Consider the following 45733-nt stretch of genomic DNA (forward strand, 5'->3'; position numbering starts at 1 on the left):
GCACACCTGGTAGAGATCAATGAAAGCCCAAGCCCGTCATATCCTGGTGAAAACCAGCGAAGAAGCCGAACAGCTCAAACAGCGCATCGCCAAGGGCGAGGCGTTTGATGTGCTGGCCAAGAAGTACTCCACTTGCCCCTCGGGCAAACGTGGCGGCGACCTGGGCGAAGTGCGGCCCGGGCAGATGGTGGGGGCGATTGATGCGGTGATCTTCAAGAAACCGGTGAAGGTGGTTCACGGGCCGATCAAGAGCAAGTTCGGGTATCACCTGGTGCAGGTGTTTTACCGGGATTAACCGGCTCTATTTGTATCGCTCGTCGTCGACCTGGACGAGATATAAATACTGCCGGGTGACTTTCCACACAGCCTACCTTGATCGCTATACCAGGACCAGGGAGGCCGGATGTGGACACCGCCAAAATACAACAACTCAGCATTCCAAGTTTGCTCTACGCGTTACATATTCCAAATGTGGCGGACCTGCCCAGCGATCAGGCACGCCAGTTTTTTCAGCGCCTGCTCACACGTTCCCATGTTATCGCCCTGCGTGCCCACGTCTTCTTCAAAACCCTTGATTTCGGCGACGAACACGCGCTGCCTGGCCTGTGCAGATTTCCGCCTTTTCAAACCCTGATTTCCACCGCAGTGACAATTCCCATCGAGAAGTTAACGTTTTCGCTGACCCTGGAATGTCTCTACAAACTCTCAGAAGCCCTCTGGCGCGGAGAGCTTCCAGCGCTGCTCTATCCCACCGCGATTCTTGACCGCACAGCACGGCAGTGTTTCAAGGATGAATTCATCAGCGCATTAACTAACAGCGAGACTTCAAGGAATTCAGCTTACCCTCTGGACCAGGATTCCCTTGCGTTGATCGCGAATATTATCGATATCTATCAACTGCGCGCCTTTCAGAAACTGGAGCTCAATGCGCTCACACTCCATCGTCACGATCCGCTCGACATTCTGAAACGCCAACCGCGCTTATCGCACAACTTGCAGCGGGAAATCACCACGTTCATCAGCAAATCCTTCAGTGCCACGACACACTCGACTTTTTACGCTGCGATCGTCCATGGCTATGTCGATGTCCCATCCAAAGACCGTAAGCCACCTGCCACCGATCGACTGATCATCTATACAAAACCCATCGCGTCGTTGGTAGCAGACTACCTTCGCACAGGTGTCAGGCCTCATCAGCAAACGGACACCCGGTGGACCTCATTGCAGATATCGGTTTATGAGGACACGAGCATCACCAGAGAAGATCATCCCGCCCTGGTAACTGCCCAAGATTTATTGAAGCACTCGCCGATCAACCACAGTCAATTCAATCTACATCCTTTCATCTCCGTTGATATCGGCACATTGGATGACTTTCTGGATCGCCTCGACAGGCTCCCCAAGTTGTACCAGCAGGATGTCATAAACTATTGGGCGCCCGTGACCTCTGAAAAGGGGGCCAAGACGATCTGGCGCAACCATCTCAAGCACGCTATCGAAACCACAGCCCGTATCGGGCTGGCGGACAGTACCCTGACGCACGACAGCCATACGCAGATCAATCAGATACTCAGCCAATCTTCCGCTCAAGCACTGCCCCCTGCAATCAGCACCTACACCTGTGCGTTCGTAGATCTTTTCAGCGGTAAGGCATTTCCCATCAGCGGCACATTCCTGATCGAACAGCAGGCATCAGCCTCAAAGCAAAACCGCCTTGTGGCGTTCGCCCTGAACACAGGCGCGGTGGAGTACGAAAGCTGGGAAGCATTCGAGAAGCGCCTGCTTTCCCAGATGGCTGATAGCAACAGTCGACCGCTATTACTGGACCATTTGAGCAAAAAAAGCGCTCTGAACATCGTTGATTTTTGCTCAACACAACCCGCTCGACTGGGTTTGAAAAAAATGCTCACAGCAGCTTACGTCGTTGACGAACTTGTGGAGGGTTTACTCGTCCAGCAGGCGGAAAATTTCCTGCACGACTTCACCGCGATAAAAAATGATACGTTGCCTGCCGGGCTCGAAGCATTTTGCAACGCACTAAATCCATCACTGGCCCAACACTTGACCAAACAGCACGCGCGCTGGATAAACCACCGCCAGACAAGCATGCTTGAACAGTTGCCCGGCAAAACGCTTTCTGATGCGTTAGTACTGACTTCCACTGCGCGCGCGCAGGATATCTACAGCAAAGATCTGGACTCACCCATACTGGACCTCTCGGCACTCAATAAGCTTGCGTTCAATGACACTAAATGCAGAGCGCTGATGATAGGCACTTTGAACACCGACAAAGTGGGTAACACTCTCAAAGGTGTCATGAGCCATGTCGTCAGTTATTTCTCTGCCGAGACACCTGTTCCCCTCTCTCTTCGCTTTCTTGCCCTGCAACGCATCTGCGCCTACCGCGATGAACGCCAGATTTTCAGTTGGCAGCACCCCGGCAGTCTTCGGCACAACTTCTATTACTTCATGCAGCTCTATGCGAGCAACGCCCCCAGCGATCGCCTAGGCTTACGACTCGAAAGCGTGGGCCTCAGGTTACTGGGCATGAAGCAATTACCCAGCGAGGGCGTTCACCCCTACTACTCCGCACGAGAGCTGACCCTCGCACAGGACCAATCTCCCGCGCTCGTTTCCATTTTGTGCAGTGAAATCAAAGCAACACCTGACCAGATTGATCTAACGGCATTAGCGTCTTACCTCAATCTGTCGTTATTGGCGGACTACGACCCTGAGCACATGATCTCACCAGCACAGCCACGTAACTATTCGCTATATCATGAGTTGCTGCTGGATCTTCCAGGCTTGCACAGACTGGGCAAAGCCCTTGGAAAAATCATTGCACCAGGCCGCAATGACGCGCAGACATCATTTAGGGCGCTCGCCATCTCGGTTATAACCGATTATCTCTACCCACCCACCGAACAAAAGCCCGGCTACATTTGTGGTTTGAACTTGCACAGCGTCGAGCTAGGGGAATCTCCGGTAAGCCAGGTTCGCGAGACGCTTCGAGCGCATCTCAAACAACGCCTCCCGAAAAACGTAGACCGCCAAACCCAGCGGTTCGTCTTCACACTGCTCTGCGCTCGTTATGCACCGGAATTATTAGTGACCCAAGTGCCAGCCACCCTGCTGTACGGGCAAACCCTGGACAGTCTTCACTGGCGTCATGCGGTTGCATGCCTGGAAGCTGAACAGCCATGCTCTAGCCAAGGCCTGAGCTACGTGGAAATAGTCACCGCCTACTCGAATGCTCATTACGCGGGGTTGAGCGATGATAAGAAAACCGCTGTTGCTCTTTTAAAGCAGCTGCCCAGTCTGCACTTTGCCATGTGCCAGGGAGTCATTCCCGAAACCGAAATTGCCTGGGTCACCCATGCCGATAGCCTCAAGGCTGTCGCCTATGTCAGCGAACAAGAGGCCCTCGAGGCACAAACCTTTACTCATCTGGCGCAAGTACCACCTCAACGTAAAAGCATGGCAAGCAGCGCATTCAAAAAAGCCAATCCTGGTGTGGATGCGGAACAGATCATCGCGTTCACAGAAGCCGAGCTCAAGAAGTACTTCCATGTTCACCCCTCCGTCGCGGCAGACCGGCATATTGGACGCCGAATGCGTATGACCCTTCTGGAAAAGTACATGTCCTGTGTGTCCGGTGTGGGGTTTACAGAACAAGAGATTGGGGTAAAACCCTACCCACACGGCGCTTGCGAGTTACAAGCGCGGTTTGACCAACAATTTTCCATCTACAAGGACAACTTTCTAAGCGCCATGGTTGACCGCCTGGCACTCGCGCTGCACGGCACACCGCAATTGGACCGGGAGCGGATACTTAACGCTTACAAATACATAAAGGTATCGTTTGAAAACAGTCAGGGTAACTGGGAGGAAAGCCGCTTTGGGCTCATCGCCCTTTATAAAGAGAACGAGGACATCCAGTACGCCTATGAAATATTTTGCCCTTCAGGAACTGTCCGAGCGCTACCTCTCTCTGCTAAACGCGCTACCCGCATCCACGTGACGTCTTCTCCCCCCACACAGGATGCTCTGTGGCATGAGTTGCCGTATCTGTATATCTCTCCCTTGAATGAAGGGGCTTACCTCAGAGGTGCCCCAGATCAGAAAGAAAGTACGCCGTACTTAATGGTCAGCTTCTACACCGTCCGACGGCAGACACAGGGAATGTCCAGAGCACAAAAGATCCAATACTTGTGCAAAAAAATGGTGAACGCTGTATTCGGCAACATCATGGACCTTGCCTACCCCTATTTGAAGAGTCCTACGCCGTACGAGACCCATAAAGAGCGACTGTTTGCACGCGCGCAACTCATGGCGCGCTTTGTACTGCCTGGATATGCGCTTTATCAGGACATCAAGGCCGGAAAAGTAACACTGGGTACTATCATTACCACGGCCCTTGAAATGTTCAGCCTGTTACTGCCGTTTGTCGGACTTGGCATCAAGGCCCTTAGTATTTCCACGCGCCTTGGTCGGGTCATCATTCTTTCTAAGTCAACGAATTTTTCAAAGGTAGCCTTAACAGCAGCCAAGGCGATCCAACCGTTACAAAGTTCTTTACCCAATGTACTCCTGCGGTCTCTAGGTGCGGCTAATCCCTTCGGCGCCATTGCACTGTTATTTCAATACAGTCACAAAGGCATGCTGGCCATCAAGTTTTTACTTAGATTTACACGCGCCGAAATGTCGCAGGGGCCAACACTGTTCAAAACGCTTGCACACAGGCATCTTCCAGCACTTGAGTACCGCCCCCTCTCCGCTGTACCCACTGCGCAAGGCCGCGCGCAGTTCTTCAAACCTGACACCCGCACCGGCGACAACAAACTCAATATCCAACAACAATTCAAATTACACGCTCGTGCTGTCGACGTATCAGAGATAACAGCCGTCAACTCAATGTACGTAAAAGAAGGGAAAACCTATATTTATCTTCAGGGTAACATCTTCGCTGTGAGAAAACTGCACGGCACTGACGACTATCAACTTTACAACGACACTCACATCGGCCCTCGCGTCAAGTTCGATCACACTCGAAACAGGTGGGAGATACAATGTTGAACCCTGAACATCACTGCACCCCTCCTGTCAGCGCCCTACAACCCTTGGCGCCCCTTCATACCTCAAGAGTTCCGGTGGTTAAGTTTGAGCATCATCTATCTGTTCTTGATGCGGAGGGCGCGCCGATGAGTATCTGGTACGACGTGCAGCATGGCGTCTGGATGACACACCCTGATACCATTGACGGCGAACTCCTCACCCAAGCTGTATGGCTCACCCATGAGGGTTACTGGGACCGCGGAACGTTGGAAGACTGGCAAGCCATCAGGCACAAGTTGCCCCAGCCCACTGAATTCAGAAACGTGGAGCTTCCTGGCTATCCCGTGTTGCCCACGGATACACAACCGATTCCGCGAGAAATTCATAAAATATGGATAGGTACTTTACTTCCCAGTCAGAACCTCATTGACGCGCTTACCCGTAACGCCGCGCACACAGCGGGTTATAAGGTCATCGTCCATACCGATGTGAGTGATGACTTATTGATTCCCCTTACACAGATACTGAAAAACGCCGTACCCACGTTGACGATTGCTCCGTTGAACGGCACCGTGTTTTTTGAAGATTTCAAAAAACACGCCATCTATAAGCACTACCTGAATATCTCCACAGGCACCACAACCAACTACTCGGCAGCGTCTGACATATTACGCTACCCGCTCGCCAATCATTACGGAGGCATCTACATGGACATGGATGACTGCTTCACAACGAAGATAAGCGAGCAAGTGTTCATGGCGGCGAGCAATGATGTATTACTAGGCACTTTCATCAATGCGCCCCATGCAGACTTTTATGGTTACAACTCCAGTATTTTCGCCACTCACGCCAATAACCCGGTATTGGTCAAGGTAACGGAAGAGATGCTCAGCCGGTGCGACAAGCATAAGGATTTCTTTATCAAACCCAGACCGCACTTTACTGGCAAATACGATTCAACCTACGAAGCCTTAAAAACCTACTCAGCCGAGCTTTTTCAATTGACCGGTCCGCAAGTATTCAACGATGTACTAGCACGTGAACGACCGGATTATTACGGCGTACTGGTCCAGCGCTCCCGCAGCCATGGCACCAAGATTAACCCTGGTGTAGTTGACACCGCTTACTTTCATAAATTATCCAAGGTGACGGACCATTACTTCCCCTTTTTCGAAAGAGCCCGTGTGGTAATAGGCGTAGAGCACTCCTGGATCACAACGTGAAACGAGTTCACGGGCCGATCAAGAGCAAGTTCGGGTAGCACCTGGTGCAGGTGTTTTACCGGGATTGATGGGTTGGCTGCAGACCGCTACCGGGGGCAAGCCCCCTCCCACATTTGAATAGGTTCACAAATCAAACTGTGGGAGGGGGCTTGCCCCCGATCCGCCGCAGGCGACCATTCACCCCCGGGGAATCAGCGCCCCCGGCACCTGGATAACCCGACTGGCCAACCGATGCCCAGCCAATGCAGCCTGCTCCGGCGAGCTTCCCTTGAGCCGCCCGGCCAGGTACGCCGCACTGAACGAATCCCCCGCCGCTGTCGTGTCCACCACCTTTTCCACCTTGATCGCCGGCACGCAAAAGCGCTCGCCGTTGCAGCGTATCAGGCACGCATCCGCGCCACGCTTGAGCACCACCTCTTTAATATCCGGATACGCCGTCAACACCTGCTCGCTGTCGGGATAGCCAAACAGGGCACGCTCGTCATCCTCGGTGAGCAAGGCAATATCCACTTCGGCCAGGACACGCCCATACGCAGCACGCGCCGCCTCGACACTCGTCCACAGTCGCGGCCGGTAGTTGTTGTCGAACACCACCTTGCCCCCGCGCCGACGGGTTTCGATCAGGGTTTGCAGCAAGCGTTCGCGGCCGATTTCACCCAGCACGGCCAGGGTGATACCGCTGAAATACACCACGTCATAGCCCGGCAGCGCGGCCAGGATCGGCTCGGCTGCCGGCGTGGTGAAGCAGTCGCGCACGGCGGCTTCGTTGCGCCAATACAAGAATTTGCGCTCGCCGTTGGCATCGGTCTGGATGCAGTACAAACCCGGCAGACGTCCGGGCAGGCGCTGGACCATGCCCACCCCCAACCCTTCGTCAGTCCATTGCCGGCACATGGCATCGCTGAAGCTGTCATCGCCCAGGGCAGTGACGTAGTCGACACCGCCGGTATCGCCCAACTCGCGGCGCAGGTACACCGCCGCGTTCAGGGTGTCGCCGCCGAAGCTCTGGTGCAGGCTACCGTCGGCACGGTGTTGCAGTTCGATCATGCATTCGCCGATCAGGGCGATGCGGGGTTGGGTGCTCATAGCGATTGTCTCGGGAGTGACTGATGGCCTCATCGGGGGCAAGCCCCCTCCCACATTGGAATGGGTTCACACATCAAACTGTGGGAGGGGGCTTGCCCCCGATGGGATCGACGCGGTCTAGAAGCAGGTAGGCAGAGACTCAATCACCTGCAACTGCTCATCCACCAGGCAACCGACCTGCCACTTGTCGAAGGTCAGGCACGGGTGCGAAGTGCCAAAGGAAATGATGTCACCAATACGCAGTTCAACCCCCGGCGCCACCGTCATGAACGCATGCTGGTCCATCACCGCCGTCACCTTGCACGCGCTCACATCATCGCCTTCCGCTGGCAGGATACCGGCCTTGTAACGCTTGAGCGGCACCGGCAGGCCGGCATCATAGGCCACGTCGCGCTTGCCCAGGGCGATCACCGCAAAGCCCGGCTCGGGCAACGACTGCACATGCGCCCAGACTTCCAGGGCCGGGTGCAGGCCTTCATCGAGGTCGCTGCGGCGGTCGAGCACGCAGCATTGCGCTTCTTTGTAGATGCCATGGTCATGGGCCACGTAGCTGCCGGGGCGCAGCACACTGAGGAAGCGGCCGGCGGCGTTCTGTTCTTCGAACGACTCGGCGATCAGGTCGTACCAGGCCGAGCCCGACGCGGTGATGATGGGCTTGGGCAGGTCGAAAGAGCCGTTGTTCTGCAAATCCACCGCCAGGCGCACCAGGCTCGCGGCGAAATCGCGGATACCACTGATGGCGTGCTCGCCGTGGATCACGCCCTCATAGCCTTCAATACCGGTAAGGGCCAGGGCCGGCTGGGCCTTGATTGCCTTGGCCAGTTCGCGCACTTCCTGCTCGCTGCGGCAACCGCAACGGCCGCCGACCACGCCGTACTCGATCATCACGTTCAGGCGCAGGCCACGGGCGGCGAAGAACAGCCCCAGGTCGGCGACGTTGTCCGGGTGATCGACCATGCAGTGGAAGTCGAAGTCCTTGTCGGCCAGCAGGTCAGCGATCAATGCCATGTTCGGCGCGCCCACCAGTTGGTTGGCCATCAGCACGCGGCGCACGCCACCGGCATACGCGGCGCGGGTCTGCACGGCGTTGGCCAGGGTAATGCCCCAGGCGCCTGCCTCGATCTGACGCTGGAACAGCGCCGGCATCATGCTGGTCTTGCCGTGGGGCGCGAGCTGCGCGCCGCTCTTGCTGACAAAGTCCTGCATCCAGCGGATGTTGTGTTCCAGCGCCTCGCGGTGCAGCACCAGGGCCGGCAGGCTGACGTCGCGGACCAGATGGGCACCGACGGCGGCGGCGCCTTTTTCAACGGCATTGATGGCAGACATAAAATGCTCCTATTCGTTGATGCGACGGGCCAGGTTGTTGGCACTTTCGATCAACACCCGGCGATAGTCGTTGTAATTTTTGATCGCATCGGCGCGCGGGGCGACGATGCAGAGGGTCGCAATGCTGATGCCTTGCGCGTCCCGCACCGGGGCGGCAAAGCAATGGGTAAAGGTGTCGGCCACACTGTCGAAGGAAAAGAAACCATCGAGGGTGGCCTGACGGATTTGTGCCAGGAAGGTATCCAGCGGCAAGCGCTGGCCATCCGGCAGGATAAAGTCATCGTGATCGATCAGGTCGACGATCTGCTGGTCGCTCAAGTGCCCCAGCAACAGGCGCCCGGAAGCGGTCCAGGGGATCGGCGCGTTTTCGCCGATGTCCGAAGAAATACGAAAATGCCGCTCGCCCTCGCGCATCAGCGCCACCGTGTACTTGCGCCCGTTCAGCAGGCACATCTGCGCGGTTTCGTGGGTCTGGCTGACGATCTCCTGCAAGGCGTGGTCGGCCTCGCGGGTCAGGTCGAAATGCCGCAGGTGTGCCTGGCCCAGGAAATACAGCTGGCGGCCGAGGTAGACGTGACCGTCCTTGCCCACTGTTTCCAGGATGCGTCGCTCCAGCAGTGACGCGACCAATTCGTAGACGGTGGATTTGGGGCTGCCGATGCCGCTGGCAATATCATTCGGACGCAGGGGCTGGCCGATTTCCTTGAGAAAATCGAGGATATCGAATGCCCGGTCCAGGCCTTTGGCGCGGCGTTTGATGGTGTCTTCGGTCATGGCAGCCTTCGATTCCTGTAAAAATGCTGTGATCTGCGCAGATCCTTGTGGGAGGGGGCTTGCCCTCTCCCACATTGGATTTTCCGTGGTTTCAAGAATGGGGCATTTAGCCCTTTTTCTTGTAGGCCACGCAATCGATCTCCACCTTGCAGTCGACCATCATGTTCGCCTGCACACAGGCCCGCGCCGGGGCGTGTTCCGGGGTGAAGTATTCGCCGAAGACTTTGTTGAAACTCCAGAAGTCCCGCGGGTCCTCCAGCCATACCCCCACGCGCACCACATCTTTCAATTCGTAGCCAGCCTCTTCGAGGATCGCCACCACGTTGCGCATGGTCTGCCGGGTTTGCTCAATGATGCCGCCAGTGATGATTTCGCCATCCACCGCAGGCACCTGGCCCGAGACGTACAACCAACCGTCCGCTTCCACGGCGCGGGCGAAAGGACGGGGTTGGCCGCCGCCGGCAGTACTGCCGGCACCATAACGAGTAATGCTCATAACAACAGGCTCCTGATTAAAAACGAATGTTCTTGAGAAATTCCGCCAGGCGCGGCGATTGCGGGTGCTCGAAGATGTCCTTCGAGGTGCCCTGCTCTTCAATGCGGCCCTGGTTCATAAACACGATCTTGTCCGAGACTTCATAGGCAAAGCGCATTTCGTGGGTGACCAGCAACATGGTCATGCCCTCTTCCGCCAGGCCCTTGATCACGCTGAGGACTTCGCCCACCAGCTCCGGGTCGAGGGCCGAGGTGACTTCGTCGAACAGCATCAGGCTGGGGTTCATGGCAATCGCGCGGGCAATCGCCACACGTTGTTGCTGGCCGCCCGACAACTGGCCGGGAAAGTGGTTACGACGCTCCAGAAGTCCTACACGATCCAACCATTTTTCCGCGAGCGCCACCGCCTCGTCCTTAGGCATTTTCTTAACTTTCAATAAGCCCAGGGTGACGTTTTGCAACGCCGTCAAATGCGGGAACAGGTTGAACTGCTGGAATGCCATGCCGGTCATGGCACGATGCTGGGCAATCACGCGCTCGGGGTGACGCACCCGCTTGCCGGCAACTTCGCTGTAGCCGATGGACTCGCCATCCAGGGTGATCTGCCCGCCCTGGAACTCTTCCAGCAGGTTGACGCAGCGCAACAGAGTGGTCTTGCCCGAGCCGCTGGAGCCGATCAGGGTCACCACGTTACCGCGCTGCATCGACAGGTCGACGCCCTTGAGCACTTCCACCTGGCCGTACTGCTTGCGCAGGCCGCTAATGTTCAGCAGTGGTGGGTTGGTTTGAGGTTGGTTCATGGCAAGGCCACCCGCTTTTCAATGTAGCGCCCGAATAACTCGATGGCGTAGTTGATGACAAAGAACATAAAGCCTGCGAACAGGTAAAACTCCAGGGTCATGAAGGTGCGTGCGATCACTTGCTGAGTGCTCAACAGCAACTCGGCCACGCCGATCACCGAGAGCAGCGTCGAGGCCTTGACGATTTCCGTGGAGGAGTTGACCCAGGTCGGCAGGATCTGGCGCAGCGCCTGGGGCAGCAACACATAACCCAGGGACTGATAGAACGTCAGGCCAATCGCCTTGCCCGCTTCCAGTTGCCCACGGGGAATGGCTTGCAGCGCACCGCGCACGATTTCCGAGACGTGGGAACCGCAGAACAGCGTCAACCCGACCGCACCGGCCTGGAACGCGGTGATCTGCCAACCGAGCGCCGGCAGCATGTAGAAGCACGCCAATACCAGCACAAACACCGGCGTGCCCCGGATCAGGTCGACGTACAGCCGGAACGGCGCACGCATCCAGAATTTGCCGTAGGTCAGGATCAACCCGGCGACTATGCCGATCAGGGTGCCAAAGATAATCGCCAATGCGGACACATAAACACTGGCCTGAAAACCCGCCCAGAGGGTATCCCGGGCGATCCACAACTCATGCAGCCAGCTGGGGGATTCGTACATGGAAACCTTCCTTAACGACGGATCGCCAGACGCTGTTCCAGGTAACGGAGCAGCATGGCAATGAGGTAACAGGCGGCCACGTAGAGCGCGGTCGTGACCAGCCAGGTTTCAATCACCCGGTAGCTCTCGACGTTGATCTTGCGGGCGTAATAGGTCAGCTCCGGCACCGCGATGGCGGCGGCGAGCGAGGTGTCCTTGAACAGCGAAATGAAGTTGTTCGACAGCGCGGGCAACACATTGCGCAGCATCACCGGCACGGTGATGTAGGCACGGATACGCCACTCGCCCAGACCGATGGCCAGCCCGGCTTCACGCAAGCCCTTGGGAATATTCAGCAGCCCGGCGCGGAATACTTCGGTCAGATAAGCCCCGGCGTACAACGACAAGGTGATGATGAACGACGGGATCTTGTCCAGGCGGATGCCCAGACTGGGCAAGGCGAAGTAGATCAGCAGGATCAGCACGAGGATCGGCGTATTGCGGATCACCGTCACATACACCGAGGCCAGCACGCGCAGTGCCTTGTGTTTCGACAGCATGGCAAATGCCATCATCAGGCCGATCACGCAGCCGATCGCGATCGACAGCAGCGCCAGCTCGAGGCCCAAGCCGAGCCCCGCCAGCAAGCTGGGGAAGTCGCGCCACACGGCGGCAAAGTTCAACTGATAGTTCATGGTCAGCAGTACCTGATTGGGGCGCCGTCAGCGACGCCCCAGGTTTTCGATTTACTTGAACTCAACCGGGAAGCCGATCGCAGGTTCCGGCAGGTCCACGCCGAACCATTGCTTGAACGAGGCCTTGTAGGTGGGGAACTCCACGCCGGTCATGGCTTCATGCAGCGCGGTGTTGACGAAGTTCAGCCAGTCCTGATCGCCACGCTTGACGGCGCACGCATAGGTTTGCGGGCTCCAGGCGTAAGCCGGGCTGCGGTAACGACCTGGGTTCTGCACCATCAGGTACTTGACCGAGGACTGGTCGGTGGCGGCGGCATCGGCGCGACCGGAGTTCACCGCCTGGTACATCAGGTCGACGCTGTCGTACTGGTCGACCTTGGCTTTGGGCAGGGCCTGGTGCACCAGCTCTTCGGCGTAGACGTTTTGCAGCACCGCTACGGTGACGCTGTCGCCGGCGGCCTGCAGGTCTTCGATCTCTTTGTACTTGCTGTTGTTGGGCAGCAGCAGGCCCACGCCTTCGCGGTAGTACGGCAGGGTGAAGGCCACCTGCTGCGCGCGGCTGGCGGTGACGGTGATGAACTGGCAACTCATGTCGACCTTGTCGGTCAGCAGGTTGGGAATCCGCGCATCAGAGGACTGCACCACGAACTCGACCTTGCTCGGGTCGTTGAACAAGCCTTTGGCCACGATGCGGCCGATGTCGATATCAAAACCCTGCAACTTGCCATCCGCTCCCTGGAAGTGCCACGGCGCATTGGTACTGCCTGTACCCACGATCAGATGCCCACGCTTGAGCACATCATCGAGCTTGCTGTCCGCCGCTTGCGCTTGGCTTGCGAGGGAAGCCGATGCGGCGAAGAGAAAAACACACGCTTTGAATACGGAAGGTCGGTGATGCATGACAAGCACTCCAGGAGTTGTGTATTCCGCTATACCGGAACTTAGTATGTAACAACGGAATAGACAGCAGAAAGTGTGCCACACGCGGTAACAGAAAAACACGGCATGAATAAATCTGTTTTAGATCAGATAGATAAATGAAGATCCGTAACCAGGCGTTAAGCCAGCACTTGAAATCTCTTTGCTACCCAAGGCCCCACACGGCGGTGACAGGCCACACTTGCGTGCGCTACAGCAGTATTACCACGCACCGTTGCGGTGCGGCTGTTGCGTGGAAAAATCCCCGCGCTGGGCTAGCCTTGGCACATTCATTCCGACAAGGACTCCACCCCGATGACCTTCCGCCTCACCCTGGTTTTGCTGTCCTTTCTGGTGGCCGGCAGCGCTTCGGCCAGCAACGACCGACGCGAATGCAAGGCCGAACTGCGCAAGCTCAACGAAGCCCTGAGCACCAATTACACAAGCCAGAACCACCACGGCTACCGTCAGGCGAAGGCCTCAAGGGACAATCTGGAATACAAGAAATGCGCAAGCCAGGCGCGCAAAGCCCGCGAACGCTTGGAGCGTGACCGGGACCTGTGAAGGTTGACAGTAGACGACTGACGCCCCCCCGGCTTAGCGTGAGCCAGGCCTGGAGGGAAATATCGATGAGCTATGTGAATGCCGTGATTGCAGACAAAGCTGCGTTTGAGCGCGAACTGAATACCCCACAACCCGTATTTGTGGTTTTCATGTCACATGAATGCACGGCTTGCACTGATGCGATGCCGCGTTTCATGCGCATCAGCGAGCACTACAAGGAGCAGGTCAAAATCTTGATTCTTGATTGTATGGACACGCCTCCACACCCAAGGGTCGACCGTATCCCGATGCTGTTGATCTACCGCAATCAGGTACTGCTCGAAGCCCTTCCCGGCCTTGGCGAGCAAGCGCTGCGAAGCGCCTTCGAGCAATACAGCCAACTACCCGCCGTTACGCCTGGTGCATAGGCACCAGGCAAACCTGCGTCACCCGCCGCTCTTCCACCGCCGCCACCGTCATGCGCCAGCCCTCATGTTCCAGGCTATCGCCCACCACTGGCAGGCGGTCGAGCAGGCTCATGACCAGACCGGCCAGGGTCTGGTAGTCCTCGGTCGCCGTCGCCTTGAAACCGGTACGCTGGCGGACCAGGTTGAGGTTCAAGGCACCATTAGCGCGAAAGCCATCGCCTTCCTCGACGATATCCGGCCCCTCGATTTCACTGGCATCCGGCAACTCACCGGCAATGGACTCGAGAATGTCGGTCATGCTCAACACGCCCATAAAGTCACCGAATTCGTTGATGACGAACGCAATGTGCGTGGATTCCTGGCGCATCTGCTCCAGCGCATTGAGGATCGAAAAACTCTCGAGCAAGTTGATCGCCCGACGCGCCAGGTGCTCCAGGTTCGGCTCGTTGCCGGCCAGGTACTCCTTGAGCAACTCCTTCTTGTGCACGAAGCCCAGCGGCTCATCGACGGCGCCATTGCGGATCAACGGCAGTCGCGAATAGGACGAGTGCATCAGTTTCAGGCGGATACTGTCGGGGTCGTCCGCCAGATCAATGCAGTCGACCTTGGCTCTCGGCGTCATCAGCGTGCGGATCGGTCGCTCGGCCAGTTGCAGCACGCCGCTGATCATCACGCGCTCACGTCGATCAAACAGCGGGCCCTGGGTGGCATCCGGCTCGCCGAGCAGGTCGGCCACCTCTTCACCCACCTCTTCCACCGCCAGGCTGCGACCGCCGAGCAAGCGCATCACCGCGTGGGCGGTACGTTCGCGCACCGGCAACACGCCTTGCGCCGACTTCTTGCGGCGTGAACGGGCAATCTGGTTGAACACTTCGATCAGGATCGAGAAGCCGATGGCGGCGTACAGGTAACCCTTGGGAATATGGAACCCCAGGCCTTCGGCGGTCAGGGCGAAACCGATCATCATCAGGAAGCCCAGGCACAGCATGATCACCGTCGGGTGCGCGTTGACGAAGCGTGTCAGCGGCTTGCTCGCCACGATCATCAGGCCGATGGACACGATCACCGCGATCATCATCACCGCCAGTTCGTCCACCATGCCCACGGCGGTAATCACCGCATCCAGGGAGAACACCGCGTCGAGCACCACGATCTGTGCCACGATCGGCCAGAACATCGCGTAGGCCACATTGCCTGTGCGCTGGGCCACATGCCCCTCGAGGCGCTCATGCAATTCCATGGTGGCCTTGAACAGCAGGAACACACCACCAAACAGCATGATCAGGTCGCGGCCGGAGAAGCTCTTGTCGAACACCTCAAACAACGGCTGGGTGAGGGTCACCAACCAGGAAATACTCGCCAACAGGCCCAGGCGCATCAGCAACGCCAGGGACAGGCCGATCAAGCGCGCACGGTCACGCTGCTCCGGCGGCAGCTTGTCCGCCAGGATCGCGATAAACACCAGGTTGTCGATGCCCAGTACCAGTTCCAGCACAATCAAGGTCAACAGGCCGAGCCAGGCCGTTGGATCCGCTAACCATTCCATTTATTGAGTCTCTTCAGTCATCGATTTTCAGAATGCCGGGCACGGCAGAGTGCGGTCAGTAGACCGGTAAAAGGTTAGCAGTCGGAATACGGGGTGCTTCAGCGGGAACAACGACAGAGGATGTCTTGGGGAAAGACGACTGGGAGGCTCCGAGAGGGTGTTCATGCAAATCCTGCAATGACAAAAGGACTTGAATCGTACAGTCGAAAGGGAAAATCCCCACAACCCAAAACTATTACAAGATCTGTAAAACCTTCGAAACCAGCACGATCATTTGATCATTAAATGAAATTATTATCAGCATAAATACCTACTTATCGTTGGTACAAAGCCCTAAAAACCAATAAATCAGCCTATTTCTGCGTTTTATACGAAAGCATTTGACTGATCAGATTTTCATTTGATAAACATATGATCAGCACAAGGCAATGAATGAACGACTGACTACAACAATAAATGGGGTGCTCATCATGAAACTTGCTACGACCTTCGCCGCCGCTGCGGCCCTCTCCCTCCTCGCCAGCAGCATCGCCCTGGCCGCCGACGGCAAGACCTACAAGGTCGGCGCCGCGGTCTACGGCCTCAAGGGCCAATTCATGCAGAACTGGGTACGCGAACTCAAGGAGCACCCCGCCGTGAAAGACGGCACCGTGCAATTGACCGTATTCGACGGCAACTACGACGCGCTGACTCAGAACAACCAGATCGAAAACATGGTGACCCAGCACTACGACGCCATCCTCTTCGTGCCCATCGACACCAAGGCTGGCGTCGGCACCGTGAAGCAGGCCATGAGTAACGACGTGGTGGTCATCGCCTCCAATACGAAAGTTGCCGATGCCGCCGTCCCCTACGTGGGTAACGACGATGTAGAGGGCGGCCGCCTGCAGGCCCAGGCCATGGTCGACAAACTCAACGGCAAGGGCAATGTAGTGATCATCCAGGGCCCCATTGGCCAGTCGGCACAGATCGACCGGGAAAAAGGCGAGCTGGAAGTGCTGGGCAAGCACCCGGACATCAAGATCATCGAGAAAAAAACCGCCAACTGGGACCGCGCCCAGGCCATGGCGCTGACGGAGGACTGGCTGAACGCCCACCCCAAAGGCATCAACGGCGTCATCGCGCAGAACGACGACATGGCCCTCGGCGCGGTACAGGCCCTGAAATCCCACGGCCTGACGTCCAAGGATGTACCGGTTACCTCCATCGACGGCATGCCGGATGCCATCCAGGCCGCGAAAAAAGACGAAGTCACCACCTTCCTGCAGGATGCCCAGGCCCAGTCCCAGGGTGCGCTGGACGTGGCCCTGCGCGCCCTGGCCGGCAGCGACTACAAGCCCCGCTCGGTGATCTGGGAACGCTATGCCAAGGATGTGCAATGGGCTGACGGCACCGCGAAGAACTACATCCTGCCCTGGGTGCCAGTAACCAACGCCAACGCCGATGCGCTGTACAAGCAAGTCAGCGGCGCCAAGTAAGCCGTAGCCGGTTGATCGCTCCCCGCATGGGAGCGATCCGTTCATCTTTGTTGTGAGGCCTGCCATGTCCACCGTCACCGAACGCCCGCAAGAACACCTGCACCCCGTCATCCCGAAAACCATGCAGGCCGTGGTCTGCCATGGCCCGGAAGACTACCGGCTGGAAACCGTCGACGTGCCCACCCCCGGCCCCGAGGAAATCCTCACCAAGGTCGAGTTGTGCGGGATCTGCATGGGCGACATCAAGACCTATCGCGGCGCGCCGTCGTTCTGGGGCGACGCCGAGCAACCACGCTATGTGAAACCGCCGATGATCCCCGGCCATGAATTCGTGTGCCGCGTGGTCGCCCTGGGCCCCGGCGCGGACAAGCGCGGCGTGAAGATCGGCGACCGGGTCATTTCCGAGCAGATCGTGCCGTGCTGGGGCTGCCGCTTCTGCAACCACGGCCAGTACTGGATGTGCCAGAAACACGACCTGTATGGCTTCCAGAACAACGTGCAGGGCGCCATGGCCCAGTACATGATCTTCACCAAGGAAGGCATCATCCATAAGGTCCCGGACTCCATCGCCCCGGATGAAGCGATCCTGATCGAACCCCTGGCCTGCTCGCTGCATGCTGCCGAGCGCGCCAATGTGGATTTCGACGATGTCGTGGTGGTCGCCGGCGCCGGCACCCTGGGCCTGGGCATCATTGGTGCGGTGCGCATGCGCAATCCGAAGAAACTCATCGTGCTGGACATGAAACCGGAACGCGCCGCCCTCGCCCTGCGCATGGGCGCCGACGAAGTGTGGAACCCGGCCGAAGTCGACGTACTGGCGAAGATCCGCGACATCACCGATGGCTACGGCTGCGACATCTACATCGAAGCCACCGGTCATCACAAGGCCGTGAACCAGGGCCTGGCGATGCTGCGCAAGCTGGGGCGGTTCGTCGAGTTCAGCGTGTTCAATGACGAGGCCACGGTGGACTGGTCGATCATCGGCGACCGCAAGGAACTGGATGTGCTCGGCTCGCACCTGGGGCCTTACATGTACCCGCGCGCCATCGACTTTATCGGCAACCGCAAGATCGACATGCGCGACGTGGTCACCCACAAGTTCGCCCTGGCGGACTTCAAGGAAGCGTTCGCAGTAATGGAGCGCGGCGACAAGTCCCTCAAGGTAGTGCTTGAGCCTTGACCAACTGTATGTACCGCACCACTGCCGGCGCTTTCTCGAAGCGCCGGTGGATCAACGACAACCAGGACGCCGCCTCGCTGCCCTGAATCGGGCGATACACCACTCCCGGCAAGCTCACATGCCCCACCACCGACGCCGGCACCACCGCCACGCCCTGCCCCAATGACACCAGCGCGACGACCGCCACCAACCCACCCGGCTGCGGCCCCAGGCGCGGCGCAAAACCACCTTGGGCCGCGACGTGCAGCGTGCCGCTGATCTGCTCCGGCAAGATAAACGTCTCGTTTTGCAGATGCTCGCAGTGGATGACTTTCAAACCCAACAGCCATGAGTCCTGCGGCAACGCCAGCACAAAACCTTCACTGTCCAGGCGCACTGCTTCCACACCGTCCGGCAAGGTCATCGGCGAACGGACATAGCCGATATCGCAGCGCCCGTCCGCAACGGCACCCGGCAGTATTGCCATGGCACATTCACGCACGTTCACGCTGACATCGGGAAACGCCTGGCAGAACCCCTGCATCTGCCGCTGCAACACGCCGGAATACACGGCGGAAGCCACGTAGCCCAACTCCAGATGGCCGATCTCGCCACGCCCGGCACGCTGGGCATTGCGCTGGGCAAACTCGAACTGACGCACCGTCGCCTCCGCTTCGATCAGCAGCGCGGCACCGGCCTCGGTCAGGCTGACTTCGCGCTGCTGACGAACAAACAGACGTGTGCCCAGGCTGGTTTCCATGTCCTGGATCTGCCGACTCAAGGTCGGGGGTGCGATCCCCAGCTGCTCGGCGGCGCGGGTGAAATTGCGCTGACGGGCAACGGCCAGGAAATAGCGAAAATGACGGATGTCCATCTCTGGATTAGCTCAAAGGTAATGAAACGAGTCGGCCTGGCTAATAAAGCCACTGGGCAGCGCGGATATGCTGAGACAAACCACAACACTAGAGAGCGCTTGCGATGTCCGTCAACCGTATCCCCCCTATTGCCTTTGAGGTAATTCAATCATGAGCCGGGTCAGCCCACGCCTGACCTTGCTGACTGCGTCCGGCGCCTGCTCGCTGATCGTGCTCGACACCAATATCGTCGCCGTGACCCTGCCGAGTATCGCCCGCGACCTAGGGGCGAACTTCGCCGATATCGAATGGGTGGTCAGCGCCTACATGCTGGCGTTCGCCGCGCTATTGCTTCCGGCCGGGAGCATTGCCGACCGGTTCGGACGCAAGAAAACCCTGGTCTGGGGCCTGAGTATTTTCATCCTGGCGTCATTGGGTTGCGGGGCAGCATCCACCGCGCTGCTCCTCGATAGCGCCCGCGCGGTCAAAGGCGTGGGCGCGGCGCTGTTGCTCACATCCGCCCTCGCCTCCATCGGCCATACCTTCCACGACGAGGTGCAGCGCGCCAAGGCCTGGGCCTTCTGGGGCGCGTGCATGGGCGTGGCGATGACTGCCGCACCGACCTTGGGCGGTCTGATCACCCAGTACCTGGGCTGGCGCTGGATCTTCTACCTCAACCTGCCGGTGGGGCTGATGTTGATGAGTCTGGTCCTGCGCGCCATCCCGGAATCCCGCGACACCCAATCCGCTCGGCTCGATCCGTGGGGTAGCCTGGCGTTCAGCGCCAGCCTGCTGTGCCTGATCTGGGGCCTGATCGAAGCCAATCGCATCGGTTGGGACAACCCGTTGACCTACGCCCGCCTGATCGGTGGCGCAGTCTTGCTGGGCGTGTTTGTACTCGTCGAACGGGTGCAACGGCGGCCCATGGTCGACCTGCAACTGTTCCGCCACCCACGCTTTATCGGTGCGCTGTTGGGGATGTTCGCCTATGCCGGTTGTGCCCAGGTGATGATGACGCTGCTACCGTTCTATCTGCAGAACGGCCTGGGATTTTCCGCGATCGCCTCGGGCCTGGGCATGCTGCCGTTTGCGCTGACCATGCTGATCTGTCCGCGCATCGGCGCACGCCTGGCCGCACGCTTTGCCCCGGCGACGATGATGGCAGCCGGGTTGACCCTGGTGGGCAGCGGCAACCTCTTGAGTGCCTGGGCAGTGAACGTCGGCGACTACCTGCCCTTCGCCCTGGCGATTGCCGTTACGGGCGCCGGTGCCGGCTTGCTCAATGGCGATACGCAAAAAAACATCATGGCCTGCGTACCACGGGACCGCGCGGGAATGGCGTCGGGCATGAGCACGACCATGCGCTTCAGCGCGATCATGTTGGCGATTGGGGTGTATGGGGCGTTGTTGAGCGGTCATAGCGAACAGCTGTTGAGTGCAAGCATTGGCGCGCAATGGCAGGCACAGGTAAACGCGATTGCGTCACGCGTGGTGGCCGGGGATATGCCGGCGGCGATGGGCTTGTTGCCGGAATCGGCACGGGCGGTGGTACAGCCGCTGGCACGGCAGGCCTTTGTGGGTGGCTTCAGCGGGGTGTTGTGGGTGGCGGGGTTGTTGGGGTTGCTCGGAGCGTTGGTGGTGGGGATGTTGATGAGCAAACCAATCCCAGCGGTGCAACAGGCTTCAATAAAACCTGCGCACCGCTGATCAGCCTTACCAGAACCGCTGCTGGGTCAACCGGTTCCACCAGGTCAACAGGACCCGGTCCACCGAACCGCTGGCCGCCAGGCCCACACGCTCCTGCAGGCTCTTGCGCTCGGCATAGTGCAGGTGGAACACCTCGGCGCTCTTGGCCTTGGTGGCCAGGTATTCGTCACTGGTTTGCAGTTCATCGACCAGTTGCTTGTCGAGGGCTGCAACACCCAGCCACACTTCTCCGGTGGCGACTTCATCGATTGCCAACTGCGGGCGATAACGCGACACGAAGTTCTTGAACAACTGGTGAGTGATGTCCAGGTCTTCCTGGAACTTCTCGCGGCCCTTCTCGGTGTTTTCGCCAAACACGGTGAGCGTGCGCTTGTACTCGCCGGCGGTGAGTACTTCGAAGTCGATGTCGTGCTTCTTCAGCAGGCGGTTGACGTTCGGCAACTGCGCCACCACGCCAATGGAGCCGAGGATGGCGAACGGCGCGCTGATGATCTTCTCGCCGATGCACGCCATCATGTAGCCGCCGCTGGCCGCGACCTTGTCGATGCACACGGTCAACGGCACGCCCGCCTGGCGGATACGCGCCAGTTGCGACGAGGCCAGGCCGTAGCTGTGGACCATGCCGCCTCCGCTTTCCAGGCGCAGCACCACTTCGTCTTTCGGGGTGGCCAGGCTCAACAAGGCGGTGATTTCGTGGCGCAGGCTTTCGGTGGCCGAGGCCTTGATGTCACCGTCGAAGTCCAGCACGAACACCCGTGGCTTGGCCTCGGCCTTCTGCTTGCCCTTCTTCTTTTCGGCCTTGCCTTCGGACTTGCGCAAGGCCTTGAGCTGGTCCTTGTCGAGCAGGCTCGACTCCAGGCGCTCGCGCAGGCCTTTATAGAAATCATTGAGCTTGCTGACCTGCAACTGGCCGGCGGATTTGCGGCGCCCTTTACTGCGCAGCGCCGCGAAGCTGATCAATACCACCAGAATAGCGACCACCAGGGTGACGGTCTTCGCCAGAAAGCTCGCATATTCGGCCAAAAAATCCATGTTGCTCCTTACAAGTGCAGTGCGCCGGGCGCGGATTGCCCCAGCATACCGGCGGCACCGCGTTCGGGCCAGTGATCAAACCGCCAGCAACTACAGGCTCCAACGAGCTTTTAAAACAAGCGTATGTTTTTTCATTGACAGCTCGCAGGCATCCTCATAACCTCGCCAGACTTTCAACGTACCGGGAAAACGGACGTGGGCAGCATCTATCTGATTCGACATGGCCAGGCCTCCTTCGGTGCAGACGACTATGACGTGCTGTCGCCCGTCGGCGTGGAGCAGGCGCAAGTGCTCGGTCGCCACCTGGCGGACATGGGCCTGGTGTTCGACCGCTGCGTGGCCGGCGACCTGCGCCGCCAGCAGCACACCGCCAGCGCCGCCTTCGATCAGTACCACGCCCTCGGTCTGCCGGTGCCGGCGCTGGAAGTCGACTGCGCGTTCAACGAATTCGATGCCGACGCAATCATCCGCGCCCTGCTTCCCGACCTGCTCACCACCGAACCCGAAGCCCTGGAGATCCTGCGCAATGCCGCGCAGAACCGCAGCGAATTCCAGCGCATCTTCGCGCTGATCATCGAGCGCTGGCTGGCCGGCACCTATGATCCACCGGGACTGGAAAGCTGGCTGGGCTTCGTGGAACGCGTGCAAAGCGGCCTGCAACGCATCCTTGAGGCGGCGGACAACACGCAGAAGATCGCGGTATTCACCTCCGGCGGCACCATCACCGCCCTGCTCCACCTGATCACCCGAATGCCTGCCGCGCAAGCCTTCGAACTGAACTGGCAAATTGTTAACACCTCGCTCAACCAGCTGAAATTCCGCGGTCGCGAGGTGGCACTGGCTTCCTTCAACAGCCATACCCACTTGCAACTGTTGAAGGCGCCGCAGCTCATCACGTTCCGATGAACTGCGGCCAACCGTGACCCCAAGGTCACTGGACTCTACCCTAAAGGATCGAAACCATGACTGACGTAGCCAAAGCTGTAGAAGCAATGAAAGCCAAATTCAACCCAGCCGCCGCTGACGGCCTGGACCTGGTGTTCGGTTTCCGCATCGACGACACCCAGAACTTCTCGCTGGTCGTGAAAAACAACACCTGTGAATTGCTGGAAGGTGAAAACCCGGACGCCCAGGTCACCCTGGTGATGGACGCAGAAACCATGAAAGGCATCGTCAGCGGCGAGACCGACGGCATGCAGGCCTTCATGGGCGGCAAGCTGCGCACCGAAGGCGACATGATGCTGGCCATGAAGCTGAGCGAGCTGTTCCCTTCCTGATTCACCGGCAACCCTGAATCCCGATCCCGCCTTTACAGGCGGGATTTTTATTTGGGTTGCAGCAACAACGCCACCAACGCACTCCACCCGGTTTGATGCGAAGCCCCCAGCCCACGCCCGGTTTCGCCATGAAAGTACTCATGGAACAGCACCAGATCGCGACTTGCCGGATCCGCCTCCAACGGCGCATATCCCACCATCGACGGCCGGGAGCCGTTTTCATCCCTCAGGAACAACCGCGTCAGCCGCTGGCTCAGACTGTCGGCCACGTCCTCCAGGGACGCCAGATAACCACTGCCCGCCGGGTACTCCACCGAGAAGTTGTCCGCGTAATAACGGTGAAATTCGCGCAGCGACTCGATCAGCATGTAGTTCACCGGCATCCATAACGGCCCGCGCCAGTTGGAATTGCCACCGTACAGCCGCGAGTCGGATTCACCCGGCTGGTAGCTCGCACTGAGGGTGTTGCCATTCATCTTCAACGCCAGCGGTTGCTCGGCGAACGACTTGGACAAGGAGCGCACGCCGAACGTCGACAAGAACTCCTGTTCATCGAGCATGCGCCGCAGCAGGTCTTTGGTCCGCTCGCCGCGCAGCAGCGCCAGCAACAGGCGATTGCCCTGCCCCGGTTCGTTCCAGCGTGAAACCAGCCTGGCCAGGTCCGGCCGATGTTTCATGAACCCCAGCAGCCGCTCGCGCAACCCCTCCAGGCCTTCATGTTCGCGCTGCTCCAGCACCAGTACGGCAAACAGCGGCATCAGGCCAACCATCGAACGCAGGCGCACCGGTTCGTTCTGGCCATCGGGGCGGTGCAGCACGTCGTAGAAGAACAGGTCCTGCTCATCCCACAGGCCTTCGGCGCTGTCGTCGACACGGTTGATGGCGCCGGCGATATACAGGAAGTGCTCGAAAAATTTCACCGCGATGTCGACATACACTGCATTGCGCTTGGCCAGCTCCAGGCCGATGCGCATCAGGTCCAGTGCATAGGCCGCGACCCACGCCGTACCGTCGGCCTGATCCAGTTGATACCCCGGCGGCAGTGCGGCGGAGCGGTCGAACAAGGCGATATTGTCCAGCCCCAGGAAACCGCCCTGGAACAGGTTGCGGCCTTCGGCGTCCTTGCGGTTGACCCACCAGGAAAAATTCAGCAGCAGCTTGTGGAAGATCCGCTCAAGGAAGTCCATATCGCCTACGCCGTTGAGCGCCTTGTCCTGCTGGTACACCCGCCAGCTGGCCCAGGCATGCACCGGCGGGTTGGCGTCGTCGAACCGCCATTCGTAGGCCGGCAACTGGCCGTTGGGGTGCATGAAGCGGTCCTTCACCAGCAGCAACAACTGCTGCTTGGCGTACGCCGGATCGATCAGCGCCATGGCCACTGCCTGAAAGCCCTGGTCCCACGAGGCATACCACGGGTATTCCCAGGTGTCGGGCATGGAGAGGATGTCGAAGTTGGACAGGTGGCGCCAATGGGTATTGCGGATATGCAGGCGCTCGGGCGGCGGCGCGGGTTGTGCGGGGTCGCCGTCGAGCCATTGGTTGACGTCGAAATAGTACAGCTGCTTGGACCACAGCAACCCGGCCAGTGCCTGACGCTGCACATTGCGCGCATCGTCGTCGGCCATGCCACGTTGCAGGGCGGCGTAGAAGTCATCCGCTTCCTGGCGGCGTTGTTCGAACAGCTTGCGCGCGTTGACCTGTGGCGCGTCGACAGGGGCAAAGCGCAGGTAGAGCGTTTTACTTTCCATCCCGGCCAGTTCGACAACGAAACGCGCCGCGACTTTGGTACCGCTGTCACGCCGAATTGCCGAGTGAACACCCTCGACCACGTAATCGTTGATCCCATCCTTGAACGGCCCCGGCGCCGGCTGCCCATCCAGCCTGGGGTAGTTGGTTTCGTTCTCGCAGAACAGCCACTCCAGCCCGTCCTGGCCCCAGGCGCCGAGATGACGGTCCGGCAGTTCCGGATGGCGTGCCAGCACCTGCTCCCCGTCCAACATCAACTGCGGCTTGGGCGCGTCAAAGGTCCAGCTCCAGTCATTGCGCGCCCACAGTTGCGGCAGCACCTGCAGCCGCGTCGGCTGGTCCGAGCGATTGTGCACGGTGACGCGCATGAAGATATCGTCGGGCTGGTGCTTGGCGTACTCGACGCTGACATCGCAGTAGCAGTTGTCTTCGAACACGCCGGTGTCGAGGATCTCGTACTCGGCATCAGCCAGCCCACGGCGGGCGTTTTCGCTGATCAGGTCGGCGTAGGGAAAGGCGGCATGGGGGTATTTGTAGAGCATGCGCATGTAGGCATGGCTCGGTACGCCGTCGACGAAAAAGTACAGTTCCTTGACGTCTTCACCGTGGTTGCCCTCGGCGTTGTCGAGACCGAACAGGCGTTCCTTGAGGATCGCGTCGCGCTCGTTCCACAGGGCCAGGCCCAGGCACCAGCGTTGCGCCTTGTCACTGAAACCGGCCAGGCCATCCTCGCCCCAGCGGTAGGCGCGGCTGCGTGCATGTTCATGGGGGAAGTAGGCCCAGGCGTCGCCGTCGGCGCTGTAGTCTTCGCGCACCGTGCCCCATTGGCGTTCGCTCAGATAGGGACCCCACTCGCGCCAGCGCTCGGCATCCTGCTGCGCCAGGCGCTGACCTTCGGTTGTCTCAAGCATTCGAGTGTCGGGTGTGGCCGTCATCGGGTCCTCCAGCGCCTACCAGGTGAGAGGCAGTGTAGAGCCCAATGACGCCCGGGTGCACATGAAGACTTAGAAGATGGCGTAGGTGTAGTTGAAGATCAGGCGGGTCTGGTCCTGGTCGGCGGTGCCGGTGTTCTTGCCGTGGTAGGTACCGGTACGGAAGGTGGTACCGAAGCCTTTCAGGGGACCTGCCTGCACCACGTAGTCCAGGCGGAAGTCGGCTTCGTTTTCCTTCTGGTCAGGGCCGCCGGCGACCTTGGCCTTGATGTCCGAACCGTCCAGGTAGGCCACGGACGCCTTCAGCCCAGGTACGTACGCCTTGAAGTCATAGGTGTATTGGCCAAAGTTGACCTGCTCGCCCGCGCGGGAGAACTGGCCGACCACGGCGTCGGTGAACAGGTAGAAGTCGCTGCCGCCGGCGCCTTGGGCATGCGGGTCGGCGAGGCTGCCCTGGTTGACCCAGACGAAACCGCCGTCGTCACCTACGCCAATGTGGCCGAGCATCAAGCTGCTGCCGCCCAGTTGGTAGGTGAAGGCCGCACTGTAGGTTTTGTTGTCGACTTCGCCGGCGTGTTTGGCGTAGCCACCGTTGTTGTTGAATTGGTAGCCGCTTTCGCCGTTCTTGCCGTCGCTGCGGCTGTCGAAGTAGCGCAGGTCGGTCTTGAACGACTGGTCATTGCCCAGCGGCAGGGTATGGACCAGGCCAACGTAGTTCTGTTTGTAGAAGTCTTGCAGTTGGGCGTAGTAGTACTGCAACGTCAGGTTTTTCGCGATCACGTTGTCGGAAGAACCAAACGGCTTGTAGTCCACCCCACCGAACTTGAAGCTGTCGCTGTCGCGAGTACCACCGGCCACGCTCAGGCCTGTGGAGTTGCTGGAAGCACGGCCTTCGGCGCGGTTCAGCTCACCACCGGTGAAGGTGACATTGGGAATGTCGTTGGAGGTCAGGATACCGCCATCAAAGGTCTGCGGTGCCACGCGACTGTCGTTGGACACCAGGATCGGCAGCACCGGCGCCAGGCCACCACCGACGTGCAACTCGGTCTGGGAAATACGGAACTTCACATTGCCGGCGGCGCGCCCAAAGGAGTCGGCCGGTTCAGTGCCATTGTTCCTGGTCGGGAAGAAGCTGTTGCCGTTACCCGCCAGGCCCGGACCCGCAGTGTGGCCGTCGCCACCGTCCAGGCGCAGGGCGCCGAAGGCCATGACATCGAAACCCAGGCCAACGGTGCCTTGGGTGAAGCCGGACTTGTAGTCAAAACGCAGCGCTGTGGCGGCTTCGCGCAGATCGTTGTTGGTGCCCGAGCGGTTATCCGCGCTGTAGTACATGGTCCGTGAGCTGACAGACGCATGGCTGTCTTCAAGGAAGCCGCTGTGACCGTTGCCGGTGCCCAGCGAGCCGAGCCCGAAGTCATCGGCGTAAGCCTGTTGTGCAAGAACGGCGGCGGTGATCGACAACGCCAGTGTAGAAATTTTCATTAACGACAGCCCCTAAACATTTTTTTATGTGTCTGGTGTGCATAACGGCGTTTTCATCCTTGCAAACGTGACGATTCTTTCACGCCGGCCGGGGCGGACTTCGTGAAGAATTAGTTAGGAAAAACGCCCGAAAATGAAATTTCACACGGGCCGTTTTTTGTCATCCTCACGTCATCTCATTCATTTGCAGAATGAAGTCCTGAAGAATCTTCGTTTGCAAGGCGGCGTTGCGCTCAACAAAATCCAGCAAAAGGCCACTATCCTCGCCCCCGCCATCAGGAATTTTTCTATGCCCAGCACCGCACAGGTCAGCCCCGACGAGATCCGCAAGGGCTTTTCCAAGGCCATGTCCGACATGTACCGAGATGAAGTTCCGTTGTATGGCGCGCTGATGGAGCTGGTGGCCGAGACCAATGCGCACGTGCTCGACACCCAACCGCTGCTGGCGCAACAGCTGCAACGCACCGGCGAAATCCAGCGCCTGGACATGGAACGCCACGGCGCGATCCGCCTGGGCACCGCCACCGAGCTGGCCACCATCCGCCGCCTGTTCGCGGTGATGGGCATGCAGCCGGTGGGCTACTACGACCTGACCCCGGCTGGCGTGCCCGTACACTCCACCGCGTTTCGCGCCGTGCATGAACAGGCGTTGCAGACCAGCCCGTTTCGCGTGTTCACCTCATTGCTGCGCCTGGAACTGATCGAAAACCCCGACCTGCGCGCCTTCGCCGAAACCGCCCTGGCCAAGCGTTCGATCTTCACCCCCGGCGCCCTGGCGCTGATTGAACAAGCCGAAAACCAGGGCGGACTCAACGCCCAGGATGCCGACGAATTCATCCGCCAGGCCCTAGAAACCTTCCGCTGGCATCACACCGCCACCGTCACCGGCGCGCAGTACCAGCAACTGAGCGACCAGCACCGCCTGATCGCCGACGTGGTCGCCTTCAAGGGCCCGCACATCAACCACCTGACCCCACGCACCCTGGACATCGACCAGGTCCAGGCCGCCATGCCCGGCAAAGGCATCACCCCCAAGGCCGTGATCGAAGGCCCGCCGCGCCGCCACTGCCCGATCCTGCTGCGCCAGACCAGCTTCAAGGCCCTGGACGAACCCATCGCCTTCACCGACGCCCAAGGCAGCCACAGCGCACGCTTCGGCGAAATCGAACAACGCGGCGTGGCGTTGACGCCCAAAGGCCGCGCGCTCTACGACCAACTGCTGAACGCCGCCCGCGGCGCACTGGGCGCCTTCCCCAACGAAGGCAACGCTGCGCGCTATGTCGAATTGATGGAGCAACACTTCCAGGCCTTTCCGGACAACCATGCCCAGATGCGCGAGCAGGGCCTGGCCTACTACCGCTACTTCCCCACCGAGCAAGGCCTGGCGGCACGCGGCAGCGCCGATCAACCACGCACCCTGGAGGCACTGATCGCCGCCGGCCACATCGACGTGGAACCGTTGGTGTATGAAGATTTTCTGCCGGTGAGCGCGGCGGGGATTTTCCAGTCGAACCTGGGGGATGCGGCGCAGAGTCACTATGTGGCCAACTCGAACCAGGCCGAATTCGAACAGGCACTGGGCCAGCGAACGATTGATGAATTGAAACTGTATGGCAAGACGCAGCAGCGCTCCATCGATGAATGCACCCAGGCGCTGCTGGCATGAACTGAAGTACCCACCCGGCTCACCAGCGCAATCCTTGCGCTGCAACAGTCCCCAGAGCCGGGTGGGCGATGGGCATGATAGGCAGTGAGTGGGATGATGTCTTTCAGTCAATTCTGAAAAAATGTGAACGGGGCGAACGTCCCTGTTCACTGCGCAATAAAACAACGATGCTGCAGCAGATTCCCCTGCGTGCGGCCGATATGACCAAGCCTTCATTTACCTATCTATTGGCGGCCTCCAGCGGCTTAGCTGCCAATATTCTCCTTGGGGTATCGTCGCTGTACTGGCGAGAGCTGAACGAACTCACGCCCCAGGTTCTGGTTGCCTACAGGGTCCTGCTATCCCTGCTCGCACTGGCTGTGATCATTGGGTTTGGCCAAGGCTTTCGTCACCTCGTAAAGCTCAATATCCGCACCTTAGGCCTGCACTGCACTGCTTCTTTTTTGGTAGCCGTTAACTGGGGATCCTTCATATGGGCATCCCTGCACGGCCATGTGCTTGAAAGTGGCTTCGGCTATTTGCTTGCCCCGTTTTTATCGATAACGATGGGCGTCTTTTTCTACCGCGAGAAGCTCAGGCCTGCACAGACTGTTTCAATGCTGACTATCATGGCCGCAGCCTTGCTGCTGGCGCTAACCAGCAGCGAGCTAAACCACTGGATTTACGTGCTGATCGCCGTCACTTGGGGGAGTTACACCTGCATCAAAAAAGCCACACCGTTGAATGCGGTAGAGGGCTTGTTCGTCGAGACTCTGTTTTTAACACTCGCCATCGTGCTCGCTGTTGCGCTGCTTGGATGGAGCCTTGCCTGGCCAGATCCCATGTCAACTCAGGCTCAGTGGCTGATTCTCCTGGCAGGCGTAATATCGGTCGTGCCCTTGATAATGTTTGCCTACGCCATCGGCAGAATCCCACTTTCCCAGGCAGCCTTATTTCAATTCGTATTGCCCATCACGCAGCTTGTGATCGCTGTGTATGTGTACAAGCAACCGATCTCGATAAATGCGTTGCTGCTGTACTCATTCACGGTAGGCGTGCTGATAGTGCTCATAATCTATGAACTGGCGACTCAAAAAAAATAGTAATTGCAAGGTGACGCGTATGTGCTCCCAAACTCCAGACATAAGCCCCACTGCGCTTATCATGCGTGCAATTCAAAAATACACCACAAAGAACAACTCACATTAAACCCAACAGAAAAATACTACACGCATTTAGGAAGTCCTACATTTGCACAATGCTGGCAACATGGCTTCTACTGAGTGCCATTCAGGAATGATCAGCCTCCTTCCCGCCCCCAAAACAGACACTCAACAAGCATGCTTAAACCTATCAAAAACAAGAACGACAACTTATATTACGTTTTGTCTGTCTTCATGAACCTGGACGTCCAGAGAAGCTTATTTGTACTTTACCTACTGCAACTCGGTATCACCCAGGGAGAGATAGGTATCCTACAATCATTCTTGTTTTTTTCTTCAGTCGCGCTGGAAATCCCCTCTGGTTTACTCGCAGATCGATATGGTCGCAAGTTCACGCTTATCATCAGCTTTTTAGGCTTGTGTATGAGTGGGATTGGTTTTTTGCTATTTTCGTCTTTTATTCCCTTCGCAATCATATTCTGCCTATTCGGTGCCAGCATTGCCATGGGGTCTGGTTCAGACAGAGCATTGCTGTATGACAACTTACTGGCAGAACATCGGGCTGATGAGTATCCTAAAATATTGTCACGCGCCCGTGCTATTGGTGCGATATCGCTGAGTTTGTCCATGCTTCTTGGCGGTGTCATACAAGACACCTTGTCTTGGAACGGAGTCTATATTTTTTTTGCAGCATCAAAACTCATCGGCGCCATCATTGTAGTATTCAACTCCGAAATCAAGCTTCCACCTATTTCACTAAACCCCAACAACGTAAATGAATTAAATACGACAACCGCAGAGGGTAGCTTTATTTCACTCATCAAATTTTTCAGTTCCAACAGAGGTGCTTTACTTGTACCTCTCTTTGTTGGATATGCTCTATTTGAACTCTCAACCATTCCTCTTTTCATCTACGGCCAGCCATTCTTCTCCCAGCAGGGTCTAGAAATACCTGTTGTTGCCGGCATTTATGCCGCAGTTGAAATTATATCGGCTGCTATGTTTATGGTTGCAGGATATATTTGCTCCAGATTCACGCTTGGGGTGATAGCCGTCACCACCACCCTCATTGTCACAGCACTTCTCTTCACCCTATCTTTGAATACCGGAACACTCTCTTCAGTCGCAGTATTTATTTTAATCATGTCACTCCCCGCTATCTATGAAACTGCCTACGAGACCTACATCAATGACAACATAGAGTCACGTATTCGAGCCTCCTGCCTCTCCGTCGCCAATCTAGTCAATTCGATCATCATCGGTATCTCCTACACTGTCTTCGGCGGGCTGCTGGATAGATATGGTTTCTCGTCAACGTTGATTGTTGTTGCAGGCGTCTGTTTTATGGGGCTATTTTTTGCAAGTACTACCTTACTGCTAAGTGGGCAACAACGTTGTAAAAAGAGCAAAAAGCTTGAATCAACCCGGTTTACTGGAGATGCGCCGTGACAGGCCTAAAGCCGGGTAGATAAAATATGTCCATAACCTTGTAGGAGCACGCTTGCTCCTACAAGGAGGCTCGGTTGTGATCAGCCCAACTTCACCACAATCTCATCTTTGATCAACAAGCGTTTCTTCTTCAGCTTCTCCACATCCTCGTCGCTGGCACTTGCCGACTCCGCCTTCAGCACCTCTTTGTCAGCGTCGTCGTACTGCGTGAGCAGCGAGTCCAGGCGTTTGTCGCTCGCCCTGCGTTCGTGAACGACTTCCTTGCTCAACCCCAAGTCCTGATACAGGTCGTGTTTCACTGGCATGGCGTACCTCCGCATGTTGATCAATGGCTTACGCCCTAGAAGCTAGACCATTGCGAGGGGTCTTGTCATGTTCAGGGTCAATACAGCCCCGTTCGTCGCGGCGCGGGCGTTTGGATCAAACCTTTGCCGCGCCCTGCCCTCCACTCTAGATAGCCACCCGAGGGAGAACGGTTTCATGACGCACGCTGCCACCGCTGTCGACACCCAATGCATCAACACCCTCCGCACCCTGGCCATGGATGCCGTGCAAAAGGCCAATTCCGGCCATCCGGGCACGCCCATGGGCCTGGCGCCGGTGGGTTATACGCTGTGGAGTCGTTTCCTGCGTTATCACCCGCAACATCCCGACTGGCCCAGCCGTGATCGGTTTGTGCTGTCCGTCGGCCATGCCTCGATGTTGCTGTATTCGCTGCTGCACCTGGCCGGTGTGGTGGAACTGGATGCCGACGGCAAGCGCACCGGCCAGGCCGCTGTCAGCCTGGACGATATCAAGCAATTTCGCCAAGCGGGCTCCAAAACCCCCGGCCACCCCGAATACCGCATGACCACTGGGGTGGAGACCACCACCGGCCCGCTCGGCCAGGGCTGTGCCAACAGCGTCGGCATGGCGATGGCCGAGCGTTGGCTGGCCAAGCGCTTCAACCGCGAAGAAAAAACCCTGTTCGACTACAACGTCTACACCCTGTGCGGCGACGGCGACATGATGGAGGGCATCAGCGGCGAAGCGGCGTCCATGGCCGGGCATTTGAAACTGGACAAGCTGTGCTGGATCTATGACAACAACACCATCAGCATCGAAGGCCACACTGAGCTGGCGTTCAGCGAAGATGTGATCAAGCGCTTCCAGGCGTATGGGTGGCACACCCTGCATGTGACCGATGCCAACGACTTGCAAGCCCTGAGCAATGCCTTGGAGGCGTTCCATTGCAACCGCGGCGCGCCCACCCTGATTGTGGTCGACAGCGTGATCGGCTACGGCTCCCCGCACAAACACAACACGGCCGCCGCCCATGGCGAGCCCCTGGGCGAAGAGGAAATTCGCCTGACCAAGGCAGCCTATGGCTGGCCCGAGGATTCCAGCTTCCTGGTTCCCGATGAGGTGCGCACGCAATTGCGTGATGTTTTGCTTGAGCGCAGCGAGCCGCTGTATGAAAAGTGGAGCGAACACCTGTCCCAGCTGGAACAGTACGAACCGGAATTGGCCGATGAATTGAGGCGCATGCGTGCCGGGGAAATGCCGGAGCACTGGCAGAAACACCTACCGGATTTCGATACCGACGCCAAGGGCATCGCCAGTCGTGCCGCCGGCGGCAAGGTGCTGAATGCGTTTGCCGAACAGATCCCCTGGCTGCTGGGCGGCTCGGCCGACCTGTCACCGTCGACCAAGACCAACCTCACCTTCGACGGCGCCGGGCGTTTCAGCGCCGAGGACTACAGCGGGCGCAACCTGCACTTCGGCATTCGTGAACATGCCATGGGCGCCATCGCCAATGGCATGGCATTGTCCTACCTGCGGCCGTACACCTCGACCTTTCTGGTGTTCAGCGACTACATGAAGCCACCGATCCGCCTGGCGGCAATCATGGAACTGCCGGTGGTGTTCGTGTTTACCCATGATTCGATTGGCGTGGGTGAAGATGGGCCAACGCACCAGCCGATCGAGCATCTGACCCAGTTGCGCGCAACGCCGGGGCTGCTGACCTTGCGCCCCGGTGACGCGAATGAAACCCGCGAGCTGTGGAAGGTGGCGCTGGCACAGACCCATCGGCCAAGTTGCGTGGTGCTGTCGCGTCAACCGCTGCCGACGCTGGATCGTATGCGGTACGCGCCGGCATCCGGGGCCGCCAGGGGCGCTTACGTGCTGGCGGGTGCAGATGCGCCCCAGGTGATTCTGCTGGCCACAGGCAGCGAAGTCAGCCTGGCGGTGGCGGCGTATGAGCAGTTGAAAGACGAAGGGATTGCCGCGCAAGTGGTGTCCATGCCCAGCTGGGAGTTGTTCGAGGACCAGGACCAGACGTACCGCGACAGCGTGTTGCCGCCGGCGGTGAAAGCGCGGGTCGTGGTGGAGCAGGCAGGCCCCCTCGGCTGGGACCGGTATGTGGGGCAGACCGGCGCCAAGGTGGTGATGAACAGCTTTGGTGCGTCGGCGCCGTTGGCACAGTTGCAGGAGAGGTTCGGGTTTACCGTGGAGAATGTGGTGAAGCAGGCGAAAGCGCAGATCCAACTGACTCAACAGTGATCGAAATGTGGGAGGGGCGGTGCGACGGTTCGACTTGCCCCCGATGACAGTGTGTCAGTCGCATATCAGTTGACTGACACACTGTCATCGGGGGCAAGCCCCCTCCCACAAGTTCTCATCCGCTTTTAGTTCAGTTCTTTGGTCAGGAATGGCGCAGTCCGGCTGGCCTTGCTTTTGGCAACCTTCTGCGGCGTACCACTGGCCACCACCTTCCCGCCCATATCCCCCGCCCCCGGCCCGATATCGATCACCCAGTCACTCTGCGCCACCACGCGCATTTCATGCTCCACCACGACCACTGTATGCCCCGCGTCCACCAGCTGGTTCAACTGGTTGAGCAGGCGGTCCACATCCCGTGGATGCAACCCGGTGGTGGGTTCATCCAGCACATACAGGGTGGCGCCCCGCGCATTGCGTTGCAGCTCGGTCGCCAGTTTGATGCGTTGTGCTTCACCACCGGACAGCTCGGTCGCCGGTTGCCCCAGGCGCAGGTAACCCAGGCCGATATCCCGCAGCACCTGCAGCGAACGCAACACCCCAGGCTGCTCGGCAAATACCTCCACCGCCTGTTCCACTGTCAGCCCGAGCACGTCGGCGATGCTCAAGCCTTGCCATTTGATCGCCAGGGTCTCGGGGTTGTAGCGTGCGCCATGGCAGGTCGGGCATGGCGCATACACGCTGGGCATGAACAGCAGTTCAACGCTGACAAAGCCCTCGCCTTCACAGTTCGGGCAACGGCCCTTGGCGACATTGAAGGAGAACTGCCCGGCATCGTAATGCCGCTTCTTCGCCGCCGGAGTGGCCGCGAACAGCTTGCGCACGTTGTCGAACAGCCCGGTGTAGGTCGCCAGGTTGGAGCGTGGCGTGCGGCCGATGGGTTTCTGGTCGACCTGCACCAGGCGGCGGATATGCTCCAGCCCGGCACGGATGTGGCCCCCGCTGGTTTGCGGGGCGTCGTCTTCCAGGCTTGGTTCTTCGTCGTTTTCCATCACACGCCCAAGGCCGGCGCCCACCAGCTCCAGCAGTGCCTGGCTGACCAGGCTGGACTTGCCCGAGCCGGAAATCCCGGTGACCGCCGTGAAGCAGCCCAATGGGAAATCCACGTCAAGGCCCTTGAGATTATTGCGCGTCACGCCTTCCAGTTGCAGCCAGCCGGTGGCTTCACGGCGCACCTGAGCCGACACGCGCTGTTCCGCGAACAGGTACTCACGGGTCTGCGACGCCTCCACCTGCGCCAGCCCCGCCGGCGGGCCGCTGTACAGCACCTGCCCGCCCTGTTCACCGGCCGCCGGGCCGACGTCGATCAGCCAGTCGGCGCGGCGCATGGTTTCCAGGTCATGCTCCACCACAAACAATGAATTGCCGGCCGCCTTCAAGCGGTCAAGGGCGGTGAACAATGCCTCGCCGTCCGCCGGGTGCAGGCCTGCCGAAGGTTCGTCCAACACGTAAATCACGCCGAACAACTGCGAACCCAATTGCGTTGCCAGGCGCAGTCGCTGCAACTCGCCGGACGACAAGGTCGGCGTGCTGCGCTCCAGGGACAGGTAACCCAGGCCCAGTTCGGTCAAGGTACTGACCCGCTCCAGCAAGTCCTGGGCGATGCGCTGCGCGGCCAGGCGTTTCTCCACCGACAGCTTCATCTTGTCCTGCCCCGCCGCCACCGGTCGCAGCAACTCGGCCAACTGCGTCAACGACAGTTGCGACAACTCACCGATGTCCACCCCGGCAAACTTCACCGACAGCGCCGCCTGGGTCAGCCGCTTGCCATCGCACAGCGGGCAGGCGCTGCCCTGCATGAACTGCGACACGCGCTTTTTCATCAGCGCACTCTGGGTATGGGTGAACGTGTGCAGGATGTAGCGCCGTGCGCCGATGAAGGTGCCCTGGTAGCTCGGCTCCAGTTTGCGCTTCAACGCATCGCGGGTCTGTTCCGGGGTGAAGCCGGCGTACACCGGGACGGTGGGGGTCTCTTCGGTAAACAGGATCCAGTCGCGCTGCTTTTTCGGCAGGTCGCGCCAGGGGATGTCCACGTCATAGCCCAGGGTCACCAGGATGTCCCGCTGGTTCTGCCCCTGCCACGCCAACGGCCAGGACGCCACCGCACGCTGGCGAATGGTCAGGGAAGGATCGGGCACCATCAGCGCCTCGGTCACTTCATACACACGCCCCAGGCCATGGCACTGCGGACACGCGCCCTGGGGCAGGTTCGGCGAAAAGTCTTCGGCGTACAGCATCGCTTGCCCCTTCGGATAACTGCCGGCGCGGGAGTAGAGCATGCGGATCAAACTCGACAACGTGGTCACGCTGCCCACCGACGAGCGCGCACTCGGCGTGCCGCGCTGCTGTTGCAGGGCCACGGCAGGCGGCAGGCCTTCGATGCTGTCCACGTCCGGCACGCCGACCTGGTCGATCAACCGCCGTGCATAGGGCGCCACCGACTCGAAATAGCGACGCTGGGCCTCGGCATACACCGTGGAAAACGCCAGGGACGATTTGCCGGAACCCGACACCCCGGTGAACACCACCAGGGCATCGCGGGGGATATCCACATCGACGTTGCGCAGGTTGTGTTCGCGGGCGCCGCGCACGCGGACAAAGCCCGAGGGTTGGGCAGTGATAGAGGGAATATTGCGCGTTGAAGTCATGGACAACCTTGTCGGGCGGTGAGCACGCTGCGCACCCGTTGCGTCAGCGCTTCGGGGCTGTAGGGTTTGCTCAGCAGATGAATATCGGGGCTCAGCAAGTGATTGCTGGAGAGAATGTCACGGGTGTGGCCGGAGGTGAACAGCACCGGCACCGCAGGCGTCTGCTGGCGGGCCCAGTCGGCCAGGTCGGTGCTTTTGACGCGGCCGGGCATGACCACATCGGTGAAGATCAGGTCCGGTGGCGAGCCTGCCTGCAGTTTCGACATGGCCTGGTCACCGTCCTCGGCGGTAAGTACGGTGTAGCCGGACTGTTCGAGCAACTCCACGACGGTCAGGCGTACACCTTCATTGTCCTCGACCACCAGGATGGTTTCCTGGCCGCCGCTGTGCTGCACTTGGTCCATATGCACATCGAGGCTTTCCGGTTCCAGGCTGTGGGGGAAATACATCTGCACCACCGAGCCCTTGCCCTCCTCGCTCCACATTTCCACATGCCCGCCACTCTGGCGCACAAAGCCAAACACCATGCTCAGGCCCAGGCCAGTGCCATGGCCTTCACGCTTGGTGGTGAAAAAGGGTTCAAAGGCACGCTTGAGGGTGCTCTCGGACATGCCGACGCCGGTATCGGCCACCTCCAGGCGCACATACTCGCCGGGCTTGATGCTTTTACCCGCGCAATCGGCCGGATTGAGGATGATATTTTCGCCGGAGATGCGGATCACGCCTTCGCCCTTCATGGCGTCGCGGGCATTGATCGCCAGGTTGAGCAGCGCGTTCTCCAGTTGGTTGCGGTCGACATTGATAAACCAGGCATCCTGGGGCATCTGCACGTCGATATGGATGGTTTCGCCCAACGCCCGTTGCAGCAACTCGCCAAGCCCCGCGTAAATGCGTTGCGGGTTGTACACCGCCGGCGACAGCGGTTGGCGCCGGGCGAACGCCAGCAGTTGCGAGGACAGCTTGGCTCCACGCTCCACCGCCGCAATGGCGGCCGTGACACGCCGCTGCACCTGGGCGTTGTCCGGTTCCTGGCGGGCCAGCAGGTGCAGGTTGCCGGCGATCACTTGCAGCAGGTTATTGAAGTCGTGGGCCACGCCGCCGGTGAGGCCGCCAATGGCTTCGAGTTTCTGCGACTGGCGCAACTGGTCCTCGGCCGCGGAGCGCGCCTGCACTTCGGCGGCCACCCGTTGTTCGAGGTTGTGCGTGAGTTCCCGGCGTACCTGTTCGGACTTCACCAGTTCGGTGGTCTCCACCACAATCGCCAGCACGCCGGCCGGTTGTTGATCGTCGCCGGCCACCGGACTGTAGTAGAGGTCCAGCCACACGGTTTCCGGCTGGCCGTTGCGCAACAGCACCAGGTCCTTGTTGTTGAATGACAGGGTGCCGCCGGCCAGGCAGGTGTCCATCACATGCCGGTTGAAGTCGGCCACTTCCGGCCAGCCGAGCTCCACCGGTGTGCCCAGCAGATAGGGGTGACGGCCACCGGCAAAGGCCGAGTAGCTGTCGTTGTAGATCATGTGTCCCAGGCGTCCCCACAACATCACCATCGGCACGGGCGAAGCCAGCATCATCTGTACGGTACACGCCAGGCTGGTGGACCAGCGGTCAATGGGGCCCAGGTCGGTGCCCGACCAATCGAATGCGCGGATCCGCTGGGCCATTTCACCGGCCCAGCCTTCGCAGCCGTGGGGGTTGGATAAGAATTGCATCGGTTGGCTCTGTGCGCTAAGAGAACATCGGCAAGTTTTGGAGCGCTGCAAACCCGGATGGTTTCACCTCATCTGCATCAGAAGTGATTACAGCAGAAACCACGGGACTCAGTGAAAATCCCGACTGCGCACATTGATCCCTTCCAACAAGGGCGTCAGGTCGGTCAGGCGCCCGGCGATCAAGTGCCGCACCTCGCCCACCGCTTCCCAGCGCCCGTCCACCTTCAACAGCCGCGAGCCCACCAGCGCCTGGCGTTGGCGCTCGGCCAAGTCACGCCAGACCACCACATTGAGGTTGCCGAATTCATCTTCCAGGGTGACAAAGGTCACACCGCTGGCAGTCCCCGGGCGCTGTCGACCGGTCACCAGCCCCGCAACGCTGACATTACGGCCGTGCTCCACCGCCATCAGTTCATGGGAGCTGCGACAGCGGCGCTTGCGCAATTCATCCCGCAGCAACGCCAGAGGGTGCGGCCCCAGGGTCGTGCCCACAGTGGCATAGTCAGCCTGCAGGTCTTCACCCACGGTCGGTGCCGGCAACTCGACCGCCGCCTCATCCGGGCTCGGCAGGCCGGCAAACAGCCCCAGTTGCTTGTGCACGCCGGCCACCGCCCAGCGCGCCGTGTGCCGGTTGTCAGCCAGGGCGCGCAAGGCCCCGGCATCCGCCAACAAGGCCTGGGCACGTGCATCCAGCCCGGCGCGCTCGTCCAGGTCGGCAATGTCGCTGAACGCTCGACGCAGGCGCGCAGCTTCGATGCGCCGCCCATCCTCTTCGCGAAACCCGGAGATCATGCGCAAGCCCATGCGAATCGCCGGCTGCGCGCCGTCGATGGGCTCCAGGCTGCAATCCCAATCGCTGGCCTGCACATCCACCGGCCGGATCTGCAAGCGATGGCGCCGTGCATCCTGCAGGATCTGGTCCGGGCTGTAGAAGCCCATGGGCCAACTGTTGATCAGCGCACAGGCAAACGCCGCCGGTTCATGGCACTTGAGCCAGCAACTGGCGTAGGTCAGCAAGGCGAAACTGGCCGCGTGGGACTCAGGGAAGCCATAGCTGCCAAAGCCTTTGATCTGCTCGAAGATCTGCGCGGCAAAGGCTTCGGTGTAACCGTTTTTCAGCATGCCGGTGCGCAGGCGCTGCTGGTGCGGCTCCAGGCCGCCGTGGCGTTTCCAGGCGGCCATGGAGCGGCGCAACTGGTCGGCCTCGCCGGGGCTGTAGTCGGCGGCAACCATGGCGATCTGCATCACTTGCTCCTGGAACAGCGGAATGCCCAGGGTACGCTCCAACACCACTTTCAGCTCCGGCGAAGGATAGGTGGTCTCCTCCTCCTTGTTCCGCCGCCGCAGGTACGGGTGCACCATGCCGCCCTGGATCGGCCCGGGTCGCACGATCGCGACCTCGATCACCAGGTCATAGAACTTCTGCGGCCTGAGCCTTGGCAACATCGACATCTGCGCCCGCGACTCGATCTGGAACACGCCGATAGTGTCGGCCTTGCTGATCATCGCGTAGGTGGCCGGGTCGTCCTGGGGGATCGTCGCCAAGGCCAGGTCGCGGTGGCGATGGCGGCGCAGCAAGTCGAAGCAACGACGGATCGCACTGAGCATGCCCAAGGCCAGGATATCCACCTTGAGCAAGCCCACGGCGTCGAGGTCGTCCTTGTCCCACTGGATGATGGTGCGCTCGGCCATGGCGGCGTTTTCCACCGGCACCAGGGTGTCCAGCGGGTATTCGGAAATCACGAAGCCGCCGGGGTGCTGGGACAAGTGCCGAGGGAAGCCGATCAACTGCTGGGTGAGCGTGAGCACTCGGCGCAGCAGTGGGCTGTCGGGGTCGAAGCCGCTTTCACGCAAGCGCTCCAGCGGCGGGGCGTCGTCGCTCCAACGCCCACAGCAGTCGGCCAGGGCGTTGATCTGGTCCGGCGGCAGCCCGAGGGCCTTGGCCACATCGCGCACCGCACCGGCGGCGTGGTAACTGCTGACCACCGCCGTCAGCGCCGCGCGGGTGCGGCCGTAGCGCTGGAATACGTACTGCAACACTTCTTCGCGGCGCTCATGTTCGAAGTCCACGTCGATGTCCGGCGGCTCGTTGCGCTCCCTGGACAGAAAGCGCTCGAACAACAGGCTCGTCAGGCTCGGGTCGATCTCGGTGATGCCCAAGGCAAAACACACCGCCGAGTTGGCCGCCGAGCCGCGGCCCTGGCACAGGATCGAACGGCTGCGGGCGAACTGCACAATGTCATGCACCGTGAGGAAATAGCTTTCGTAGCCCAGCTCGCTGATGAGCCTCAGTTCGTCATGGATCTGCTGCAAGGTCTTGGCGTCGACCCCCTGCGGCCAGCGCTGGGCGATGCCCGCTTCGGTCACGGCACGCAGCCAGGATTCGGCGTCGTGGCCGCTGGGCACCAGTTCACGCGGGTAGTGATAGCGCAACTGGCTGAGGTCGAAGGTGCAACGCCGGGCAATCGCCTGGGTTTCATCGAGCAGGGCTTGCGGGTACAGCGCGGCCAGGGCATCGAGGCTGCGCAGGTGCCGCTCGCCATTGGGGTGCAGGCGCGTGCCGGCTTCGGCCACCGGCACGTGATGACGGATGGCGGTCATGGTGTCTTGCAGGGCGCGGCGGCCACGCGCATGCATGTGCACATCGCCACAGGCCACCGCCGGGATGTGCAGGCTGGCGGCCAGGTTCAGGCGTTGCTCCAGGTGCCGCGCATCGTCCTGGCCGCAGTGCAGGTGCACCGCCAGCCACAGGCGCCCGGCGAAGGTGCGGCGCAGCCACTGGATCGAGGCCTGGGTGTCGCCGTCCTCGGCAACCCACAGTGCCAGCAGGCCGGGCAGCGGTTGCTCGAAGTCCTCCTGCAACAGGCGATAGCGGCCCTTTTCCGCGCGCCGCCGGGCCACGGTGATCAAGCGGCACAGGTGCTGGTAACCGCTGAGGTCTTCCACCAGCAGCACCAGTTTCGGGCCGTTCTCGATGCGCATCTCGCTGCCGATTATCAGCGGCAATTCCACCGCCTTCGCCGCCTGCCAGGCCCGCACGATACCCGCCAGGGTGCATTCGTCAGTGATCGCCAGGGCGCTGTAGCCTTGGCGCTTGGCCCGTTCGAACAGCTCCAGCGCACTGGACGCACCGCGCTGGAAGCTGAAGTTGGACAGGCAGTGCAGCTCGGCGTAATTCATGCAAACCAGCCTTGCAGCCACAACCCATCGCTTTGCCCGACGTTACGAAAGGCCCAGCCTTGCTGGCCGGCGCGGGTCTGGATCAGGTAGTAGTCGCGGCGGATATCGGCGCCGTCCCACCAGCCCGACTCGATGCGTTCCGGCCCCATGAGGATATTCACGCCGTGTTCGGCCAATAGCGTAGGTTCGCTCAGCAACCAACCGGGGCGTTGCACCTTGTGCAAGGTCGGGCAGAGGTTTTTGTCGCTCGCCGCTTGCCAGGCGCATTCGGGGCGATGGTCGGCGTGGAAGCGCAAGCCCTGCACGGCCTCATCGCCGAGACGGGCGCGCAGGCGTTCGCGCAATTGTTCCCACGGCAAGGTCTGTTGCGGGCGGTCGTCGAACAGGTCCTGGCGCTGCGGCACGAACACCGGCAAATCCTGGGCGACCAGGCGGAAACCGCGTACCGGTGAGGTGACCTGTACCTGCTCCAGGCGACCCCGGGCCAATTCAAACAGCATCGCCGGTTCGCGCTCGGCGCTGAGCAGGCCGACCTTGATCACCGTGTCCGGCGCCTGGGCGTGTTCCAAGTGCAAGTCAAAGCGCTGCACGCCACTGTCGCGGCCACACAGGAAGGCCGACAGATCTCCCGTCAAGCGTCGCAAAGGAAACAGCAGCGCCTGATGGGACTGCACGTCGAAATTCAGCTCGATGCGCACGTCGAATCGGTCCGGGGGCTGATAGAACGCCAAGGCCAATGGGCGCTGCCCGGTCAATGCGTCCAGGTGCTTGAGCAGGTCGGCATCAAAGCGTCGCGCCAAGGTGTGCCGAGGCAGCGCTTGCACCTGGGCCAGGCGGCGCAGGCCCATGCGCGACAACGCCGTGGCGGCCTGCGGGTCGAGGCCGGCGCGATCGATGGGCAGCGGCGCCAGGGCCTGTAGCAAGCCGTGATCCTGCACCGCCAAACCATCGTAGAAATTCGCCAGCACCCGCGCCGCCGCCGGGTTGGGCGCAGCGACGATGCGGTGACGAAAACCCAGTTCGGTCAATTCCTGGCGCAAGCGTGCTTCGAACCGCGGCCACGGCCCGAACAGGCCCAGGCTCGATTCAATCTCGAACAACAAGGCACGCGGGTAGTACAGGCTGACCTGGGAACTGAACTGGTAGGCCCAGGCAGCCAGGAACTGTTGATGGCGCTCGATCTCGGCGGGGTCGTATTCGACGCTGGCAAAGGTTTTGGTCAGGGCATGCGCCGCCGTCAGGGATTGACCGGGGCGCAGGCCCAGGGCGCGGGCGGCGTCATTGACGGTTTGCAGCACGCGCCGCTGTGGCGTGCCAGCCAGCAGGGCCAAGGGTTGGTCCGGTTCGGGGTGCACACGCTGCACCCCGTCCAGCGCCAATTGCGGGAAGACAATACACACCCAGCGCATGACAACCTCAGTGCCCCGCCAGGGCAATCGGCGCCGGATGGGCCAGCCCGCCCCGACACTTGAGCACCCTTACCTGCGCGGGCTTGGCCTCCACGGCCAGGCGTAACGCGGCGGGCGATGAGTTGACTGACTCACTCAAGGCGCGCCAGGCAAACGCCAGGGTCTGCCCGGTTTCCGCCGCCACTTGCAGGCGCCGCAGCGCCCGGTCATCGGCCTTGCGCGGCCAGCACAGCACCGCCCCGCAACTGCCGGAACGCAGGCATTGCTCCACCGCCCACAGGGCATCGCGTTCCTCGGCCTGGATCACCGAGAGCAGGCGCAGGTCCACCCCGGCGTTCTGCCAGGCATGGGGGTACGGTGTATACGGCGGCGCCACCAACACAATGCGCTCCCCCGCCTTCGACAAGCGCGCCAGGGTCGGCAACACCAGTTGCAATTCGCCCACACCTTCCTTGGCCATGAGGATTTCACTCAAGGCCGCCTCCGGCCAGCCGCCCGTGGGCAGCACCGCGTCCAGCGCCGCCAGCCCGGTGGGATGCACACTGGACGGCGGAGCGGCGGGCCGGCCCTTCCAGACACGCCCGCCATTGAACAGCGTGTCCAGCGCAACCACGGCGCCCATCAGCCTTGCCTCACCAAACCGCAGAATACCCCTTCGATGGCCAGGTCCTGGTCGGGCCCCACCACGATGGGTTGATACGCGGGATTGCGCGGCAGCAGACGCACGTGGTCGCCACTGCGCTCGAAACGCTTGATGGTCACTTCGCCGTCCAGGCGCGCCACCACGATCTGCCCGTTCAAGGCCTCGGCACTGCGGCGTACGCCGACCAGATCACCGTCGAGAATGCCGTCCTCGATCATCGAATCGCCCTGCACCCGCAACAGGTAGTCCGGGGTTTTCGCGAAGGTCGACGGGTCCAGTTGCAGGCGGCTGTGCACTTCGGCATCGGCGCCGATGGGTAAACCTGCGGCCACGCGACCGAGCACCGGCACATCCAGCCATTCCGGGCGCGCCGGCTGGTTGAGCAAACGAATGCCACGCGCCTGGTTGGGGTTGACCTCGATAAACCCGGCTTCGGTCAGCGCCAGCACATGCTTGCGCGCCACGCTGCGCGAGGCAAAACCGAACGCCTCGGCGATCTCGGCGAGGCTGGGAGGCTGGCCTTGTTGCGCGATGCGGTCGCGGATAAAGGTCAGGATGGCGGTACGGCGGGGGGTTAGAGTCGTCATGGAGTACATTTGTACTCTTGTGGGAAATTTCTGACAATAGCCGCTAGTCGCGTGATAGCGGACGAGCACTGTCGAACCGTCCCACATAACCGCCGGATAAGCGCTACTCCCCTGCCCTGCAAACGTCCGCAAAGTCCCTCGCCTGACTACACAGTGCGAGGGATTGCAGATGGCGTTATGGGTTTTGGCTCCGGTTGATGGGGCTGTTTCATGATCGAAGTGACCAGCCAAACCATTGGCTATTTGGTACTGGCCACCCTGGATTCAAAGACGCGAGACGTCGAATCCGTTATCCGCGACTTCAAGCGCTGCCTCAATCACTACGACGCCTGGGCTTCGAGCTTTTTCAGCTTTTCGGCGCTGGATATCGAGCAGGTCTTCAAGGTTGGAGATGAAGTGGCGCTGGTCGCGCCGATCAATCGCTCCCTGTTTCCCAGCACCACCACCGCAACCTGCCAGGCAGACGGCACGCTGACCCTGGTGCATATGTTCCAGAGTTCTCGATTTGTGCCGATTGGCGATACGCCCGTGATGGTGCAGCGCATTGATCCGAAGGGTGGCCCGCTCGGGGAGCCCATCCATAAAACCATCGGACCCAGCGGCATTCTCGAAATCAAGGAATGTGATCGTAACCAGCAGTACCGGGTCAGTTTCTATCCCAACGTTTCCAAGGCGCACTTCAAGGCGCTGTACGCCTCTTATCAGTCGGTTATCGAACCGCTGGAAGGCTGGCTGCGCCGTGAATGGGCCACCACCTTCGCCGCCTTGTGGAAGGGTTATTCCGAAGCCAATTTTCTCAAGCGCTACCTCTCGCTGCACGAAGCCTATGCACGCGGGTTTAGTGGGGCGTTGTATTCACTCTGGGACAACATCACGCAGATGCTTCAGTGGTTTCTGGACCCGCTGAAGCATGCCGAAAAGCTGCTGCATTACCTGAGCCAGGAAGAATTCGAAAAGCTGTTGAAGCTCGGCACCGAAAGCATCGCAAAGGGCTTGCTGGTGCTGAGTGATGAGCCGTTGCTGTTCATTTATCTGTCGGCAATGGTCAGTTGGACGCGGATGTTGCCGCCGCCTTATATGAATGAGCTGCTGGGGGAAATCAGCGCTGAAGTATTGATCAATTTGCTGCTGTGCCTTGCCACGGCAGGTATGGGGATGGCGGCACGCATCAGTACGAAGGTGCTGGGCAGCATCAAGTCTCAACGTGCGCGCAAATGGCTTGAGCACATGGCTGGGCAGTTCGGGAATTTTCGTGCGGATCACACGCAGGTGGCCAAGCCGATATTGCTCAGTAGCCAGGCGACGACGATCAAGACGATTCCGGATGCGCCGTTGAAGGCTGGGGATCAGGTGGTTTCCAACGCGGTGCCGGTGGTGCGCAGCAAGTCCCAGCGAACCGCGTTGGTGCGGCAGGAGACCGTGGATGACGTGCCGGTTTCTGCTCGCAACCCGAATGGGGATGCGGCGGCATCTTCGGACAAGACCGTTACCAACGGCTGCCCGGTGTCGATGGTCACCGGCGAGGAACTCCTGACCCTCACCGATGGGACGCTGGACGGGATCTT

At 59.9% G+C, this 45733-nt stretch carries 34 protein-coding genes and 1 pseudogene; 15 read left to right on the forward strand and 20 right to left on the reverse strand.

Going from position 1 to position 45733, the window contains the following annotated elements:
• Positions 1 to 19: 19 nt before the first annotated feature.
• The 3 genes from AC3WP7_RS26735 (at position 20) to AC3WP7_RS26745 (ending at position 6278) form a co-directional block, all read left to right on the forward strand.
• Positions 20 to 295: a peptidylprolyl isomerase gene (locus tag AC3WP7_RS26735; protein ID WP_003174397.1), complete on the forward strand. Its 276-nt coding sequence runs from the start codon at positions 20 to 22 to the stop codon at positions 293 to 295.
• 110 nt (positions 296 to 405) lie between these two features.
• Entirely contained in the window at positions 406 to 5076 is a 4671-nt protein-coding gene (locus tag AC3WP7_RS26740; protein WP_102592762.1) for a dermonecrotic toxin domain-containing protein, read from the forward strand.
• Entirely contained in the window at positions 5070 to 6278 is a 1209-nt protein-coding gene (locus AC3WP7_RS26745; RefSeq protein WP_093121243.1) for a glycosyltransferase, read from the forward strand. Before AC3WP7_RS26740 ends, AC3WP7_RS26745 begins: the two co-directional genes overlap by 7 nt.
• Positions 6279 to 6455: 177 nt before the next feature.
• Here the strand turns inward: AC3WP7_RS26745 and AC3WP7_RS26750 are convergent, their stop codons facing one another.
• From AC3WP7_RS26750 to AC3WP7_RS26785, 8 genes are all read right to left on the reverse strand, one after another.
• Positions 6456 to 7364 carry a sugar kinase gene (locus AC3WP7_RS26750; protein WP_092244346.1) on the reverse strand — a complete coding sequence of 303 codons (909 nt, stop codon included), beginning with the start codon at positions 7362 to 7364 and terminating at the stop codon, positions 6456 to 6458.
• Between the two features lie 117 nt (positions 7365 to 7481).
• Positions 7482 to 8690: an amino acid deaminase gene (locus AC3WP7_RS26755; protein ID WP_092244349.1), complete on the reverse strand. Its 1209-nt coding sequence runs from the start codon at positions 8688 to 8690 to the stop codon at positions 7482 to 7484.
• A 9-nt stretch (positions 8691 to 8699) separates the two neighbouring features.
• On the reverse strand, positions 8700 to 9464 hold the full coding sequence (locus AC3WP7_RS26760) for an IclR family transcriptional regulator (protein WP_058424172.1): 765 nt from the start codon (positions 9462 to 9464) through the stop codon (positions 8700 to 8702).
• Between the two features lie 106 nt (positions 9465 to 9570).
• The gene (locus AC3WP7_RS26765; protein WP_010210958.1) at positions 9571 to 9960 is read right to left on the reverse strand and encodes a RidA family protein; all 390 of its coding nucleotides are present in this window, start codon (positions 9958 to 9960) and stop codon (positions 9571 to 9573) included.
• A gap of 16 nt (positions 9961 to 9976) precedes the next feature.
• Positions 9977 to 10759, reverse strand: coding sequence for an amino acid ABC transporter ATP-binding protein (locus AC3WP7_RS26770; RefSeq protein WP_102592761.1), 783 nt, complete (start codon positions 10757 to 10759; stop codon positions 9977 to 9979).
• Positions 10756 to 11418: an amino acid ABC transporter permease gene (locus tag AC3WP7_RS26775; RefSeq protein ID WP_016976586.1), complete on the reverse strand. Its 663-nt coding sequence runs from the start codon at positions 11416 to 11418 to the stop codon at positions 10756 to 10758. The genes AC3WP7_RS26770 and AC3WP7_RS26775 overlap by 4 nt, the downstream gene beginning before the upstream one ends.
• 11 nt (positions 11419 to 11429) lie before the next feature.
• Positions 11430 to 12092 carry an amino acid ABC transporter permease gene (locus AC3WP7_RS26780; RefSeq protein WP_025857547.1) on the reverse strand — a complete coding sequence of 221 codons (663 nt, stop codon included), beginning with the start codon at positions 12090 to 12092 and terminating at the stop codon, positions 11430 to 11432.
• Positions 12093 to 12143: 51 nt separating this feature from the next.
• Positions 12144 to 12992, reverse strand: coding sequence for a transporter substrate-binding protein (locus AC3WP7_RS26785; RefSeq protein ID WP_092244352.1), 849 nt, complete (start codon positions 12990 to 12992; stop codon positions 12144 to 12146).
• 333 nt (positions 12993 to 13325) lie between these two features.
• Between AC3WP7_RS26785 and AC3WP7_RS26790 the strand changes: the two genes are divergently transcribed.
• Together AC3WP7_RS26790 and AC3WP7_RS26795 are read left to right on the forward strand one after the other, a co-directional pair.
• Positions 13326 to 13574: a hypothetical protein gene (locus AC3WP7_RS26790; RefSeq protein ID WP_093513406.1), complete on the forward strand. Its 249-nt coding sequence runs from the start codon at positions 13326 to 13328 to the stop codon at positions 13572 to 13574.
• Between the two features lie 65 nt (positions 13575 to 13639).
• Positions 13640 to 13981, forward strand: coding sequence for a thioredoxin domain-containing protein (locus AC3WP7_RS26795; RefSeq protein ID WP_092244358.1), 342 nt, complete (start codon positions 13640 to 13642; stop codon positions 13979 to 13981).
• On the opposite strand, the gene AC3WP7_RS26800 is transcribed toward AC3WP7_RS26795, so the two are convergent.
• Complete coding sequence (locus AC3WP7_RS26800) at positions 13965 to 15527, reverse strand: TerC family protein (protein WP_102592760.1); 1563 nt, start codon at positions 15525 to 15527, stop codon at positions 13965 to 13967. The genes AC3WP7_RS26795 and AC3WP7_RS26800 overlap by 17 nt on opposite strands.
• 470 nt (positions 15528 to 15997) lie before the next feature.
• Between AC3WP7_RS26800 and AC3WP7_RS26805 the strand changes: the two genes are divergently transcribed.
• Entirely contained in the window at positions 15998 to 17005 is a 1008-nt protein-coding gene (locus tag AC3WP7_RS26805) for a substrate-binding domain-containing protein (RefSeq protein ID WP_092244364.1), read from the forward strand.
• A gap of 64 nt (positions 17006 to 17069) precedes the next feature.
• Positions 17070 to 18185: an MDR/zinc-dependent alcohol dehydrogenase-like family protein gene (locus AC3WP7_RS26810; protein ID WP_093530038.1), complete on the forward strand. Its 1116-nt coding sequence runs from the start codon at positions 17070 to 17072 to the stop codon at positions 18183 to 18185.
• On the opposite strand, the gene AC3WP7_RS26815 is transcribed toward AC3WP7_RS26810, so the two are convergent.
• Complete coding sequence (locus tag AC3WP7_RS26815) at positions 18163 to 19038, reverse strand: LysR family transcriptional regulator (RefSeq protein WP_093121249.1); 876 nt, start codon at positions 19036 to 19038, stop codon at positions 18163 to 18165. The two genes, AC3WP7_RS26810 and AC3WP7_RS26815, sit on opposite strands and share 23 nt — an antisense overlap.
• Positions 19039 to 19189: 151 nt before the next feature.
• Between AC3WP7_RS26815 and AC3WP7_RS26820 the strand changes: the two genes are divergently transcribed.
• The gene (locus AC3WP7_RS26820; protein ID WP_102592759.1) at positions 19190 to 20725 is read left to right on the forward strand and encodes an MFS transporter; all 1536 of its coding nucleotides are present in this window, start codon (positions 19190 to 19192) and stop codon (positions 20723 to 20725) included.
• A gap of 6 nt (positions 20726 to 20731) precedes the next feature.
• Here the strand turns inward: AC3WP7_RS26820 and sohB are convergent, their stop codons facing one another.
• Entirely contained in the window at positions 20732 to 21757 is a 1026-nt protein-coding gene (gene sohB, locus AC3WP7_RS26825; RefSeq protein ID WP_071488016.1) for a protease SohB, read from the reverse strand.
• Between the two features lie 195 nt (positions 21758 to 21952).
• Between sohB and AC3WP7_RS26830 the strand changes: the two genes are divergently transcribed.
• Positions 21953 to 22663, forward strand: a complete 711-nt coding sequence (locus AC3WP7_RS26830; RefSeq protein ID WP_102592758.1) for a histidine phosphatase family protein — start codon at positions 21953 to 21955, stop codon at positions 22661 to 22663.
• 56 nt (positions 22664 to 22719) lie between these two features.
• Positions 22720 to 23034 (forward strand): SCP2 sterol-binding domain-containing protein, encoded by a 315-nt coding sequence (locus AC3WP7_RS26835; RefSeq protein WP_071493079.1) that lies wholly within the window; start codon positions 22720 to 22722, stop codon positions 23032 to 23034.
• A gap of 47 nt (positions 23035 to 23081) precedes the next feature.
• On the opposite strand, the gene AC3WP7_RS26840 is transcribed toward AC3WP7_RS26835, so the two are convergent.
• The gene (locus tag AC3WP7_RS26840) at positions 23082 to 25715 is read right to left on the reverse strand and encodes an MGH1-like glycoside hydrolase domain-containing protein (RefSeq protein ID WP_102592757.1); all 2634 of its coding nucleotides are present in this window, start codon (positions 25713 to 25715) and stop codon (positions 23082 to 23084) included.
• A 69-nt stretch (positions 25716 to 25784) separates the two neighbouring features.
• Positions 25785 to 27194: an OprD family outer membrane porin gene (locus tag AC3WP7_RS26845; RefSeq protein ID WP_092244382.1), complete on the reverse strand. Its 1410-nt coding sequence runs from the start codon at positions 27192 to 27194 to the stop codon at positions 25785 to 25787.
• Between the two features lie 289 nt (positions 27195 to 27483).
• Here AC3WP7_RS26845 and hglS point away from each other — a divergent pair, with 289 nt between their 5' ends.
• From hglS to AC3WP7_RS26860, 3 genes are all read left to right on the forward strand, one after another.
• On the forward strand, positions 27484 to 28860 hold the full coding sequence (hglS, locus tag AC3WP7_RS26850) for a 2-oxoadipate dioxygenase/decarboxylase HglS (RefSeq protein WP_102592756.1): 1377 nt from the start codon (positions 27484 to 27486) through the stop codon (positions 28858 to 28860).
• Between the two features lie 68 nt (positions 28861 to 28928).
• Positions 28929 to 29942, forward strand: coding sequence for an EamA family transporter (locus AC3WP7_RS26855; protein WP_146012713.1), 1014 nt, complete (start codon positions 28929 to 28931; stop codon positions 29940 to 29942).
• A 294-nt stretch (positions 29943 to 30236) separates the two neighbouring features.
• Positions 30237 to 31451, forward strand: coding sequence for an MFS transporter (locus AC3WP7_RS26860; RefSeq protein ID WP_102592782.1), 1215 nt, complete (start codon positions 30237 to 30239; stop codon positions 31449 to 31451).
• Between the two features lie 80 nt (positions 31452 to 31531).
• Here the strand turns inward: AC3WP7_RS26860 and AC3WP7_RS26865 are convergent, their stop codons facing one another.
• On the reverse strand, positions 31532 to 31756 hold the full coding sequence (locus AC3WP7_RS26865; protein ID WP_071488022.1) for a DUF465 domain-containing protein: 225 nt from the start codon (positions 31754 to 31756) through the stop codon (positions 31532 to 31534).
• A 175-nt stretch (positions 31757 to 31931) separates the two neighbouring features.
• Between AC3WP7_RS26865 and tkt the strand changes: the two genes are divergently transcribed.
• Complete coding sequence (tkt, locus tag AC3WP7_RS26870; RefSeq protein WP_102592754.1) at positions 31932 to 33995, forward strand: transketolase; 2064 nt, start codon at positions 31932 to 31934, stop codon at positions 33993 to 33995.
• A 125-nt stretch (positions 33996 to 34120) separates the two neighbouring features.
• Here the strand turns inward: tkt and uvrA are convergent, their stop codons facing one another.
• From uvrA to lexA, 6 genes are all read right to left on the reverse strand, one after another.
• On the reverse strand, positions 34121 to 36640 hold the full coding sequence (uvrA, locus tag AC3WP7_RS26875) for an excinuclease ABC subunit UvrA (protein ID WP_102650600.1): 2520 nt from the start codon (positions 36638 to 36640) through the stop codon (positions 34121 to 34123).
• The gene (locus AC3WP7_RS26880) at positions 36637 to 38349 is read right to left on the reverse strand and encodes an ATP-binding protein (RefSeq protein WP_092244395.1); all 1713 of its coding nucleotides are present in this window, start codon (positions 38347 to 38349) and stop codon (positions 36637 to 36639) included. Before AC3WP7_RS26880 ends, uvrA begins: the two co-directional genes overlap by 4 nt.
• 108 nt (positions 38350 to 38457) lie before the next feature.
• Positions 38458 to 41550, reverse strand: a complete 3093-nt coding sequence (locus tag AC3WP7_RS26885; RefSeq protein WP_207240153.1) for an error-prone DNA polymerase — start codon at positions 41548 to 41550, stop codon at positions 38458 to 38460.
• Positions 41526 to 42938 carry a Y-family DNA polymerase gene (locus AC3WP7_RS26890; RefSeq protein WP_102593249.1) on the reverse strand — a complete coding sequence of 471 codons (1413 nt, stop codon included), beginning with the start codon at positions 42936 to 42938 and terminating at the stop codon, positions 41526 to 41528. The genes AC3WP7_RS26885 and AC3WP7_RS26890 overlap by 25 nt, the downstream gene beginning before the upstream one ends.
• 7 nt (positions 42939 to 42945) lie before the next feature.
• Complete coding sequence (gene imuA / locus AC3WP7_RS26895) at positions 42946 to 43560, reverse strand: translesion DNA synthesis-associated protein ImuA (RefSeq protein ID WP_092244404.1); 615 nt, start codon at positions 43558 to 43560, stop codon at positions 42946 to 42948.
• The gene (gene lexA / locus AC3WP7_RS26900) at positions 43560 to 44177 is read right to left on the reverse strand and encodes a transcriptional repressor LexA (RefSeq protein ID WP_071488029.1); all 618 of its coding nucleotides are present in this window, start codon (positions 44175 to 44177) and stop codon (positions 43560 to 43562) included. Before lexA ends, imuA begins: the two co-directional genes overlap by 1 nt.
• Positions 44178 to 44378: 201 nt before the next feature.
• Here lexA and AC3WP7_RS26905 point away from each other — a divergent pair.
• Positions 44379 to 45733: pseudogene (locus tag AC3WP7_RS26905) on the forward strand (type IV secretion protein Rhs); the annotation flags it as partial.

It is taken from the genome of Pseudomonas sp. FW305-3-2-15-C-LB1, from assembly GCF_058787615.1.

Bases quoted from the DNA above. Each gene is read 5' to 3' on its own strand.
- AC3WP7_RS26735 (WP_003174397.1), top strand. From the start codon at position 20: ATGAAAGCCCAAGCCCGTCATATCCTGGTGAAAACCAGCGAAGAAGCC.
- AC3WP7_RS26745 (WP_093121243.1), top strand. From the start codon at position 5,070: ATGTTGAACCCTGAACATCACTGCACCCCTCCTGTCAGCGCCCTACAA.
- AC3WP7_RS26750 (WP_092244346.1), bottom strand. From the start codon at position 7,364: ATGAGCACCCAACCCCGCATCGCCCTGATCGGCGAATGCATGATCGAA.
- AC3WP7_RS26755 (WP_092244349.1), bottom strand. From the start codon at position 8,690: ATGTCTGCCATCAATGCCGTTGAAAAAGGCGCCGCCGCCGTCGGTGCC.
- AC3WP7_RS26760 (WP_058424172.1), bottom strand. From the start codon at position 9,464: ATGACCGAAGACACCATCAAACGCCGCGCCAAAGGCCTGGACCGGGCA.
- AC3WP7_RS26765 (WP_010210958.1), bottom strand. From the start codon at position 9,960: ATGAGCATTACTCGTTATGGTGCCGGCAGTACTGCCGGCGGCGGCCAA.
- AC3WP7_RS26770 (WP_102592761.1), bottom strand. From the start codon at position 10,759: ATGAACCAACCTCAAACCAACCCACCACTGCTGAACATTAGCGGCCTG.
- AC3WP7_RS26775 (WP_016976586.1), bottom strand. From the start codon at position 11,418: ATGTACGAATCCCCCAGCTGGCTGCATGAGTTGTGGATCGCCCGGGAT.
- AC3WP7_RS26780 (WP_025857547.1), bottom strand. From the start codon at position 12,092: ATGAACTATCAGTTGAACTTTGCCGCCGTGTGGCGCGACTTCCCCAGC.
- AC3WP7_RS26785 (WP_092244352.1), bottom strand. From the start codon at position 12,992: ATGCATCACCGACCTTCCGTATTCAAAGCGTGTGTTTTTCTCTTCGCC.
- AC3WP7_RS26790 (WP_093513406.1), top strand. From the start codon at position 13,326: ATGACCTTCCGCCTCACCCTGGTTTTGCTGTCCTTTCTGGTGGCCGGC.
- AC3WP7_RS26795 (WP_092244358.1), top strand. From the start codon at position 13,640: ATGAGCTATGTGAATGCCGTGATTGCAGACAAAGCTGCGTTTGAGCGC.
- AC3WP7_RS26800 (WP_102592760.1), bottom strand. From the start codon at position 15,527: ATGGAATGGTTAGCGGATCCAACGGCCTGGCTCGGCCTGTTGACCTTG.
- AC3WP7_RS26805 (WP_092244364.1), top strand. From the start codon at position 15,998: ATGAAACTTGCTACGACCTTCGCCGCCGCTGCGGCCCTCTCCCTCCTC.
- AC3WP7_RS26810 (WP_093530038.1), top strand. From the start codon at position 17,070: ATGTCCACCGTCACCGAACGCCCGCAAGAACACCTGCACCCCGTCATC.
- AC3WP7_RS26815 (WP_093121249.1), bottom strand. From the start codon at position 19,038: ATGGACATCCGTCATTTTCGCTATTTCCTGGCCGTTGCCCGTCAGCGC.
- AC3WP7_RS26820 (WP_102592759.1), top strand. From the start codon at position 19,190: ATGAGCCGGGTCAGCCCACGCCTGACCTTGCTGACTGCGTCCGGCGCC.
- sohB (WP_071488016.1), bottom strand. From the start codon at position 21,757: ATGGATTTTTTGGCCGAATATGCGAGCTTTCTGGCGAAGACCGTCACC.
- AC3WP7_RS26835 (WP_071493079.1), top strand. From the start codon at position 22,720: ATGACTGACGTAGCCAAAGCTGTAGAAGCAATGAAAGCCAAATTCAAC.
- AC3WP7_RS26840 (WP_102592757.1), bottom strand. From the start codon at position 25,715: ATGACGGCCACACCCGACACTCGAATGCTTGAGACAACCGAAGGTCAG.
- AC3WP7_RS26845 (WP_092244382.1), bottom strand. From the start codon at position 27,194: ATGAAAATTTCTACACTGGCGTTGTCGATCACCGCCGCCGTTCTTGCA.
- hglS (WP_102592756.1), top strand. From the start codon at position 27,484: ATGCCCAGCACCGCACAGGTCAGCCCCGACGAGATCCGCAAGGGCTTT.
- AC3WP7_RS26855 (WP_146012713.1), top strand. From the start codon at position 28,929: ATGGGCATGATAGGCAGTGAGTGGGATGATGTCTTTCAGTCAATTCTG.
- AC3WP7_RS26860 (WP_102592782.1), top strand. From the start codon at position 30,237: ATGAACCTGGACGTCCAGAGAAGCTTATTTGTACTTTACCTACTGCAA.
- AC3WP7_RS26865 (WP_071488022.1), bottom strand. From the start codon at position 31,756: ATGCCAGTGAAACACGACCTGTATCAGGACTTGGGGTTGAGCAAGGAA.
- tkt (WP_102592754.1), top strand. From the start codon at position 31,932: ATGACGCACGCTGCCACCGCTGTCGACACCCAATGCATCAACACCCTC.
- uvrA (WP_102650600.1), bottom strand. From the start codon at position 36,640: ATGACTTCAACGCGCAATATTCCCTCTATCACTGCCCAACCCTCGGGC.
- AC3WP7_RS26880 (WP_092244395.1), bottom strand. From the start codon at position 38,349: ATGCAATTCTTATCCAACCCCCACGGCTGCGAAGGCTGGGCCGGTGAA.
- AC3WP7_RS26890 (WP_102593249.1), bottom strand. From the start codon at position 42,938: ATGCGCTGGGTGTGTATTGTCTTCCCGCAATTGGCGCTGGACGGGGTG.
- imuA (WP_092244404.1), bottom strand. From the start codon at position 43,560: ATGGGCGCCGTGGTTGCGCTGGACACGCTGTTCAATGGCGGGCGTGTC.
- lexA (WP_071488029.1), bottom strand. From the start codon at position 44,177: ATGTACTCCATGACGACTCTAACCCCCCGCCGTACCGCCATCCTGACC.